The organism is Mesorhizobium sp. CA13 (assembly GCF_020165235.1).
GTDB lineage: Bacteria > Pseudomonadota > Alphaproteobacteria > Rhizobiales > Rhizobiaceae > Mesorhizobium.
In genome coordinates this window covers 279,446-334,194 of record NZ_JAIUHS010000002.1, presented here as the reverse complement: position 1 = coordinate 334,194, position 54,749 = coordinate 279,446, and the positions used below count along the sequence as shown (strand labels likewise).

The following is a 54,749-nucleotide window of genomic DNA, read 5'->3' as shown; positions in this document are numbered from 1 at the left end:
GCCGACCGTCGTGCGGTAAAGGGGTGTATAATCCACGCTTCTCATAGCCATATCCTCCGAAAAGCAACATGGAACGCCGCGCATGCCGCGACGTTTTTCGCCGAGCCGAAGCCTCGACGCGAAACGATTTGGGAATGGCCAAAAATCTCTTCAAGAGGCGTCCCAAAAAATTTTTGATGCTGGGTTTCCGTGCAAAAACAGTGGCTTGCGGTAGTTTCGGCCGCACAACACTTTACTCTCGCAACAGCAGGATCTGCCCCGAAGCGGTACATGCCCGGGACTCCCGCGATGGTCGGGCGCCGATAGCGATCGCGCGGACTCGGTAGAAGTACCCCTATGCAGCGTCGCCGTCGCCATCCGGTCGCAGGGGGGCGAGACCGGCTGTGCCTACGCCTCCTCGGAAACTTCGCTCATCATGGACTTCAGCGGTTCCTCGCCGACATTGTCCTCGATCTGGTCGTGTCCAGGTGTGTCCGGCAGCGCCTTGCGGAAATTCCTTGCATAATCGGGCGGCATCCTGGGCGGCATCATCGGCTCATAGGCGTCCACCACCGCCTCGATAATCACGGGTCCCTGGGTGGCGAAGGCCGCCTCCAGCACACCCTCGACCTCTTCCGGCCGCGAGACGCTGTAGCCGATGCCGCCCATGGCCTCGGCGGCCATGGCGAAATCGATCGGCTGCAGCTCGCAGCCAAATTGCGGATTGCCAAGGAACATCATCTGCTCCCAGGCGATCTGGTTCAGCATGCCGTTCTTGAGCACGAGGACCTTGAGCGGAATGCCGTGCCGAACCGCGGTCGAGAATTCGCCGAGTTGCATGGCAAGCCCGCCATCGCCAACCACCGCGAAGATCGGGCGGCCCGGAAAGGCAATGCCGGCGGCGATCGCATAGGGAAGGCCACAGGCCATAGAGGCGAGCGCTCCAGAAACCCCGAACGCCTGTCCGGCCTTCATGTCGATGTGCCTAGCAGCCATCTCGGTATTCTGTCCTGAATCGGCTGCCAGGATCGCGTTCTCGGGCATACGCCTGCCGAATGCCTTGACCACGAGTTGCGGCTTCAGCGGCACATCCGGCCTGGCTTCGGATAACGCCATCGCGTCGCGCCAGCGGGCCATTTCCCGCCGTGCCTTTTCCAGGAACGAGCGGTCGCTCTTGCGCTCGAGGCGTTCGTTGAGAAGGCGCAAGGTTTCGGCGGCATCGCCGACGAGCCCTGCCTCTACGGGGTACCGCAGGCCGATCCTCTGCGCGTCACGGTCGATCTGGACGCCGCGCGCCTTGCCAGGTTCGGGATAGTATTCGATGTAGGGAAACGTCGATCCGACAATCAGCAGGGCGTCGCATTCGCTCAGCGCATCCTGCGAGGCGCGGGTGCCGAGAATGCCGATGCCGCCGGTCGTATTCGGATGGTCGTCGGGCAGCACGGCTTTGCCGAGCAGCGCCTTCGCGACGGGGGCCGCCAGCAGGTCCGACGCGCGTTCGAGTTCTTCGCGTGCGCCGAGTGCGCCGCGCCCGGCCAGGATGGCGACCTTTTTTGCCGCGTTGAGAATCTCAACCGCCTGGTCGAGCTGGTCGGCGGCCGGAAGCCGGCTGCCTTCGAACCAGCGATCGGGGGTGTGCGAGGGCCGGTTTCGCTTCGAGCGGTCCGCCTCGGGCAACTCGTTTTCCTGGACATCGCTGGCAATCGACAGATGGGCGACGCCGCGCCGGGCAAGGGCCGAGCGGCAGGCGAGACCGGCCAGGTTTTCCATATGGGCGGCATCGGAGACCTGTGCGTTGAAGATTGCGACATCGTTGAAGGCGCGGGTCAGGTCTACGTCCTGCTGCGTAAAAGTCTCGATGAGGTCGTGGAACTGCATGCCGGTGATGGCAAGCACGGGAGCCTGGTCGAGCTTGGCGTCATAGAGCCCGGTAAGGAGGTGTGTGCCCCCAGGTCCCGAGGTGGCCAGGCAGACGCCCAATCTGCCGGTCCATTTGGCATAGGCGCACGCCATGAAGGCTGCAGATTCCTCGTGCCTGACCTGGACGAACCGGATGCGGTCCTGACGGGTGCGCAACGCCTCCATGATGCCGTTTATGCCGTCGCCCGGCAGGCCGAAGACGACCTCCACTTTCCAGTTGATCAGCGTGTCGACGAGTATTTCGGCAGCGTTGGGCATGGCGGATTTCCTTCATTGAGCGCGACGGTTTCTAAAACCGTTCGCTTGAGGGGAGCTTCAGGAGTTCGTGTCGGGATCGAAGCAGAGCTGCCGCACGTCCTCGGGCAGCGCCCATAAAACCTGACGGCAAAACCATCGGTGGCGAGGAAAGTTTCATGCCCGGGTGAAATTTCGTGGCTCCGGCAGCTCTCCGCGAGGCGGTGTACCGGCCGCCCGCCATTTGCTACCCACGATCACGACGGCCGGAGTGTCCGCAGCGTGATCGAATAGCGATGCTCCGTCAGCGGCGGTATGCTGTGCTCCCACTCGGTTCGGGAGGCGCCGGTCATCAGGTATGCGGATCTCGGCTCGACGATAACGGTTTCGCGGTCCCATTTCGCACCGTTCCTGCGGCGCAGGCGGAAACTGCAAGCAGCCAACAGCGACACGCCGGCGACAATGCCGAAGTGCGGCTTGTCGCGATGCCATCCGATGCCGGCGCCCGGCCGATATTCGTTGATGAGGACCTGCACGAAATCGGTGGCAGGCCGGCCGGCAAAGCCGGCTACCTTGTCCCTCAAGGGCAGCAAGAAACCTGGTATGGGCGGCGCCTCCATCACCTGGCGCCGCTCATAGTCGTAGCGCAGGCCGAAGCCTGCCACGCGTCTATTGGCGAGATAGCCGTGGAAATCGAATGGCTGGAAGGACAGGCTCTCGAGCTCCCGCACCAGTTCAGCTTCCTGCGCCGGCGTGATCAGTTCGGGCCGGTAACGAAATCCTTCCGGCAAGCTGTCGGGCGCACCAAAGAGGTCGTCCTGGCGAGGGTTCGTGGGATTGCTGGATCCGGGCGATGGCATCGCCTTTAGATGGTGAAATCCGCAGCTGAGGCAAGATTTCCCCGGCCAGCCGCGTGGGGCGGCTCGCATTTCATGGGAACCTCGACTTCGCTGTCGGATTATTCAATGCGGGCGGGACGCATCGTATTTCACCAGCTTTGCCAAGGAGAAACTCGTGGGGGCAATGCGTAGCCAGCCTGAACAAGGAGAGCTCGATCTTATCGACCGTTATTGGCGGGCGGCGAATTTTCTGTCGGTCGGACAGATCTACCTGATCGACAATCCGCTGCTGAAAGAGCCGTTGCGGCCGGAGCATATCAAGCCTCGCCTGCTTGGCCACTGGGGCACCACGCCCGGCCTGAACTTCATCTACGCCCATCTCAACCGCATCATCCGGCAGCGGGATGCCGACGTGATCTACATCTGTGGCCCAGGCCATGGCGGACCGGGGATGGTCGCCAATACCTATCTCGAAGGCACCTACAGCGAAATCTATCCCGAGGTCAGTCGCGACGAGGATGGGCTGCGCAAGCTCTTTCGCCAATTCTCCTTTCCGGGTGGCATCCCGAGCCATGCGGCCGCAGAAACGCCCGGGTCGATCCACGAGGGCGGCGAACTCGGCTATGCGTTGGCTCATGCCTATGGCGCCGCTTTCGACAATCCCGGGCTCGTCGTCGCTTGCGTGATCGGCGACGGCGAGGCGGAAACGGGGGCGCTGGCAGCCTCCTGGCATTCGAACAAGTTCCTCAATCCAATCCATGACGGCGCTGTCCTGCCGATCCTTCACCTCAATGGCTACAAGATCGCGAATCCGACGGTGCTCGCGCGGATCGACCCACAGGAGTTGCGAAGCCTTCTGGCCGGGTACGGCTATGAACCTTTTTTCGTCGAGGGCGACGATCCGCCCGCGATGCACCGGCTGATGGCCGAAACACTCGATACGGTCTTCGATCGCATTGGCGAAATCCAGAGGGAAGCGCGCGAGACCGGCAGAGTGGATCATCGTCCTCGCTGGCCGATGATCGTGCTGAGAAGCCCGAAGGGCTGGACCGGCCCGAAGGAGCTGGACGGCAAGATGGTCGAAGGTTTCTGGCGCGCGCACCAGGTGCCGATCACCGATCCGCGAAACGATGCAGGCCATCTCGCAGCTCTGGAAAGTTGGATGCGCGGCTATCGGCCCGAGACGCTTTTCGATGAAGCGGGCAGGTTTCGAAACGAGCTTCAGGCTCTGGCGCCGGACGGCGAGCGGCGCATGGGCAGCAATCCGCACGCCAATGGAGGGATACTCAAGCAGGAATTGCAATTGCCGGACTTCCGCCGCTTCGCGGTTCCGGTACCGAAACCCGGCGGCGCGAGGGCCGAGGCGACGAAGCTCATGGGAGCATTCATCGAGGAGGTCGTACGGTTGAATGCCGATGCCCGCAATTTCAGGCTCATGGGGCCGGACGAGACATCGTCCAACAGGCTGGATGCGGTGTTCGACGCGACCGAGCGCGTCTGGATGGAAAGGATCGAGCCTTATGACGAGCATCTGGCGCGTGACGGCCGCGTCATGGAGGTGCTGAGCGAACATCTTTGCCAGGGCTGGCTGGAAGGATACCTGCTGACCGGCCGGCACGGCCTCTTCTCATGCTATGAGGCGTTTATTCACATAGTCGATTCCATGTTCAACCAGCACGCCAAATGGCTGAAGGTCTCGCGTGAACTTGCCTGGCGGCGGCCGATCGCGTCGCTCAACTATCTGTTGACCTCCCATGTGTGGAGGCAGGACCACAATGGCTTCAGCCACCAGGATCCCGGCTTCGTCGATCTCGTCGCCAACAAGAAGGCGGATATCGTGCGCATCTACTTCCCGCCGGACGCCAATACGCTGCTCTGGGTCACGGATCATTGCCTGCGAACCTACAATCGGGTCAACGTGATCGTTGCCGGCAAGCAGCCGGCTCCCCAGTGGCTGCCGATGGAGGACGCCATACGTCATTGCGAGGCCGGCATCGGGATCTGGGATTGGGCGGGGACCGAGCGTGGAGGCGAGGATCCCGACGTGGTGATGGCGTGCGCGGGAGACGTGCCGACGCTGGAGACACTCGCGGCTGTCGACCTTCTTCGCCGGGCGATACCGGATCTCGCGATACGCGTCGTCAATGTGATGGACCTGATGGCGCTGCAGCCCAAGGAGCAGCATCCACACGGCCTGGCGGACGCGGAATTCGACAGGCTGTTCACGACCGCCAGGCCGGTGGTCTTCGCCTATCACGGCTATCCCTATCTCATTCACCGGTTGACTTATAAACGGGCCAATCATGAGAATTTTCACGTGCGCGGTTTCAAGGAGGAGGGCACGACGACCACCCCGTTCGACATGGCGGTGCTAAACGAACTGGACCGCTTCCACCTTGCCATCGAGGCGATCGACCGGGTTCCGGGGCTGAGCGCAAGGGCAGCGGATGCGAGGGCCCGATTTGCCGACGGCCTGAGCGAACACACGCGTTATGTCCGCGAACATGGCGAGGACATGCCGGAGATCCGGAACTGGGCCTGGCGCGGCAGTGCGGGCGCGGCGGATGATTGAGGCCACGCCCGCCGGGGAGTGCCGCTCGTGACGGGCGCAATACTCGCCCTCAATGCGGGCTCGTCCAGCCTGAAGTTCGGCCTGTTCGAAGCCGGATCGCAAGAGGGGCCAGTGCTCAGGCTGAGCGGCGCGTTCGAAGGCCTGGACGACGGGCCAAGCCTCACCGCCAAGGACGCGTCGGGCAAATCCATCGTCAAACGCTCCGTCAAGCCCGCAAGCCCGGCCGTAGAGGTTCTCCTGCGGGACTTGTTCGATGTCCTCGATCCGTATCTTGCGCGGGCTCCGCTGAGCGCGGTCGGCCATCGCATCGTCCACGGCGGCGAGCGGTTTTCGGCTCCGGTCGTGCTGACCGGCGAGATCGTCGAGGCGCTCGACTCGCTGGCCCCGATGGCACCGCTCCACCAGCCGGCCGGTCTGGCGCCGGTTCGCGCGATCTCCAAACTGCTGCCCGGCCTGCCGCAGGTCGGTTGCTTCGATACCGCCTTTCACCGCATGCTGGAGCCGCCCGTTAACCGCTATGCGCTTCCGCGCGAGTTCGAGGAAAGCGGGATCCGCCGTTACGGCTTCCACGGCCTTTCCTACGAATTCGTCGCTGGCCAGCTGCAGGCGCTTTCGCCCGGACTCCTCGGCAAGCGTTGCGTGGTCGCGCATCTCGGCAGCGGATGCAGCCTGTGCGCCATGCGCGAAGGCAGAAGTCTCGACACCACCATGGGGTTCACCGCGCTTGACGGCTTGATGATGGCCACGCGGCCGGGCGCCATCGACCCCGGCGTGCTTCTCTACCTTCAGCAGGCGCGCGGCATGTCCGTGAATGAGTTGGAGACCTTGCTCTACCACAAGTCCGGCCTGCTCGGCGTTTCGGGAGTGTCGGCAGATGTGCGGACCTTGCTTGGCAGCAAGGATCCTCGTGCGGCAGAGGCAATCGATCTCTTCACGTTTCGGATCGCCCGCGAGATCGCGGCGATGGGAGCCACGCTCCAGGGCTTCGAGGCGCTGGTGTTCACGGGAGGGATCGGAGAGCATTCCTGGCAGATCCGTGAAGCGGTTTGCGAGCGCCTGCGATGGCTGGACGTGTTGCTCGACCCGCATGCGAACCGGTCGGGAAAAGGGCGGATCACCGGCGAGGGCAGCGCGGTCGAGGTTTACGCAATCGCCACTAACGAAGAATTGATCATCGCCCGCCAGGTGCTGGCGACCGTGCCGATCTGACCGCTGAACTCGGTCCGCGGCGACCCGCCGGGACCATCAGGCAGGAACCTCCGGCCTTGGGGATTGTTTATGGGCCAACCAAGAGTTGATATGGAAGGACTTCCTCATGGCAAGGGAGAATCCGGCTTCCACGGCCAGCATCGCCGGCCATCCCATCCATCCGATGCTCGTGCCCATTCCCATCGCCTGCTTCGTCGGCGCATTGCTGACAGACCTGAACTACTGGCGGACGGCGGAGATGATGTGGGCGAATTTCTCCGCCTGGCTGCTGACGGTCGGCGTGATCGTCGGCGTGCTGGCCGCCATTGCCGGCCTCACCGACTTCCTGGGCGATCGCCGGGTGCGCGCACATAAAACCGCGTGGCTGCACATGCTGGGCAATGCGCTGGCGCTCATACTCTCCTTCTTCAACATGCTCATACATACCCGTGATGCCTGGACCTCAGTCCTGCCGACAGGCCTGATCCTGTCGGCGCTGGTGGTACTCATCCTGATATTTACCGGCTGGCTGGGCTGGGGCCTTGTCTACCGCCACCACGTGGGAGTGGCCGATGAAACCGTTTGATCGATCCGGCAAGCGACGCGCTTCTGGTACAGGGCTTGCGTTCCTTTGTTTTGCGATGCTCGGCGCCGCGGGCTGCAGCGACGATGCCGCCGACCCAAGCACTCAGATAGGCCCTAACCCGAATTTGCCGGAGATAAAGCAATATCTGTTCCCGCCGATGCATCTTGCATCCGTGGTCGGCTGGAAGAAGGATGAAACGCCGACGGTAGCGCAGGGCCTTCAGATCCATGCGCTGGCGACCGGGCTTCAGCATCCGCGCTCGCTCTACATCCTGCCGAACGGCGATGTGCTGGTCGTCGAATCGAAGGCCCCGCCGGAACCGCCAGCCAACCGGCCGAAGGATATCGTGATGGGCCTGATCGAATCGCTTGTCACCTCGGGCGGCGATACGGGACCGAGCAACCGCATCACCTTGCTGCGTGACAGCAATGGTGACGGCGTGCCTGACGTCCGGGATGTGTTCCTTGATCACCTGAATTCGCCCTTCGGCGTCGCCCTGGTGGGAAACGACCTCTACGTTGCCAACACCGACGCGATCATGCGCTACCCCTACAAGCCAGGCGACACCAAGATCACCGCGCCGGGCGTCAGGTTGACGGAATTGCCGGGCGGCCCGATCGATCATCATTGGACCAAAAGCCTCGTCGCCAGTCCGGACGGTTCGTTGCTCTATGTCGGCGTCGGTTCGAACAGCAACATCACCGAAAACGGCATCGGCGCGGAAAAGGACCGCGCCGCAATCTGGCAGGTGGACAGGGCCACCGGGCGATCGCGCATTTTTGCCAGCGGATTGCGCAATCCGAACGGCTTGAGTTTCGAGCCGCAGACAGGAGCACTCTGGACCGTCGTCAACGAGCGCGATGAACTTGGGCCAAATCTGGTTCCAGACTACATGACATCGGTGAAGGACGGCGGCTTCTACGGCTGGCCGTACAGCTACTACGGCCAGCATGTCGATCCCCGAGTAATGCCACAGCGCCCGGATCTGGTCGCCAAGGCGATTGTTCCCGATTATGCGCTGAGTTCGCATGTGGCACCGTTGGGCATGGCTTTCTACACGGGAACCAGCCTGCCGCAGACATACCGGGGCGGCGCCTTTGTCGGCGAGCACGGCAGCTGGGACCGTCCCGGGCTGAATGGCTATAAAGTCGTCTTCGTGCCATTCAGCGGTGGCCGCCCGAGCGGCATGGCTCAAGACGTCGTCACAGGTTTCCTCAACGATCAGGAGGAGGCGCGTGGTCGGCCGGTCGGCGTTGCCATCGACAAAACCGGAGCGCTGCTGATCGCGGACGATGTCGGAAACACAGTGTGGCGCGTCATACCTTCGGGGTAATGATTGCCGCGTCAGGCATGTCGCTCTCCCGCCGGTCGGCCATCAAGCTCGGTCCGCCTTCGTCCCTTTGGCAGGATGGTCACGAAATATTACGTGAGGGAACGTCGGTGCCGAAATCTGCATTTTCCGGGGGAGACAACTGTCGTCTCGAAATTGGACTGAAGGAGAATTAGCATGCCCAATCAAGGTGGTAGCCACGAGCAACATGTGAAGGCAGGCCAGCAGAGCCACAAGAACACGGAAAACAAGAACCGCCAGCAGCAACAGGCCGCGGGCAACGATGAGCGGCAACAGGGCGACGGCTCCAACATGCGGGGCGGCTCGCACGAACAACATGTAAGAGCGGGCCAACAGAGCCACAAAAATCGCTAGAGGATTTCGGCCAGACGCTGACCTCTCATGACGTGAGAAGGCCCATCCCGAGGAATCGGGATGGGCCTATGTCTGCCCAGGTTCAAGATCAGTCCGCGGGAGCAGTGTAACGGCGGCCAATGGCTTCGGCGATGGCGGCGCGGCTCTCCTGCATATCCGTGCCGGTATCCGCTTCTATGTCCGCCACCTCGTCGGCGAGGTTCTCGTCCTTGATCTTGCTGCGGAACCATTTCGAATAATCACCGGCGCGCAGGTGATGTTCCCAGGTGCGATCGTCGATGCCTTCGGCGATGTGAAGGAACATCATCAGGTTCTGCGCTTTCAGGTTAAGCGCTCCGTCCGGCCCCCGGAAATAGAAGCTGTTGTCGCCAAGGTCGCCCTCGGCATATTTGCGCATGTGCCGCTTGCGAACCTGGCTGGGCCGTTCGACCTTGACCGTCCTGATCGGCTCGCCCGACGATCGTTTCCAGAACAGGACTTCGTCCTTAGGAGGCGGCACGGCGCCGTCGGGAACGTCGATGCCGAGCGTGGCACAAAAGCTTGCGACGATCTTGTCGGCTTCCGGTCCAAGCGCCAGAACGGTTTCGACGCCAGCCAGTACGTCGCGCGAAACCAGATCGGGGTGCACGGTGATCAGGATGGTCGCGGGGAGGGTCTTGGGCAGCGCGAAAGACGCGCCGTCGCGGGCCCGGGGCAAAAGATGATGCGCCTCATCGATGATCAGCCAATGCGGTCGGCCGGTGCGCGCGCGAATGCTGGCCATGTCCGGCAGCAGCTTGGCAAAATTGCCAGGCCGTTCGGCGGTCTTCAGCCCCAGCATGTTGACAGCGACATTGTTGGTTGGCTTGGACAGAAGATCGAAGACCTCACGCGAGATCGGCGGGGTCTTGGCGTCGCCAACCACCACCACATTCTCGAGTTCCTGATAGTCGCCTTCGGGGTCGAGAACGCAAAACTGAAACCCCTTCTCGACAAAGCGCTCGGTCAACGCGGTGGCAAGCGTGGATTTGCCGATACCGGACGTGCCGGCCAGCAGCACGCCGCCGCCATGCGGTGAAAGGTGCACCTGCGCGCCCGCTCTGTCGGTTCCCACCTCCACGTGTTGGCGAGCCGTCTCCACGAAGCCGGCATCGCGCGATATGAGCTGTTCGATCAGTTCCACCACGCCGGCACCTCGAGGGCTGGCTGTGACGAAATCCGCCGTCTCCTTAACGGTCGGCAATGCGTTGGCTACGGCGACCCCGAAACCGACAGCGCGCAGGAATGCATGGTCGTTCTGGGCATCGCCGACGCCGACGACGTTGTGGGCGGAAAACCCCAATTCCTCGAGCGCGCAGGCAAGGCCGGTGGCCTTGTTGACCCCGCTTGGCAACACCATCACCGCGCCCTTGTTGAAGATGATCTCGAGCTCAAGTCCAAGCTCCTTGATCTCCGACAGCACGGCGGCTTCCTGTGGTTCCCAGGTGGCCACGACGCAGCGTCCGACCGACAGCGGCGCGACCCCGCGACGCTTCAGCCGGTCGACAAATTCGGCCGGGGGCGCCGGCGCCAAAAGCCGTTCCTTCTTCGAAGCGGGCGTATAGAGCAGCGCGCCGTTTTCGGCGACCACCCTGTCGAAGATGTCGAGTGCCGGAAAGACCCGCTCGAGATCGGCAAGCTCGCGGCCGGTCACCATGATCAGCTTGCGGCCCGTCTGCTTCAGCCGTTCGAGCGCGGCATAGGTCGCATCGGAGACGGCCCCGTCTTCGGCGAGCGTGCCGTCATAGTCTGTCGCTAGGGCAAGAACATACATCCTGGATATCGTCTGCGCTTGAAACCAGACACCCCGATCGCCCGAAGGCAGCTTCGGCTGGTCCGGGCTAACGGCGCCGGATGGCGTTGGTTCCAATGCAGGAAACGGTCCCCGCAACATGCGGAAACCCGAGGTCCTGCGGGTGATTTTGCCCGCCGCCACCGGATTTTCCCCAGCCGTGACGCGACGATGGCGGAACCAGGCAAGGTCCCCGCTGTTAACAACGCGGGCGATCAATCGGTTGCCGATGTGTGGGAGCCATGCGTGTCATGACCAACGATCCGTTGCCGGGAACTGTTCCGGCATCCCTTCCCACGATCGATGCAAAGGCCGCGCCGACGCTCAAGAACGCCGAGGCCGAGGTGTTCTATACCGAAGCCATTCGCGAACTCGCCGCCACCGACATTCCTTTCCTTGTCGCCGGAACCTATGCGGTAAGCGCCTACACCGGCGTCATTCGTCAGACGAAGGATCTCGACATCTTCTGCAAGGCAGGCGACTACGCGCGCATCCTGGCTCATTTCAAACAACTCGGCTACGCGGTCGAGATCGAGGACGACCGATGGCTTGGAAAGGTCTTCAAGGGTACGCATTTCTTCGACATCATATTCGCCTCCGCGAACGGAACGGTGCCGGTAAGCGACCAGTGGCTGGAGCATGCCCGCCAAACCGAACTGTTGGGAAGCCGGGTGAGGATCATCAGCCCGACCGAGCTCATATGGTCCAAATGCTTCATCCAGGACAGAGGGCGCCATGATGGCGCGGACATCGCCCATACGATCCTCAAGGCGCAGGACCAGATCGACTGGCACAGGCTTCTGTCCTACCTGGAAGTCCACTGGGAAGTGCTGCTGATGCAGCTTCTCAGTTTCAGATGGATCTATCCGAGCGAGCGCGACCGCATCCCCGCGTGGCTGCTTGACGAACTGCTCGACCGTCTTGCCAAGCAACGTCAGTTGCCTTCCCCCCGGATGAAGATCTGCCGCGGCCGCCTGCTTTCGCAAACCGACTACGAAATCGACGTCAAGGAATGGGGTTTTGCCGGCGTCGGCGGTACAGGAGAATTTCGCGATGGCTGAACGGGCCGAAAACGCTGCGGCGATGGATAACAACACTACACTCAAGGTGGCTGCCGTTGGCGACCTGCATGTGAAGGAGGACGTCCAGACGTCGTATCGCGATCTCTTCAGCGAGATGTCACGTGAGGCCGATATCCTCGTCCTTCCAGGCGATCTGACCAATCTAGGCAAGCCCCGCGAGGCCGAGATCCTCGCCGAAGACCTGCGCGCCTGTTCCATTCCGGTGGTCGGCGTGCTCGGCAACCACGATTATGAATCCGGAGCGGTCGAGGACGTCGCGGAAATCCTACGTCAAGCGGGCGTCCATCTCCTCGACGGGCAGACGACGGAAATAGAGGAGGTCGGCTTCGTCGGCGTGAAGGGGTTCGTCGGAGGGTTTGGGTCACGCATGCTCGGCTCCTTCGGCGAGCCGGCCATCAAGTCAATGGTCGCCGAGAGCGTCAGCGAGGCGATGCGGCTTGAGAACGCGATGCGCCAGGTTCGCGCAAAACGCACACTTGTCATTTTGCACTACGCTCCGATCGTCGAGACCATCGCCGGCGAGCCCTTGGAGATATTTCCGTTTCTGGGCTCGTCGCGGCTGGCGGAAACGATCGACCGGTTCCAGGTCAGTGCTGTCGTGCACGGCCATGCGCATCGGGGAAGCTATGAGGGCCGCACGCCGGGCGGGGCGAGGGTCTACAACGTCGCCATGCACGTCTCCAAACCGACCGGCCGACCATATGCCTTGCTTGAAATCTGACGGAGTGGGACGCCGTCCCGACGATCAGCTTACCGCTTTGATCGATTTTGCCAATTCTTCGAGCTTGTGCGGATCGTTGCCGTGACGGCGCACGAGCTCGCGTGCCTGATTGGACGGCAGATCGGCTGTTGCCGCCAGTTGCCAGACCTGTTCACTGTCGACCGCAACCTGCGGCAAGTTGCTGCCGGAAATTCTCTCGTCACCAGCCATCGTCTTTCTCCTCGATCGATTGTCGAGAGAACGGATTGGAAAACCGTCCGGTTCCGAAAGACACGGCTGAAGTCGATCGCGGATGCGATCGACAGCGCGTCACCTCCATGGAACAAATGACGCCGGCCAGGAGTTGCGTCCCGAATGAAGGGAGGTGATCCCGTGCAAAACCCAGGAAAACCAGATCCCAATCGCGACGTGCCGATGCCGGCGCCGACCTGGAAGCCGGAACCGATCGAGGAGCCGGATCCGGAGCAACTTCCGGACGAGACGCCTTTGCCCAATCCCGACGAGAATGAAGAGTCGCCGATGCATGCCGGGAGCCGCGTCGTCTGACCGTGCGACGCGTGAGATCCTGATTCCGGGTGGCAATGGAACGTCTCGTGCCAGCTCCATCGTCCCTTCATCGTGTTTCCATTGCAACTATGGCAAGGGGCGCATCAAGCAAAGGAGAACATCATGAAAGTTGGCAACTGCATGACGCAAGGCGTTCAGGTCGCCAGTCCGGACCAGACCTTACGGGAGGCCGCCGCCGCCATGGCCAGCCTCGATGCCGGCGCTCTGCCCGTAGGCGAGGACGACCGACTGGTCGGAATGATTACCGATCGCGACATCGCCGTCCGTGGCGTCGCCCAGGGCAGGGGGCCTGATACCCGGGTGCGCGAAGTGATGAGTGCCGAGATCAGGTACTGTTACGACGACGAGGAGATCGAAGACGTGCTCCAGCAGATGGGGGACCTTCAGGTTAGGCGGCTGCCGGTGATCAACCGTGAAAAACGGCTGGTTGGCATCATCTCGCTTGGCGATCTCACGAAGAATGGCGAGGCCGCCCGAGCCGGCGAAGCGCTGAACGGCATCTCGCAGGCAGGCGGCGCGCATTCGCAGACGGCGCACTGACTATCGCCGACATGGCGAGGTTCGCCGCCCGCGGAACGCGGGCGGCGGTGGATGTTCAGCGATCGATCTCTCCAAAGACGATGTCGAGGGAGCCGATGATCGCGGAGACGTCGGCGATCATGTGCCCCCGGGACAGATAGTCCATCGCTTGCAGATGCGCGAAGGACGGCGCCCGAATCTTGCACCGGTAAGGAACATTGCCCCCGTTCGAAACGAGATAGACGCCGAATTCGCCTTTCGGCGCCTCGACGGCGGCATAGACCTCGCCTTCGGGCACGTGATGGCCTTCCGTGTAAAGTTTGAAATGGTGAATGGTCGCTTCCATGGAGCGTTTCATCTCCGCGCGGCGCGGGGGCGTGATCTTCCGGTTGGGAATTGCCACCGGTCCCTGGCATTGCGGCGACCGTAGCTTGTCAAGACATTGCCTCATGATCCGGACCGACTGGCGCATCTCCTCCATTCGCACGAGATAGCGGTCATAGCAGTCGCCGTTCTTGCCGATGGGAATATCGAAATCCATCTGCGGGTAGCATTCGTAAGGCTGCGCCTTGCGCAAATCCCATGCCGCGCCCGACCCCCGCACCATTACGCCGGAAAATCCCCAAGCCCAGGCATCGTCGAGACCGATGACGCCGACGTCGACATTGCGTTGCTTGAAGATGCGGTTTTCGGTGAGCAGCTCTTCGAGATTGTCGCAGACCTTGAGGAACGGATCGCAGAAATCCCAGATGTCGTCCAACAGGTCCGGTGGAAGATCCTGATGTACGCCGCCGATCCTGAAATAGTTGGCATGCATGCGGGCGCCCGACGCGCGTTCATAGAACACCATCAGTTTCTCGCGTTCGGCGAAACCCCACAGCGGCGGCGTGAGGGCGCCGATATCCATCGCCTGCGTGGTGACATTGAGCAGATGGGACAGCAGCCGGCCGATCTCGCAATACAGCACGCGGATGAGCTGGCCGCGCTGTGGAACCGAGATCTGGAGCAGTTTCTCCGCCGCCAGGCAGAAGGCGTGCTCCTGATTCATGGGCGCCACATAGTCAAGCCTGTCGAAATAGGGCAGGGCCTGCAGGTAGTTCTTGTACTCGATCAACTTCTCCGTGCCTCGGTGCAGCAGCCCGATATGCGGATCGACGCGTTCGACGACTTCACCATCGAGTTCGAGCACTAGCCGCAGGACGCCATGCGCCGCAGGGTGCTGCGGTCCGAAGTTTATCGTGAAATTGCGGACCGTCGCGTCAGCCATGACGCCCTCCTTCGACCTTTGCCGCCTGGCTGCGGAGCTGGGATATCCGCCCCGGCATCGGGTGCTGACCCATGCCGTCAGGTCGTGGTCTGGATGATCAGCGTCAGCGTGCCGTCGCCGTCAATGTTGGCCGCCACGACTTCGGAGGCATCAAGCCCATTCGCGGCCAGCACCGACGAGGCTTCCGGCGATGCGCTGACCGAGCTCTGCAGGACGTGAAGGTCTTCCTGGCTGGTCTGGGCAACCACGGTCTCGACCTTGGCCTTGAGGTCGGGGGGTAAGTCCGCCAATGCGACGATGGCTACGTTGGTGAATGTCTGTCCGGCGATGCCCTGGTCGGGACCGGTCTGATCAGGCACGGCTTCCGGTGCCGGGGCGGCTGGGGGAAGTGGCGCGTTTTGGGACTGTGCATGGGCAGGCAAAGCCAAAGCGAACGCCGCCAGGATGATGATCGTCTTGTTCATGATGTTTCCTTCCTTGTTCGAGGAGGATCGATCGGGATGCCGCGCGACAGGAACTGCCGAATGCAGCCATCGCCTCGAACAGCGTTGCGTGTTCAAAGCGCGAAGCCCGGATTTGTTCCGGCTCCAGTCGAATCCGGAGCCAGGGACAAGGACGCAACCGGTTCCGCTGCCTGCCTATGGTCAGGGGCCTTTGTCGCTGGTCGCCTCAAACCTTTCGATGTCGTAGCGCGGACTGATCCGCGCCAGTATCTCGACGGACGGCTTAGCCGCATCGGGCTGTTTCCAGCTCAGCTCGAAGGAAAATATGAAACGGCCGCGCTCGATGTCGTGCTGCATTCCGAGAAAGCGCCAGCGATAGCCCAGCGGTTGAACCAATGGATCGAGGTCAGGCGGAACGCCGTTCGCCGACGAGATCGTCAGGATCGCATGATGGGTGCGTGGGATCCACAGATCGACCTGCTTCAGCACCTGAAGCGTTATCAACGTCAAAACCGTCCCCGCTGTGCCAAGTGCCAGTTGGCCGCCGCCGAAGGCGAGGCCGATTGCGGTCATGACCCACAAGGTGGCGGCCGTGGTGACACCCGTCACGAAATCGCCGCGGCGGAGAATGGCTCCGCCGCCAATGAAGCCAACGCCCGTCAGCACGCCCAGCGGAAAACGCAGCACGTCCATCACACTGAACGAATCCGCATCCTTGCCGCCCACCTCGAGCAGGATATTGGCCTGCATCATCGCGATCGCGGCCGCCAGGCCGACGAGGATGGTGGTTCTGAGCCCGGCGGTGTGGCCGCGGGCTTCCCTGTTCATTCCGATGATCACGCCGGCAACAAAAGCAAGAGCCAGGCGCAGGGCGAGGTCGGTCAAGGTTGGATGAAGCGGCATGGTCACAGCGGGGACGACTCACGCAATGGGCTCGTTCTCCAACACCGCGAAGCGTTCGATGGTTCCCACGGTGGAAGGCGAAGCTTCTTGTCGGGTTTCAGGCAACCCACGGCGACCCAGCGCGTTTGGCACAGAACGCACTCGGGAGATCTTTCCATGCCGCTCACCGCCTTTGCGCTCAATTGCACCTTGAAGGCCTCCGACGACGCCGAGAGATCGTCCACGGACCGCCTGCTGACGGATCTGCTGACGGCGATGGTGCCGCATGGGGTTCGGGGCGAAATCGTTCGCGCGCTCGACCATGAGATCAAACCCGGCGTGCTGTCGGACATGGGCGAGGGAGACGGATGGCCACAGCTCCGCAGGAAGATCCTCGAGGCCGACATCTTCGTGCTGGGCTTGCCCATCTGGCTCGGCCAGCCTTCGAGTGTCGCCAAGCGCGTCCTGGAACGAATGGATGCGTTTCTATCGGAGACCGACAAACAAGGCCGGATGCCGGCCGCCGGCAAGATCGCGATCGTGGCGATCGTCGGCAATGAAGACGGCGCCCATGCCTGCCATGCAGCGTGCTTTCAGGCGCTAAACGACGTCGGCTTCACGATTCCTGCCAATGGCGGCGTGTATTGGGTTGGGCAGGCTATGGGCGACGTCAACTATGTCGACCTGCCCGGAACGCCGGAAGCCGTGGTCGAGATGATCGAAATGACGGCTTCGAATGCGGCCCATCTGGCTACCGTGCTGAAGGAAAGGCAGTATCCCGGCGTGAGAAAGTGAAGAGATTTTCGTGGCGGCACGGAGTGCCCGTTGCCCTGACACCATCGTCCACTCGATGGTTGCCGGTTGGCGTCCTCTTGTGTCACGTCTCGTCAAAAGGCCCGCCTCGCCTGGCCAGATCGCGCGATATGGCACCTTCCTCTTCGTCGTCGGGCAACGCCTCGTCGCTGTTCTGGTAGGCGTTGTCATCGTCCTCTTCCGGCAGGTCCCCTTCCTTCTCGACGTCGACGACGGCGTCGACATTGTCGGACACCTTGTCTGGAAGAACCCTGCCGCCCTTGATTGCATCCCAGTCCGACTGCTGGATTGCCGGGGCTTCAGTTTCGTCCGGTTGTTCGGATCGTTGCTTCTTGCGCGGTTCCATCTCATGTCTCCAGTATGAACGGGGTGCCTCATGTGGGCCCCTTTGTAGCCAGTGCGTCGCTTTCCGCCGTCGGTTATCCTGATGGGTCGTGGAATTGGAAAGGCTAACGGATAACCGCCAACCCGGCCCGTTGTTCCTCTCAGTGGGATCGGTTGGTGTTTCGCCGCGGGCCTGGGATGCCGCATCGGGGGCAGCCGCCGCATTCGCGCAACCAATCCCGCATTACCTCGTTTTGCCTTTGAGACCGCCCTTGATCGACTGTACCGATTGGAAACCTCAGAGACACTCAAATGAACCCTTCAGCCGAGCCCCGATCACCGTCGGGAAACAATCTCCATATTCAGCCTTTCCATGGAACGGTGACCGTCAGATTCTCCGACGCCATCATCGCTTCCACCGAACATGCACTGCAGGTCCAGGAAGCGGGGAGGGATCCTGTGTTCTACATCCCGTTCCAGGATATCTATTTCGACCTGCTCGAGAAAACCGATACCACCTCGATATCGCCAAAAGGCACTGCGAGCTATTGGCGCGTGCATGCCGTTGGCGGATCGGCGGATGATTTCATGTGGGCGTATGAAGAGCCGGAGGCGCCTGTCCGGATGCTTGCTCGCCACGCCGCCTTCGATCCCGGCAAGGCTCGCATAGACGCCGATCCCGCTGAAGACGAGCGCCACACGCCTCACATCGTGGAATAGCCGGGCACCGCGGCCCAGGTCGCCTTCACGCTGCGCGGTCTTCGTCGAGAATGCGCAGGCCCTCTTCAAATTTCGCGATGGGAATCCCGGCCTGCCGCGCTTGCCACAGGTTGTCGGCCAGATCGGCACGCTTGACCGGTCGCGCCAGAGGATTTGACGCAGCCCGGCGCACGAAGGCGATTTCATTCTCGCCACGCCTCTTCGTCAGTGCATCGACCGCGGCGACAATCGAGGGACCAAAGCCTGCGGATTTCAGCCTCGTCCTTGTCCAGCCCTCCCCTTTTTCGAGGACGTCATGCAGATAAGCCACGATCTTCTGGTCAAGGGTTTCGACGGCGTCGACCACGCGCCTGCAGTGTTCGATATAGGGTTGCCCGGTCTTGTCGGTCTGCGATCGATGCGCGTCCTCGGCAATCTTGGCCGCCCGGTAGAGCATGCTCATCGCCAGCCTCCCTTCATTCGATCTGTTCGAAGCGGCATTGCCGCGGCGCCTTGTCCGGCCGCCATCGCAACAGTTTGGTTCCATGGCGAAACCGATTGCCGGTGACATGATCGAAACGGACTTCGACAACCAACTCCGGCAGCACGGGCTCCCATTCCCCGCTGCGTTCGGTGCTCCAGCGGCTCGGCCCACCGGGAGCCTTGCCGGTGAAGCCGGGTCCGCCTCGCAGTTTCTCGAGCTTCGCGGTAATTTCCGTCCTGTCGTCCTTGCCGATCGTCGACGTAAACCCGACATGGTCGAGCTTGCCGTGGTCGTCATAGAGTCCAAGCAGCAGGGATCCGACCTGGCTGCTGCCCGTAAGATAGCGGAACCCGCCGACGACACAGTCCGCCGTGCGCAGCCGCTTGACCTTGATCATGGCGCGCTCGCCCGGCCGATAGGGGTCCGTCAGCAGTTTGGCGACAACTCCATCGGTGGAGCCGTGGCCGGCCTCGCCCAGCCAGCGTCTGGCGGTGGTCACGTCGGTGGTGCGCGGCGACAACCGCAACGAGGAAACGCCCGACCCCGTGACGAAGCGCTCGATCGCGGCCCGTCGTTCCGTCAAGCTCTTGTCGAGCATGATCCCGCCATCCGGATCGGCGAGAATGTCGAACAGGACGAGATGGGCCGGGGTCTGCGCGCTCAGCATGCGAATCCTGCTTTCAGCAGGGTGAAGCCGCATCTGCAAGGCCTCGAAGGAGGGATCGCCATTCACTTCGATGACGATCTCGCCGTCGACAACGAAAGACTTGGTATCGAGATCGCGCAACAGTGTCGTTATTTCCGGAAAATACCGGCCAAGCGGCTTGCCGGACTTGGCCCTGAGATCGACGCTTGCGGCGCCTTTGAAGGCCAGGCAGCGGAATCCGTCCCACTTCGGCTCATACTGCCAGAGACCGTCGCCCGGCAGCGCGTCGGCCGCCTTGGCCTCCATGGGGCGGGTATCCAAAGGCAGCGGAAAAGCAGCGGCCACGGCCTCTACCACCGCTCTTCGGCGTCGTGGTGCGGCAGGTCCACACCGCAGCATGTCCATCCGAGCCGTTGCGCGGATCCGTAGTTATAGCGTGGCTCGAGATCGGCGGGATGATCGAAGGTTCCGACATGCAGGGCGATTTCATCCGGCGATGCATCGTAGGCCAACGCGATGGGCGATCCGCAGTCGCGGCAGAAGCTTCTTTGTGCGATGGGTGATGACCGGCGGCAAAAAGGCTGGTTGGAAAGCCATTGCAAGCTGGCTGAAGGGACCCAGGCCAGAACGGCAAACGCACTGCCAGTCGAGCGCCGGCACATGTCGCAGTGGCAATAGTGAGCGCGCGGCTTGGAGATGGTGCGATAGCGGACATTGCCGCACAGGCACCCCCCGGTTCGTTCTCTCATTTCTTGCAGCGCGACCATTGGCCGATCTCTCGAACCTCGATGCTGGTCAACGTTCCACCGATGATGTGGTTTCCGAAAGCCCGAGGGGAACGAGTTTCGTTGCCTCGCGTTTGGTCGGCACTCGAGAAACTGGGGACTAGCGCAAGGATGTCGACTTGAACGGAACCCCTATCCGGCTGGCATGTGCGTTCAGGTATCTGTCCATGGCCGCCTCGTGCCGGTTCGACGCCGAAGACGACAAAGCGGGTCGCTGCTGATGTCGGTTCCGGGTCTGGCATATGGACCCCTAGGCGATCATTGCGCTCATCTGTGTGTCGACATGCAGCGGCTGTTCGCCGAGCCGTCGGAGTGGGCTACGCCCTGGATCACCCGCGTACTTCCCCGGATCGTCAGCCTTGCCGAACGGTATCCTTCGCAAACGATCTTTACGCGCTTCCTGCCGGCGCGAAGCCCGGGGCAGGGCGCAGGCACCTGGAAGCGGTATTATGAACGCTGGGCATCGATGACCATCGACAGGATCGGCGAGGAGATGATCGAACTCCTGCCGCCGCTGTCGGCATGCTGCCCGCCGGCGATCGTCGTCGACAAGCATATCTACTCACCGTGGCCCGAAGGGCATCTGCACACGCTGCTTTCATCTCGCCGGATCGACACTCTGGTTATCACGGGCGGCGAGACCGACGTCTGCGTTCTGGCGACGGTGCTTGGCGCGATCGATATCGGCTACCGCGTGGTTCTGGTGACGGATGCCCTGTGCAGCTCTTCGGATGCAACACACGACGCGCTGATGACCGTCTATCATCAGCGGTTCGCGCAGCAGGTCGAAACGGTCGAGATGGAGACGGTTCTTTCCAACTGGACCTGATCTCGAAGCAATGTCCAGGTCAGGCGCTCAGGTCGATCAAGGCGATGCCGAGATCGGCGTGTTTCCTGCGGCGCAGATGAGTGGGGGACTCGACCAGTGTGACCTCCAGCGTCGGTCGCACGACGCCGCCCAGCAGATGTCCGCCCCGCGTCGCTCCGTCGCTCAGTCCGAGCACGGCATGCAAGTGGAGGCTGGGCTTGCCGTCATCGCCCACGGCAATATCGCCGATCGCGCTGAGAACCTCGCACTGTTCGTTGACCGGTATCTTGCGGTAGTCCTTTGCCTCGAAGTCGAACCAGCCGACGGCTGCTCGCTCGAACGCGCCGAGTGCCGTCAGCGATGCGCCGTCGATCTGTTCTTCGCTGGCAAAGGCAGTGAGCGCGCCAATCGCCTCCTCGCCAGGCTCCAGCACCACCACGAAGGTTCTCTGTCCCGCGACTTTCGAAACCAGTTTCGATTTCATTGCCGTTGTCCTGTAGCCAAGGCGCAGAAACCTTGGCGGTGAATTTTCAGGCCGGCCCACTTATTTGAACGAACCGTTCGCGTCCTTGTTCCATATTGCGGCAGGCGCGCGGCGTTGAAGCGACCGGCTAATATCCGAACGCCTACCCCTCAGCCTTGAAGTTCTTGGCTTCCTTTTTCACCTCTTTCCTGTCGTTGTTGTGCTTGCGGATGAGATCTTTCGCCTGCTTGGGCGAAACGTCGGTCGTTTCGGCCAGATGCACGGCTTCGCGATCTTCGTCCTGTGGCCGGATCTTTTCCTTGGCCATCGGTCTGTCTCCTTTTTTCCGTGTCATGGGACGTAACCAGACAAGCGCCGCCCGGTTCCATGAAACTGCCCTGCTCGAGGGAGCGCCTGCCTCGGCAGAAGCTATTTCGCGGAGGAACTCGACTTCGGGGAGCGCAGCAAAAGTGCGAGCGGCACCAGAAGGGCGGTCGCGATCGCCGAGTAGCGAAACAAGTCCACGTAAGCCAGAAGCGTCGCCTGCCGGCCTATTGTCTGGCCAATCCAGCCGACCGCCTGGACTTTCGCCTCGACCGCGGGCGAGCCCTGAGCGACGAAATAGTCCGTCATGCGCCGAAGCATCTGCTGATAGACAGGCGAGGACTGCGCCGTGTTTCCGATCAGATGGGATTGGTGCAACTGCGCGTTCTGCGCCACGACGGTGTTGGAGAGCGATACGCCGACGCTGCCGCCGATATTGCGTGCGACATTGATCAGCGCGGAGGCCTGGTTGGTCTTTTGCGGCGGTAGGCCGACATAGGCGGCCGTCGAAATGGGGATGAACAGGAAGGGAAGCCCTACCGTGATGAAAATGCGGGCATAGGTGAAATAGCTGAAACCGGCATCCGGCGACAGTGAGGTCAGATGCCACAACCCGACGGCAACCGCCGACATGCCGATCATGATCAGGTATTTCGGCTGCACGAAGCCGGAGGCGAAGCCGGAAATCGGCATCAGCATCAGCATGGCGATGCCGCCGGGCATCATCGAAAGCCCCGAAAGCGTCGCGGTGTAGTCGAAGGTGGTCTGCTGGAGCTGCGGCAATATCTGCGTGGTGCTGAACAGCACCGCGCCGACCGCCAACATCACCAGGAAGGATGTGCCGAACTGGCGGGTGAAAACCAGCCGCATGTCGACGATCGGATCGCGATGGCGAAACTCCCAGGGGATCAGGAAAAGGAAAGAGACGGCCGAGATCACGGCGAATGTCGTGATGAAGCCCGACGCAAACCAGTCATTGCGCTGGCCCTCGTCAAGGAAGATCTCAAGGGATCCGAGCGCCAGCACGACGAAGATGAAGCCGACCCAGTCGATCTTCAGGCCACCCTTCAGCCTCTCGTGCCGCTCGCGCTCCAGCACGTCAGGTTCGACCAGCAGCCATTGCACAAGGGCCAACGACATGATGCCGAACGGCACGTTGATGAAGAAGATCCAGTGCCAGGAGAAATGATCGGTCAGCCAGCCGCCGATGGTCGGCCCGACCGTCGGTGCCACAATCACGGCGATGCCGTAGAGGGCAAAGGCCTGCGAGCGTTTTTCGGGCGGGAAGGTGTCGGCGAGGATCGACTGCTCGCTGGGCGCCATCCCACCGCCGCCCAGTCCCTGGAGGATGCGAAACAGGATCAGCATTTCCAGGTTCGGCGCCAGGCCGCAGAGCAGCGATGCGAGCGTGAAGGTGGCGACGCAGATCATGTAATAGCGTTTGCGACCGATCACGCCGGCGAGCCAGCCGCTGATCGGGATGACGACGGAATTGGCGACCAGATAGGTGGTAATGATCCAGGTGCTTTCGTCCATTCCGGCCGCGAGGCTGCCCGCTATGTTGCGCAGCGCCACATTGGCAATGGAGGTATCGAGCACCAGCATGAAGGTGGCGATGGAGACGACGATGGCGATAAGCCAGGGATTGCGCCCGCCGGCGGCGGACCGGCTTTCGTCGGCTTGCGCGGTCGCCTGGCCGGTCATCGCACCTTGACCGTCGGCACCACGGACATGCCGGGCCCGAGCAGCAGGCCGGTCTTCTTGTCGAAGACGATCTTCACGGGCACGCGCTGCACCACCTTGACGAAATTGCCGGTCGCGTTCTCCGCGGGCAACAGGCTGAAGGCGGTTCCACTGCCGGCCTGGATGCTGTCGACGTGGCCCCTGAAGGTCTGCTCCGGATAGGCGTCGATATTGATCTCGACGGGCTGGCCAGGCCGCATTAGGTCGAGTTGTGTTTCCTTGAAGTTGGCCTTCACCCACACGTCTTCGGGCACGAACATCATCAGCACTTGCCCCGGTTGGGCATATGCGCCCACGGCGGCGGATATGTTCGTCGCCCGTCCGGCCACCGGAGCGGTGATCGCGGTACGGGAAAGCGCGGTGCGGGCCTGCTCTTCGCTGGCATGGGCCTGGTCGAGTTTTGCCCCGGCGCTCTTGCGCTGGGCCTCAAGGACGGCGACTTGTCTCTGGGCGGCCACCACGTTCGCCTGCGAGCTGTCGAGCGTCGCCTGGGCCTGGCGAAGCGTCGAGGCAGCCTGTTGCGCCTGCTGCAGCGTTCCGGTTCCCTTGGCGAGCAATTCGCTGTTGCGCTGATTTTCGGCCTTGGCGAAATCAAGCGCTGCCCGGCCTTGCGACACCTGCTTTTCGGCCTGGTCCACCTTGGCCTGCTGCGCTTCGATCTGGGCTGCAATGTCGGCGGTTTCGGCGTCGGCCTGCGCCACCTGCGCCTGAGCCTGCTTGAGGGATGCCTGATAATCCCTGTCGTCGATGCGCAGCAGGACGTCGCCGGCCTTTACGCTCTGGTTGTCGGTTACCGCCACATCGGTGATGCGGCCGGCGATTTCGGCGCCTATGGTTACGGTCCGGGCGTCGATGAAGGCGTCATCGGTCCATTCATACTGTCGCGCCTGGAGCCACCAGATGATCACTGCGGCCGCCGCCAGCAGCAGAACAAGGATGACCGCCGCGGTGACGTAGGGGTGCCGCCTGAGTGAGCCGAACAGGCCATCTTTTTTCCCGGAGGAAGCATCGGAGTCCTGTTTTGCTTGTGGGCGCGACGAGGCGCCCTTCGGTCGTGAATCGGGGCGCCGCTTTGTTTGAGGTCTTTCGTCGACTGGTGCGACGTCTGGAGAGTTCGTGTCCACGTTAGCGGTCCGCGGTAGGGTTGGTGCGGCAAAAGCCGCGTACTGGAAGGACGTAAATCAACGGATCCGCGTCCGAGAAAGTTCCTGTTTCAGATCGAGTGTTTGTGGCCGGCCCGCGCTAAGCGAAGCGCAGCAGCACCATCACCAGGACGATGCCGACAAGTCCCGCAATGAAGATGATACGGCGCGTTCGCGTTCGCAGGATAATCTCGCCTTGCCGCGCATCCTCTGCGGAAAAGACAGGCCCCTCCTTGTCGGGATCGTTGCTCATGAGCTGCTCCTTCCGACGAATTTGGAGTGTCTCAGGCAGCTAAAACCTGCTCATCCCGGCAAGGTTCCCCAAAAATCGCCGGGCCGGCGGCCGGGATCACGCTTTACCAGCCGAAAGGCGCAAGCCAGTCCGGTTCAGGCGCGATCAGTCCGCCGGCAACGCATAAGCGATCACGTCGTCGCCGACCTTCGTCTCCATGAAATGATGACCGCCGGGCGCGATGACGACATATTGCCGCCCGCCGACCTCATAGGTCATCGGGGTGGTCTGACCGCCGGCCGGCAGGTCCGTCTGCCAGACCACCTTGCCGGTCCTGATATCGATGGCGCGCAGCTTGTCGTCCGTCGCCGCCGCGATGAAGATCAGGCCGCCGGCGGTCACGAGCGGGCCGCCATTGTTTGGCGTGCCGATGTCCAACGGCAACATGGACGGGATGCGCCAGGGGCCATTCTCGACCGCTTCGCCAAGCGGCTTGTCCCAGAGCGTCTTGCCCGTCTTCAGCTCGATGGCCCGGATATGGCCATAAGGCGGCTCGGAACAAAGCAGCCCCGTCGAGAGGCGCCAGCCCGCGTTGACGGCAATGGCGTAGGGCGATCCCATCTGCGGGTCAGCCATGTCCTTGGCTCTTTTCGAAGCGCCGCCCTGTTCGATCGACCTGAAGCCTATCTGGTCCGCCTTCTGGCGCGGTATCAACTGATTGTAGTTGGGCATGTCGTTGTAATTGGCGACCAGGATGCCGGAGTCGGTATCGACGGCGACACTTCCCCAGTCGGAGCCGCCATTGTAGCCGGGATATTCGATGAACGGCTTGTCCACCGTCGGGGGCGTATATTCGCCCTGGTAGGAAGCCTGCCGGAACTGGATGCGGCAGTAGAGCTGGTCGAGCGGACTCATGCCCCACATGTCCTTCTCGGTCAGCACAGGCTGGTCGAGATGCGCATAGCCGGAATAGGGCTGCGTCCTGGACAATTTCTCTGGTTCGACGCCGCCCGACGGCACCGGCCGTTCCTCGACCGGGAACAGCGATTTTCCGGTCTTGCGGTCGAGCACGTAGATCTGGCCCTGCTTGCTGGGCACGATGATTGCGGGAACCTTTCCATTGGCTGACGGAAAATCGACGAGCGTCGGCTGCGAACCGAGGTCGTAGTCCCAAAGGTCGTGATGGACGGTCTGAAAATGCCAGACCGGCTTGCCCGTCGTGACATCGACGGCGACGATTGAGGAGTTGTATTGGTTTTCGAAGTCCTTGCGATCGACACCATAATAGTCGACGGCGGCGTTGCCGAGCGGCAGGAAGACATAGCCGAGCTGCGGATCGGCGGCGGCTACGGTCCACATGTTGGGCGTGCCGCGCGTGTAGGTATCGCCCTGGGGCGGCGCGCCCGTGCGGTCCGGATGGCCCATGTCCCAAGCCCAGACTAGTCTCCCCGACATCACGTCATAGCCGCGCACGACGCCTGACGGGGCATCCTCGGCCTGGCCGTCCTGCACCTGAGCGCCAAGCACGGCAATGCCGCGCACGATGGTCGGAGGCGCCGTCACCGAATACCAGCCGGGCACGGTTTTGCCGAGCCCCTGGGTGAGATCGACGACGCCCTGCTGGCCGAAATCGCCACATGCCTTCCCGGTCCTGGCGTCGATGGCAATCAGCCTCGCATCGAGCGTGCCCCACAGGATGCGTGTTGCGCATGGTCGATCGGCGCTTGCGCCCGGAACGGCGTAGTAGGCGACGCCCCGGCAACTGGCGCCGTATGGGATGGCGGCGTCGGACACCTTCGGATCATAGCGCCACTCCTCCCTGCCGGTTGCCGCATTGGCCGAGATGACGATGCCCTTGGCCGAACATGCAAACAGGTGCCCGTCCACTTCGAGGGGGGTGTTTTCCGGGGAGTATTTGTCGGTCGCCGCCTTGCTAGGCATATCGCCCGTGTGGAAATCCCAAACTTTGGTCAGCTTCGCGACGTTGTCGGCGGTGATCTGTTTGAGAGGCGAATAGCGGGTGGCAAGTTCCGAGCCGCCATAGATGGGCCAATTCGGTCCAGCCTGGTGTATCACGACATCGGGCTGAGGGCTGACCGGAACCTGACCAGATGCGCTTCCTGCGGCCGGTGGCGTGACCGGGGCAACCGGGGATGCCTCCTGGGATTGTGCCGAGGGCGTGAAATGCTGAAGCCCGATCGCGCAGCCAACAATGAAAAGGGCAACGGATGCGGTCGCGCAGCCGCGGTCGCGAACCCGTTTCGCGCGCCCGGCGCGGAAGGCGGGCAAGGTCAAAAGAACGAAGATCAGGATGACCGTCGGCGCGAGTACACGGGGCATCAACCCCCAGCCGTCCATGCCGACTTCCCAATAAGCCCAGGCGAGCGTCGCGATCCAGGTCAGGACGTAGAGCCAGACTCCGGCGGCATTGCCGCTCAAAAGCAAAACCCCCGCCGCCAGGAGAGCCACCCCGGTGGGCAAATAGTACCAGGAGCCGCCCAGCGCGACGAGCCAGGCGCCGCCTGCGCCAATCAGCAAACCAAGTGTTGCCAGCAGCACACCCACGAACATGGTCCACCAGAAGGCGACGCCGGAGCGACGCCTGCCGGCGAGATTCGGATTGGCAGAAGTCATGACAGCATTTCCATTACGACAGGCTCATGATTGTTTCGAACGCTGGCCGTCTCGCATGGTTGCGATCGGTCGCGGTTTTCGAGGGCGCTCCCAACTCACCATTTTGTGAGCGTTCCGCGTTGACGGAACCTTTGTCGCTTTGCCGCCGTTAGGCGCTCGATCCAAAAGCTTGTTCCAAGCGAAAAATCGGCGAGGATGCCGCAGGTCTTTTCCAGCAACGCCAATGGGATTGCCCGCTTTTTTCTGTGGGGTGTTTGCTGTTTCGCGCTTCTGGCGGCCGTCGGCGGCACGGCGTTTTTGCGTTCAGGGTTCGTTACCGGCGTGGGGCAACCCGTGGCCCAGGCCGTTCCCTTCAGCCACAAGCATCATGTCGGCGATATCGGACTGGACTGTCGTTATTGCCACCACGGGGTCGAGACGTCAGCCTCGGCGGGACTGCCGGCAACGGAAGTGTGCATGACCTGTCATTCGCAGCTCTTCACCAATGCCGAGATGTTGGCGCCGGTGCGCGCAAGTCTCGCTTCGGGACAGCCGCTGCAATGGCAGCGGGTCAATGCGGTGCCGGATTTCGTTTACTTCAACCACTCCATCCATATCGCCAAGGGCGTCGCCTGCGAGACCTGCCATGGCGCGGTTGACGAGATACCGCTGACGCGACGGGCGCATTCATTGTCGATGGAGTGGTGCCTTGGCTGCCACCGCGACCCAGGTCCCAACCTTCGCCCGCCGCAAGACGTTTTCCTGATGCACTGGAAGCCGCCTGACGACATCGAGCAGATCCGGCGTTCCCTGATCAGCGTGCTCGACATTCATCCCGAGACGATGACGGATTGCTATGTCTGCCACCGCTGACCGAAACCCGGCTTTCGATCTTGCGGCATTGCGGCTCGCCGCGGCGGGGCGCGAGCCATGGCGAAGCCTGGACGAACTGGCTGATACGGCGGAATTCCAGCGCTTTGTGGAGGCGGAATTCCCCGCAATGGCCGATCGCCTTCAGCCTGGCTTCGACCGGCGCACCGTCTTGAAACTGATGGGAGCATCGCTGTCGCTGGCCGGGCTGACCGCCTGCAGCGAGGCCGAGAGCATCGTGCCTTATGTCCGCCAGCCGGAGAATATCATCCCCGGCCGGCCGCTCTACTACGCGACAGCCCTCTCCAGCGATGGCTACGGCATTGGAGCCGTGATCGAGAGCCATGAAGGCCGGCCGACAAAGGTCGAGGGCAATCCGGATCATCCGGCATCGCGCGGCGCCACCGATGCCGTCATGCAGGCGGCGGTGTTGTCGCTGTTCGATCCCGAGCGGTCTCGCACGCCGCTCAGGAAGGGCGAGCCGGCGAGTTACGACGAGTTCCTTGAAGAGATCGCTGAATTGGCTGGTGGATTCCTCGCTTCAGGCGGGCAAGGGCTGGCACTGCTGCTCGAAGCGACGACATCGCCGACGACGAAGGCGCAGATCGCGGCGCTGAGGGCGCACTATCCCAAACTTCGTGTCTTCCGCCACGATCCGCTTGCGGCCAATTCCGGTGAACAGGCAACGGGTACATTGTTCGGCAGGCCGTTGACGGCGATCTACCGTTTCGACCGCGCCGATGTGATCGTCAGCCTGGATGCCGATTTCCTGGGCGATGGCCCAGGGCGCCTGGCCTATGCTCGTGATTTCGCGCAGCGGCGGCGGGTGCGCAAATCGACGGACACGATGAGCCGCCTCTATGTCGTCGAGGCGACTCCGACCATCACGGGTGCCGCCGCCGACCATCGCCGCGCCGTCAGGCCAAGCGCCGTCGCAAGCGTCGCGGCGGCAATCAAGGCCGCTCTCGAGGGCGACAATGCGGCGGCCGGCTTGTCGCCGCTCGGTCCGGAATGGACAAATGCGCTTGCCGACGATCTGCGCGGCGCCGGCCGCAACGCGCTCATGGTGCCCGGGGCGCACCAGGCACCGTCCGTGCATGCCTTGGCCCTCGCGATGAATGCCAGGCTTGGCGCCCTTGGCAACACGCTGCAATTGATCGAGCCGCCTGATGCCATGCCGATCGATGGCGATCTTGCCGCGCTCTGCCGGGCCATCATGGACGGTTCGGTCGACAAGGCCGTCGTGCTCGGCGCCAATCCCTTGCACACGGCGCCATCGGACATCGATGCGCGGAAAACTTTTTCGAGCCTGAAGCTTCTTGTTCATTGGGGGCTCTATCGCGATGAGACCGCGTTTCTGGCTCAATGGCATATTCCGGCCGCGCATGAGTTGGAGAGCTGGAGCGATATCCGAGCCTATGACGGTACAGTCTCGATCGTGCAGCCGCTCATTGAGCCTCTGTTCGGCGGCAAGAGCCTGCATCAGTTGCTTGCAGCGCTGGGCGGTGAATTCGGCGCCGATGCGCAGGCAGCGGTGCGCCGGACGTGGGCCGCCATGGACGAGGTGGCCTGGCGCAAGGCGCTGCGCGACGGCATCGTGCCGAACACTGCTGCTGGTCCCGCTGTCGTTTCGGCACCGCCGGATAGCGATGGCTCGGCACCCAATGCCGCCGCCAAAGGGTTGGAGGTTCGCTTCGTCGCCGATCCTTGGCTTCGCGACGGCCGCCACGCCAATTCATCCTGGCTTCAGGAATTACCCCGGCCGTTAAGCAAGCTCGTCTGGGGCAATGCGGCGCTGGTGTCGCCAGCCACAGCGCAGCGCCTAGGGCTCGAAAGCGGGCAGGTGGTCAACCTGGGACGAGGCGGCAAGGATCTGGACGCACCGGTCTGGATCACGCCGGGGCAGCCTGACGACACGGTGACGCTGTCGCTCGGTTTTGGACGCAAGGCCGGTTCGGTGGCGGCACTCGCTGGCGGCTACGATGCCTTCGCGATCCGGACCAGCGATGCGCCATGGTTTGCCGACAATGTCGTCCTGACCCCACGCGGCGGCTCGGCGCGCGTGGTGACGACCCAGCATCATCAGGCGATGGAGGGCAGGGCAATCATCCGCCATGCCTCCCTCGATGCGTTCAGGACAAATCCCCATTTCGTGCGCGACGGCGTGCCGCCAGCGCCCATGGAATCGCTCTACCCTGACTGGAGCTACGACCAGGAAGCCTGGGGCATGTCGATAGACCTGTCGGCCTGCATCGGCTGCATGGCCTGCGTGTCGGCCTGCCAGGCCGAGAACAACATCGCGACGGTGGGGCCGGACGAGGCGGCACTCGGCCACGAAATGCACTGGCTGCGCATCGACCGCTACTATGCGGGCGGGGTCGACGATCCGGACACCTTCTTCCAGCCGGTGCCGTGCATGCATTGCGAGAAGGCGCCGTGCGAGGTGGTCTGTCCGGTCAATGCGACCATCCATACGCATGACGGGCTGAACGCGCAGGTCTACAACCGCTGTATCGGCACGCGCTACTGCTCGCAGAACTGTCCCTACAAGGTGCGGCGGTTCAATTTCCTGGAGTACCAGGAGTTCGACAAGGACAGCGCGGGGCCGGAGCAGGCCGTCCACAATCCCGATGTCACCGTGCGTTCGCGCGGCGTCATGGAAAAATGCAGCTACTGCGTACAGCGCATTTCGCAAAAACGGATCCGCGCCCAGATCGAGAACCGGGAGATCGAGGACGGTGAAATCGTCACCGCCTGCCAGCAGGCGTGCCCGACACAAGCCATCACCTTCGGCGATCTCAACAGGAAGGATTCGCAGGTCGTCCAGGAAAAGGCCTCGCCACACAATTACGCGCTGCTGGAAGAACTGAACACAAGGCCGCGCACCACCTATCTGGGCAAGATCAGCAACCCGAACGACCGGCTCGCCGCGACATCCGGCTCGGAGGGCGGCGATGGCTGACGTGGCCGCCCGCAGGACGAGCAAAGGCGTGACACCTGTGCTGCGCGGGCATCACGATTTTCAAGAGATTAGCGGCCGCATCAGCGCGGTGGTCCTGCAGGGAAAGCTGCCGCGTTTCTTCTGGTCGGCGTTCTTCGTCTGCTTCGCCTTCGTATTGCTGTTCCTCTACTCCATCACCTACCTGATCTCGGTCGGCGTCGGCGCCTATGGGGTCAACGTTCCCGTGGTCTGGGGCACGATGATCTCGAGTTTCGTGTGGTGGATCGGCATTGGTCATGCCGGCACGCTGATCTCGGCGGTGCTGCTGCTGCTGCGCCAGCACTGGCGCGCCTCGATCAACCGCTTCGCCGAAGCGATGACGCTGTTTGCCGTGGCGATGGCCGGCCTTTACCCGATCCTGCATCTTGGCCGGCCGTGGTTCTTCTATTGGCTGCTGCCCCTGCCCAACACCCACATGCATTGGCCGCAATGGCGCAGCCCGCTGGTCTGGGACTTCGCCGCGATTTCCACCTACGCCACCGTCTCGCTGCTGTTCTGGTACACGGGACTGCTGCCCGATCTCGGCGTGCTGCGCGACCGGGCGAAGTCGCGCGCCGGGCAACTTTTCTACGGCATACTGGCGCTTGGCTGGCGCGGCTCGGCCTATCATTGGGCGCGCTATCGGACAGTCTATTTCCTGATGGCGGCGCTCGCGACACCGCTGGTCGTCTCGGTGCATTCGATCGTCGCTCTCGATTTCACCTTCGCCATCACGCCGGGCTTCCATTCGACGATCTTCCCGCCCTATTTCGTCGCCGGCGCGCTCCTCTCCGGCTTCGCCATGGTGCTGACCATCGCCATTCCCTTGCGCTGGGCATTCGCTGTGGAGGACCTGATCACGCCGCGCCACATGGACAACGCCGCCAAACTGATGATCGCGGCTGGCATGATCGTCATCTACGGCTATGCGTCGGAAGCGTTCTTCTCCTGGTATTCGGGTGAGCCTTACGAGCGCGCGATGATGGTCCAGCGCGCCGTCGGACCTTATGCACCGCTGTTCTGGACCATGCTCTTCTGCAATTGCGCGGTGCTGCAACTGCTTTGGTTTCGCCGCGTGCGATCCAATATGCCGCTGCTGTTTTCGATCGCGCTGGTCATCAACATCGGCATGTGGCTCGAACGCTACATCATCGTGGTGACCGGCCCGAGCCGCGACTACCTGCCGTCGTCCTGGGGCGAGCAGTCGCTGACCTGGCTCGATTTCGGCATCCTGTTCGGATCGATCGGCACCTTCTTCGCGCTTGTCTTCCTGTTCATCCGCATCCTGCCGGCGATCACCATCTTCGAGGTCGAGGAACTGGCCGAGCAGAAAGGCCGCGCGGCATGAGCGTCCATGGTGTCATCGCGGCTTTCGCCGATCCGGATGCGCTGACCAGGGCGGCGCAAACGATGCGCGACAAGGGCTACCGGCATATGGATGCGTTCTCGCCGTTCGAGGTGCATGGCCTGATAGACATATTGGGCATGCGAAAGACACGGTTGCCGTGGGTCATGCTGGCCGGCGGCGTCGCCGGCGGCGTGCTGGTCTATGCATTGATCCTTTATTCCGTCGAGATCGACTATCCGGTCAATGTCGGCGGCCGGCCGCTGCATTCCTGGCCGCCGTTCACGGTCATCGCCTTCGAAGCCGCGATCCTGGCCAGCGTGTTTGCCGGCTTCTTCGGCATGCTGGCCGCGAACCGGCTGCCGCAATACTATCACCCCGTCTTCAACGCCGAGAGCTTTACCTACGCGCGCGGCGGCAAGTTCTACCTGCTGATCGAGGCCACCGACCCGAAATACCGCAAGGGCGTCACCAAGGGGCAGCTGACACGGCTTGGCGCCGAGACGGTCGAGGAGGTGGCGACATGAACCCGCGGCTGCTTTTGCCGTTTGTCCTGCTCCTCGGCGCCTGCAAGCAGGACATGGCCGACCAGCCTCGCTACGATCCGCTCGAAAACAGCAGAGAGTTCGCCGATGGCATGTCGGCAAGGACACCAGTCGAAGGCACGGTGACGCGCGACGCCGACCTGACGGCGACGCCGGACAAATTCCCGTACCCGATCACCATGGCGCTGCTTCAGCGTGGGCAGCAACGCTTCGATATCTTCTGCTCTCCCTGCCACGGCCGCACCGGCGACGGGCACGGCATGGTGGTCAGGCGCGGTTTCCCGCCGCCTCCGACCTACCATCAGGATGCCCTTCGCAAGGCGCCGGACCGGCATTTCTACGACGTCATCACAAACGGCTACGGTGCGATGTATCCCTATGCCGCGCGTGTCGAGCCGCGGGACCGCTGGGCGATCGTGGCCTATATCCGGGCGCTGCAATATTCGCGTCATGCTGCGGCCGGCAGACTGCCCGAATCCCTTCGCGCGAAACTCGATGCGGAGACAGCACGATGAAGCGCGCCGCCCGGCCCGACGGCTACCTCGTCCTGCTGCTCGTGGTGGCCGCCGCGGGGCTCTCTCTGTGCGCGGCCGGGCTGTTCGTCGCCCCGCGCGCGACACTGGCCGGCTGGCTGATGATGGCGGTATTCCTGCTCGGATTGCCGCTCGGTGCAATGACCCTGCTCATGGTGCACGGGCTGACCGGGGGGCGCTGGGGCGACGCGTTGCGGCCGCCGCTGCGGGCGGCCGTCGCGACCTTGCCTGTCGCGCTGCTGTTGATGCTGCCGGTGCTTGCGCGGCCCGATCTGGTCCTTCCCTGGGCAGGAGCCGATACGACTGCGCTGACGGAAGTGGCGCGCCAGAAACTGACCTATCTCAACGTGCCATTCTTCGTCGTTCGTTTCATCGCCTGTGCTCTCGTCTGGCTGGCGCTGGCCTGGCTTGTACTTGGCTGGACGGCGCCCGGTTCGGAAAGGGTTGCAAGCAGGCCTGGCGGCGGCTACGCCATCGGGCTCGTCGCGCACGGCTTTGCCGTGACGGTGTTTGCCATCGATTGTATGATGTCGATAGAGCCGGATTTTTACTCCACCATCTATGCGATGCTCGAAGCGGCGGCCGAGGTCGTCGGCGTGTGCGGGCTGGCGCTGGCGGTGCTTTCGGCGGGCCGCGCGATCGAGTCGGCGCCGGGTGGCGAGGAGGACGTGGCGCTCGGCGAAGACCTCGCCAACATGATGTTCGGCTTCATGCTCATCTGGGCCTATCTGGCATTCATGCAGTGGCTGGTCGTCTGGGGCGGCGACCTGCCCGGCGAAATCCATTGGTATGTCATCCGTGGTCGAAATGGCTGGCAGTATCTGCTTTGGCTGCTGATCGCGCTGCAATTTGCCTTGCCCTTCGCCGGTTTCCTGAACCGCTCCGTCAAGCGCAGCCGCGTTGGCCTGATAGGGCTCGGCGCGCTCCTGCTGACCGGACATTTCGCCGATGTCGCCTGGCGCATCCGCCCGCCTTTATCCGCCCTCGGTGCAGGAGTGTCGTGGCTGGATCTCGCGGCAATTGCCGGCGCAGGCGGCATCTGGTGCGGATGCTTCGTCTATGTCTGGACCAGGCCGGATCGCATCGCTGTCTGGCGCGGGAGGCCGGCCCGTGGCTAAGGTCGTGCGTCATCCCGAAACACGCGATGTCTGGCCGAGGGCGCTCGTGCTCCTTGGTCTCGGCCTGGTTGTCTTCCTGGCGCTCGTCGCGCTTGGGCTGAGACTGATTTTCGATACGGCCCCGTTCTGGCCACTTGCGGGCACGCAGATGAAGGGCAGCGCCGCAGGTCCCGCCTTGCAGCATTTTCCCGGGGCCGATCTTGCCGCGTTCCGTCAGCAGGAAGACCGTGAACTCGACACGCTTGGCTGGGTCGACCGCAATGGCGGCATCGCGCGCATTCCGATCGATGACGCCATGAAGCTGGTCGCCGCGCAGGGGCTGCCGGACTGGGCGGGAACGCCCGCTGCGGCCGGTGAGGACTGTGCCTTGCTCGAAGGCCAGGTTCCGCGTGCGCCGCAGGCCGGCACTTGCCGCGCCAATGCGGACGCGGCGCAGCCAAACGCCACGACGCCGCAGCACCAGGCCGCACCGGCCACGGGGGCGAGGCCATGAGGCGTTCAGTCCTGCCGCTCGTGCTCCTGGCTGCCATGACCGCCGGCGTTTGCGCGCGGCCGGCTTTCGACCCGCAGATCGGCGCGCAGCTCAGCCTCGGCACGGTCTTCCGTGAGGCTTCGGGCGGACGGCAGACGCTTTCCGGCATCCTCGGCGGGCGGCCGGCGCTGCTCATCTTCGGTTACGACAAATGCCCCAACCTCTGCGGCGTGACCCAGCAGGCGGTTGCCTCGGATCTGAACAAGACCGGCCTCGATCCTGCGACCTACCACGCTCTCTTCGTCTCGATAGATGCTTCCGAAACCGTCGCGGATGCGGCGTCCATCCAAGCCGAAGTCGGGCGGTCCGCCGGTCAGATAGGGCTGTCCGCGTGGCGCTTCCTGACCAGCGAGGATGGCGCTGGCGCGGCCCTTGCCGCGGAGGCCGGGGTCACATTCGATCCGCGCGACCGGATCTCGCAATATGTCCACCCGATCGCGGTCATCGCGCTGACGCCGCAGGGCCGGATCGCGCAAGTCCTTCCGGCGCTGAGGTTCGAGCCGCGGGACCTCAGGCTTGCCCTGGTCGAGGCGTCGGCCGGGCGGCTTGGCTCCATCGCCGATCACGTCTTTCTACTGTGTGCCGGCTTCGACGCGTCAAAGGGCCAGTACACGCCAGCGATCTGGGCAGTCGTGAAGGTGACAGGCATGGCGACGCTGCTTGGCCTTGGCGTCACCATCCTCGTACTTTCGCGAAGGAGGCCGATTTGACGTTCGGCATCCCCTTTACGCCGCCGCAGGCCTCCTCGATTGCCAGCAGTGTCGACGCGCTGTTTTATGTGCTGCTTGCCTTCACCGTCGCGCTGGGCGTCTTCCTGACCAGCCTGGTCGTTTTCTACGCCGTCAAATATCGCGCCGGCTCCAAGGTGGAGCGAACGGGGGAGCGTGCGCGCAGCACGCCGCTCGAGGTCACTTGGACAGTCGCCAGCCTGCTGATCGCTTTCACCATCTTCGGATGGGGAGCCGTGCTGTTCCTGCGCCGCGAGCACCCACCGCTCGACGCGCTCGAGATCGCCGGCCTCGGCAAGCAATGGATGTGGGAGTTCCGTCATCCTGGCGGTCAGCGTGAAATCAACGAACTGCATGTGCCGGTCGGCAAGGCGGTGATCGTGTCGCTGGCATCGCAGGACGTGATCCACTCATTCTTCGTACCTGCCTTCCGGGTCAAGCAGGACGCGGTGCCGGGACGCACGACGCATGTCTGGTTCATCGCCAGCGAGCCCGGACGGTATCATTTGTTCTGCGCGCAATATTGCGGCACCCAGCATTCGGAGATGGGCGGCTGGGTGACCGTGATGCCGCCGCAAGAATATGCGGCGTGGCTGGGCAACCAGGGCCAGGGCGAAACGCTTGCCGCCGACGGCGAAAAACTCTTCCGCGCGCTCGGCTGCTCCGGCTGTCATGGCAATTCCAGCAAGGTGAGGGCGCCGGATCTGGCCGGGGTCTTCGGACGGCCGGTGGCCTTGGACAATCAACAGACCGTCATTGCCGACGAACGTTATCTGCGCGATTCCATCCTCAATCCGAAGAAGGAGATCGCCGCGGGATATGAGCCCGTGATGCCGAGTTTCGACGGTCTTGTCGACGAGCAGGAGTTGCAGATGCTTTTGGCTTACCTGAAATCCCTGTCACCGCGGGCAACCAGGGAAAGTGGGGCGACCCAATGAGCAGGCAAGCCTTGGCGCCGTCGAGCTATCTGCATGGGGAGGCCGGACCTGCCGCCTGGCTCTTGACCACCGACCACAAGCGCGTCGCCTGGCTCTACCTGATGTCGCTGACGGCATTCTTCTTTCTTGGCGGCGCCTTCGCCGTGATGATGCGGATCGAACTCGCGTCGCCTGCGGGCGATCTGGTGTCTGACGATGTCTATAACAGGCTGTTTTCCCTGCATGGCATCATCATGGTGTGGTTCTTCCTGGTGCCGTCGATCCCCGCGACGCTCGGCAATTTCCTGCTGCCGCTGATGATCGGCGCGCGCGATCTCGCTTTTCCGCGGCTCAATCTCGCCAGCTGGTACGTGTTCATCTTCGGCAGCGCCTTTGCCCTGGCCGCGGTACTCGCCGGCGGCGTCGACACGGGGTGGACCTTCTACACGCCGCTCTCGACGCTCTATGCCAACGGCTTCGTATCGATGGCCGCGCTGGGCGTCTTCATCGTCGGTTTCTCGACTATCATGACCGGCATCAATTTCATCGTCACCGTCCACACGCTGCGGGCCCCGGGGCTGACCTGGTTCAGGCTGCCGATCTTCGTCTGGACGATGTATGCCACCGCGCTGGTCATGGTGCTGGCGACGCCGGTGCTGGCCGCCTCGCTGATCCTGATCGTGCTGGAGCGTGCCTTCGGTATCGGCATCTTCAATCCCGCTCTGGGCGGCGACCCGCTGCTGTTCCAGCATCTGTTCTGGTTCTACTCGCACCCCGCGGTCTACATCATGATCCTGCCCGGCATGGGCGTTGTTTCCGAAGTGCTGCCCTGCTTCAGCAAGCGCCCGCTGTTCGGCTACAAGGCGGTGGCAATGTCTTCGATGGCGATTGCCGTGTTCGGCTTCCTGGTCTGGGGGCACCATATGTTCGTATCAGGCCAGTCGGCCTATGCCGGCATCGTGTTCTCGTTCCTGTCGTTCTGCGTCGCGATCCCCTCGGCGATAAAGGTGTTCAACTGGACCCTGACGCTGCGCAAGGGCGAGATCACTTTCGAGACGCCCATGCTTTATGCGCTGTTTTTCCTGGCGCTGTTCACTTTCGGGGGGCTGGCCGGCCTGTTCCTGGCCGCTCTCGCCGTCGACGTCCACGTTCATGACACCTATTTCGTCGTGGCACATTTCCATTACATCATGGTTGGCGGCATGGTGACGGCCTATATGGCGGGATTGCATTTCTGGTGGCCGAAGATCACCGGCCGCGTCTATTCCGAAACCTGGGGCCGCATCGCCGCGACCGTGACCTTCCTCGGCTTCAACCTGACTTTCTTTCCCCAATTCGTGCTCGGTTTTCTCGGCATGCCGCGGCGCTATCACACCTACCCGCCGGAGTTTCAGTTCTGGCACGTATTGTCCTCCGCCGGTGCAGTCGTGCTGGCCGTCGGCTACCTGATGCCGCTGCTCTATCTTGGCTGGTCGCTGTTTCGCGGCGCGCGGGCGCCGGCCAACCCGTGGGGCGCGACCGGCCTTGAATGGCAGACGGCTTCGCCGCCGCCCCCGCATAATTTCGACACCATGCCGGTGGTCAGGCGGCCGGCCTATGATTATGCCATGAAAGGCCTGAGGCACGAGACGTTCAGCCCGCACAGGGACGAAGCCTCATGAGCGGGCCGACCGAAAGCATTGCCTTCGACACACGGGCCCGCGAGAAGGCCGCCGATGCGTTCGGCATGTGGATTTTCATCGGCTCCGAGGCGATGCTGTTCGGCGCGATCGTGCTGGTGTTCCTCTACGCCCGATTAAGCTATGGTGCGGCATTCGCCGCGGCGTCGCAGCATCTGTCATTGCCGCTCGGCACGCTGAATACGGCGGTCCTGATCACCAGCAGTTTCGCGATGGCGCTTGCCCATATGTTCACCGCGGCGCGGCGTTGGCGGCCCGCCTTCTGGGCCCTGATGTCCACGAGCCTGCTTGGCTGCATGTTCCTGGTGATCAAGGCGATCGAATACGGCAAGGAATTCAGCGAGGGCCTGGCGCCGGTGCTTGGCGCGCCATTCAGCTTCGCAGGCCCCGATCCGGCCCATGCCGAGTTCTTCTTCGCGCTCTATTTCGCCATGACATCGCTGCACGCGCTGCATCTGATAGGCGGCATCGCGGTGATCGCCGGCATGCTGTTGCTCTGGCCGGGGACCGCGCAGGCCAGCCGGGCGCGCCGCGTGCAGGCGATCGGACTCTACTGGCATTTCGTCGACATCGTCTGGGTGTTCCTGTTCCCGGTCCTCTATCTGATCAACCGGGCCTGACGACGATGAGCGACCTCGCCAAGCTCACATTCGCCTATCTCGCGCTGCTCGCCTTGCTGGCGCTTACCGTCGGCTCTTCGTTTGTCGACCTCGGCGGATTCAATTCCGCGATCAACCTCGCCGCGGCGGCTGCCAAGACAGTGGTGATCGCGCTGCTGTTCATGCATCTTGCGGGCGAGGGCATCCTCCCCAGGCTTGCGGTCGCGGCGGTGGGCCTGTGGCTGGCCATTCTCTTCGGCCTGACCCTGATCGGGCAATAGCCTGGGCCTTGTAGTAGAGCGGTTCTGTTTGAGGGCCATCAACGGTCGCGCGGATTGCCCAAGGCTGGATCGCGGCGCCTCGTGTAGCCGTCGACGCGGGGCAAGCCGTCGGCCATTTCGATGAATGGCAGGCGCATATCCCAATAGGCCTGTGCCTGTGGCGGAAACCGCTCCGGCGCGTCCATGAAGCCGATCGAGACATAGAGTTCTTCTCGCAGGCCTTCGTCGGCATAGAAGATCGAGGTACCGCAATCGGCGCAGAAGGAGCGGACGACCCCCTTCGTCTTCGAAAAGGTCTTCGGCTTTCCGGCGGTCAGTTCGACCTGGTGCGGACGATAGCCGATCCAGATGGTCATAGGTCCGCCGATCGCCCGTCGGCAATCGTCGTCATGGTCGAAGCAGATCCAGAAGGGCTCTCCTTCCATCACCGCCGTGACGGCACCGCAGAAACAATGTCCGCGCTCGATGCGAGCCATGTTGCTGCCCGTTGTCAGAGACTATCGGTCGTCAGGACGGCGCTTCCGCTGCGGTCGAGCATGGATTTTCTCCGAAGCTGTTGGGGGATCTGATCCAGGGGTCAACGCAGCGCCGCCAAATTGGTTTCCGGCCATAGGGGCGGCGGCGGATTCAAATCCGCGCTTCCGGCTTAGCCGCTGGAACCTGCCGGTCGAAACCAGGTTATGACTCTGCCAAAGGAGGACCGGGCCATGACTGGACACGAAAATCGCCGCGAAACTGGTGCCACCAAATATCCTGCCAGGAGCGACGGCGATCCCGCCGATTCATTCTCCCAGGACGCCGCAGGCAACAAGCCGCCGGCGTCCGGGCAAGGCCTGACGCGCCCTTCAGGCGAGGTGAATGAGAAAACGCATCAGTCCGATGGGCAGAATCCATCCCGGCGTGCGACCCCAGACCAACCCCGGAAAAAAGGCGCCGGCTCGGCCACTTCCAAAGACGACAAAGTGCCGCCCGGAGATCGGGAGCCTGGTCCGTAGGGTAAAGAATGAACGATTCACATTGACAAACCGGCGGTGCCTGTGGATTAGTGAGAACGTTCTCAGAGAACGTTCTCACCGCTGCGGCGGACTTACCTTTCGGGAGGAGGTATGGGTACCGACGAGATCCGGCTGGCTGTTCGCATCGCGAACATTGCAAAATCCTACGGACCGACAGTCGCACTCGATTCCGTCTCCATTGATCTGCGGCCAGGCGAAGTCCATGCGCTGTTGGGCGAGAACGGCGCCGGCAAATCGACGCTCGTGAAAATCCTCAGCGGCGTCGTGACGCCTGACGGCGGATCCATGTCGATCTTCGGCAAGCCTTATGCGCCGCATGGCATCGTTGATGCGCGGGCGCAGGGCGTGGCGACGGCCTTTCAGGAACTCAGCCTGCTGCCGAATCTCAGCATCGCCGAGAATCTCGTGCTGCCGAAAATGCCCAAGGGCAAGCTAGGTCTCGTCTCGCGCCGCACCGCCACGGCATCAGCTGGCAAGATTCTTAACGACTACGGTCTCTCCCACTTTCATCCCGACACGCCGGTCGGCGTGCTTTCGCTTTCGGATCGTCAGCGGCTTGAGATCGTGCGCGCCTTCACCCATGCCTCGAAGCTGCTGATCCTCGATGAGCCGACGGCCGCGCTGGCGGACGTCGAATGGCTGTTTGAGCTCGTGCGCCGGCAGAAGAACCTGCAGACCGCCATCCTCTACATTTCCCACCGCCTCGGCGAGGTGCGCACCCTATGTTCGCGCGCCACCATCCTGCGCAATGGCCGCAGCATCGGCACGGTCGAGTTGTCCGGCGCTTCGGATGAGAATATTTTCGAGATGATGGTCGGCCGCAGCGCGCGTGAGACGACCGCCTCGCAGCCCTCGATCCCCGACACCGCGCCCGTCGCGCTCAGTGTTCGGGGCCTCTCCGGCGGCATCTTGCGCGACGTGTCGTTTGATGTCAGGCGAGGTGAGATCGTCGGCATCGCCGCGCTCGAGGGGCAGGGGCAGCGCGACCTGTTCAGGACGATGGTCGGCCTCTCCAAGGCGAAAAGCGGCGGCATCGAGATTGACGGCGTGCCCGCCCAGATCGCCGGTCCGGGCGCAGCGCTCCATTTCGGCAACGGCCTTGCCTACCTGCCGGAGGACCGCAAGTCGGAAGGGATTTTCGCTGGCCTCAGCACCGCCAGCAACATGGTGTTGCCTATCATTTCGCGTATCGCGCAGGGCGGCGTCGTCTGGCCGGCCAGCGAGCGTCGCATCGCGAAAAAAACCGCTGAGGCGGTCGAACTGCAGGAGCGCTATCTGGAGTTCAAGATCGACGAGCTTTCCGGTGGCAACCAGCAGAAGGCGCTCCTGGCGCGCGTCATGATGACGGGCGCGCGCACTCTACTGCTTTTCGATCCGACGCGTGGAGTTGACGTCGGAACCAAGCAGTCGATCTATGAGGCGATCCGGAAGTTCGCCGCCGAGGGCGGCTCGGTGCTCTTTTACTCGTCCGAACTGCCGGAACTCGTCCATCTCGCGCATCGCTGCATGGTGCTCTATGGCGGCCGCGTCTTCGCCGAATATCAAGGCGATGCCATCGATGAGCCGACTATCGTCGGCGCGCTGATCGGCCACGCTGCGGGCGCGGTGAATGGAGTGGCTGCATGACCGCGGTCCAGGCAAATCCCGCGCCCCGCCGCTCCGCATTATGGAGGGCTGTCATCAGCGGCACCGGCATCGTGGCGATGATCTATGTCCTGCTTTATGCGCTCTACGCGTTCTGGCAACCGGATGCGCTTTCGGTCTACACCTTCACCGACCTCGTCAACAACTCGACGCCATTGGCGCTCGCGGCAGCGGGCGAGACGCTGGTCGTCATCAGCCGCGGCTTCGACCTGTCCGTCGCGGGCGTCGTCTCGCTGACGAATGTGCTTATGGCGGTCTATCCGTTGGACGGTCCGGGCGGTGCACTGGCCAGCCTCCTGATGTGCTGCGCGATCGGCGCTGCCGTCGGTGCAATCAACGGCATTCTCGTGGCCAGGCTTGGGCTTCAGACCATCGCGGCGACGCTCGGCACTATGATCGTCTGCCAGGGGCTTGCGCTGGTTATCCTGGACGCGCCTGGCGGTATGGTTGCCGACTTCGTCACCTACACGCTGACCGACACCCTGTTCGGCATCATCCCGATCGCCGGGCTGTTTCTGGTTGCCGCCATCGCGCTTTGGCTTGCCTTCCGGCGGACCAATACCGGGATCGGCCTCTATGCGATCGGCGCCGACGAGCAGTCGGCTCGCTTCTCCGGCGTGCCCGTGGCAGGGGTACGCATCACGGCCTTTGTCGGCGCCGGCATCCTCTACGGCGTCGCCGGCTTCATGCTGAGCGCCCAGACGGCGACAGGAAATCCGACAGCCGGCACGCCATTCCTGATGCTCACCTTTGCCGCGGTGGCGCTCGGCGGCACGCCGTTGAGCGGCGGCCGGGGCAGCCTCATTGGCTCGATCGTGGGCGCCGGTACGCTGATGCTTTTGCAGAAGGTGCTTTTCTCGGGTGGGGTCTCGTCCTTCTACACCGGCATATTCCAAGGTTTCGTGCTGGTGCTTGCGATCGTGTTCGGCAGCGCCGTGGCGCGCCTGCTCAAGAAGGAAGAGATCCGGTGAACGCGCATAAGGACGTCGCGACGCGTTTCGAGGCCGATTCCGACCGGCGCGGCAGGCAAAGGCTCGACCGGGAGGTGGTCAATACGCTCGTGGTGTTTGGGCTGAGCATCGTGCTTGTGGTGTGCTCGCGCTTCATCAGTCCGGCGCTGGGTTCCTGGGATCAGGTGCTGACGGTTCTTATCCTCGCGTCCTTCCTGATCGTCTTGTCGTTCGGGCAAGGGCTCGTCATCCTGATCGGCGGGCTTGACCTATCGGTCCCCGCCCTCATCACGCTCGGCGGCGTGTTGACGACGACCTGGATTGGTAACGGCAACGCCGGCATCTGGTACATGCTGCCGGCCATCCTGGTCATTTGCGCGCTGGTCGGCACGATCAGCGGACTGGGAATTGTCTGGCTGAAAGTTCCTCCCTTCATCATGACCATGGCGACCTCGATCGTCGTGGCGTCGGTGGCGCTCGGCTATACCAGCGGGACGCCGCGCGGGGGTTCCCCGTCCGTCTTGCTGTGGCTGATGAAGGAATGGTTCCTCGGCGTGCCGCTGGTCATCTACTTCACCGTCGCTTTCATCCTGTTGGGCTGGTTCTTGCAGAACTTCACTGCGCTCGGCCGCCGGCTCTACGCCCTTGGCACCAACAGGAACGCCGCCCTCATCGCCGGCATCGCTGTCAATCGGCTCGAGCTCGTCCCCTATGCGATCAGTGCCACCTGCGCAGGGTTCGTCGGCATGATGCTGGTGGGCTATTCGAACGGGGCGACGCTGAGGATGGGCGACAGCTACATGCTGCCTTCCATCGCTGCCGTCGTCGTCGGCGGCTCCTCGATCCTCGGCGGCAGCGGAACTTTCATCGGGACGGTCGGCGGCGCAATTCTTCTGACGACGCTTGGCACCGTTATCTCCGCCATCGGCCTCGACGAAGGATGGCGCACCGTCATAGAGGGCGCAATCATTGTCGCCGCCCTGCTGGTGCTGCGCGGTGAATTCCTGGCCGATCTCGGAAATCGAATGCTGACGCGGAGGAGGTGACCATGCCTGTGCGTGAAATGTGTTTTGTCCAATTGTGAGAACGTTCTCACAAGCCTTGGTCCGGCACCTGCAAGGGCCAAATTCCAACGGGAGGTTGATCGAAATGAGGCTGTTAAAAAGACTGGGACTGGCCGCGTCGCTGACGCTTGCCACCGCCATGGGCGTTGGGACGGTTGTCGACCATGCCCAAGCGCAGGACAAGAAGTTCAAGATATATCTGTCGCTGAGCTACAGCGGCAATTCGTGGCAGTCGGAGGCTGCGAACATCGTCAAGGCGTTGGCGCAGACGCCGCCCTACGACAAGACGGTGGAGCTGAAGGAAGTCATCTCGGGAACCGACCCCCAGGCTCAGATCTCGGCCTATGAAAGCATGATACAGGCTGGCGCCGACGGCATCATCAGCTTCCCGATCTCCTCGACGGCGCTGAACCGCACGGTCCATCGCGGCTGCCAGAAGGGCGTGCTCTTCTTCATGTACGACGCCACGGTGACCGAGCCTTGCGCATACAATGTCAGCTATATCACCGCAGGCTTCGGCGAGAACACCGCTCAGGCCTTGGTCAATATCCTGGGAGGCAAGGGCAAGATCTTCCTGAGCCGTGGCGTCCCGGGCAACTCGGTGGATAAGCGCCACACCGACGGCGCGATGCACATTTTCAACCAGTATCCCGGCATCAAGGTCGTCGCGGAATACTACTCCTACTGGGATGACCGCACCACACAGCAGGAGACAGCCAAGGCTCTCGCCGCGCATCCCGACGTCGACGGCATCTGGGCTCAGGCGGGCGAATACGGCGCCGTACAAGCGCTGCTCGACAAGGGCAACAAACTGGTTCCGATGACCGGCGAGAACTCGGATGGTTTTCGTCTCGGACTGGCAGACCCGAAGATGCAAGGCATGGGTCTCAAGGGGGTATCCGCCGGTTCGCCGCCTGCTACGTCAGGCTATGCCTTCAAGCTGATGATGGAGATCCTGACCAAGAAGCGCGACCTGAAGCCGATGAACATCGAGTATCCGCTGCCATGGGTGCCAGCGGATCAAGTCAAACCTTGCAAGGGCGATACGTTCGCCGACGGGTGCAATGTTTTCCCGTCCGACAAGGTCCCGAGTTCCTTCGTCACCGAGGTCTTCAATCCCGATTTGCTGCCGGAGCTGTCGCTGCAGTCGGCGCTCGAGGGCAAGCCAACGCCAGGAGCGACCATTCAGGCGTTGCCCGCGGACGTGAAGCAGGCGCCCGATGCGCCCGGCATCAACTGCTCGTCGTGCAAGGCTCCGGCCGACGAATACAAGCTCACCAAGATCGAGCCGACGGTAAAACCCTGACGATCAGCAATGCAACAGGTGGACGGCATCCTGCCGCCCACCTGACTCAACATAAGGATGAGAATATGCCGACTTTTCTGAAGCGGGGCAGGGATCCCGAAGCTGTCGCCCAGAGCGATGCGGCCGTCCGGACGACCGTCGAAACGATCCTTGCCGACATAGAAAAGCGAGGCGATACCGCTGTCCGGGAGTTGTCGGAGCGTTTCGACAAATGGTCGCCGCCCACCTTCCGGCTCAGCGACAGCGAGATCGAGCAGGCGATGTCCAAGGTGTCGGCAAGCGACATCGAGGATATTCGCTTCGCCCAGGCCCAGGTTCGCAATTTCGCCGAGAAGCAGCGCGCCTGCTTGCAGGACCTCGAAGTGGAAACGCTTCCCGGCGTTGTCCTCGGCCACAAGAACATTCCCGTGGAAACAGTCGGCTGCTACGTGCCTGGCGGGAAATACCCGATGGTCGCCTCCGCGCATATGAGCGTGGTGACGGCCAAGGTCGCCGGGGTGAAGAAGATCATCGCCTGCGCGCCGCCGTTCCAGGGCGGTCCGCATCCGGCCATCGTGGCCGCAATGCACATGGCCGGCGCGGACGAGATCTACGTTCTGGGCGGTGTGCAGGCCGTCGGCGCCATGGCGCTCGGAACCGAAACCATCGGCCGCGTCGACATGCTCGTCGGTCCTGGCAATGCCTTCGTCGCTGAAGCCAAGCGGCAATTGTACGGCCGCATCGGCATCGACCTGTTCGCCGGCCCGACCGAGACGCTGGTCATAGCCGACGACAGTGTCGACGGTGAGATCTGCGCGACCGATCTGCTCGGCCAGGCCGAGCACGGGCCAACCAGTCCCGCCGTGCTTTTGACAAACTCGGAGAAGCTCGCGCGCGACACCCTGGCCGAGATCGAGCGGCAGCTGAAGATCCTGCCGACCGCCGAGATCGCCACCAAGGCATGGGCGGACTATGGCGAAGTGATTGTCTGCGCTTCCTATGAGGAGATGGTCGCGGAGGCCGACCGGGTCGCATCCGAGCACGTCCAGGTCATGACGCGCGATCCGGACTACTTCCTCGACAACATGCGCAATTACGGCGCTCTGTTTTTGGGACCGCGCACGAATGTTGCCTATGGCGACAAGGTCATCGGCACCAACCATACGCTGCCCACCAAGAAGGCGGCCCGCTACACAGGCGGTTTGTGGGTTGGCAAGTTCATCAAGACCTGCACCTATCAGCGCGTCCTGACCGACGAAGCGAGCGCCATGATAGGCGAGTACTGTTCGCGCCTGTGTGTCCTCGAGGGGTTCTATGGGCATGCCGAGCAGGCGAACATCCGGGTCCGCCGCTATGGAGGTCGCAACCAGGCCTAAGCCAGCGCGCCAACGGAGTTTTCATGTCGATCATCGCCCGCAACAAGAACAGCAAGCCCCGCCTGACCGTGAAGGATCTGGCGCGCGATCTCGGCATGTCTGTTTCGACCGTATCCAGGGCCTTTCACGCCGATGCCGTGATCGCCAAGGATACGCGGGACCTGGTGCTGAACCGTGCGAGGGAGATCGGCTATTCGCCGAATCCTTTCGCGCGCAGCCTCATCACCAAGAAGACGCGTATCGTGGGTATCGTCGTCGCGGACATCAAGAACCCGTTCTATCCGGAAGTGCTGACGCGGCTGACCACCGCCCTTCGCGCCATCGACATGAACGTGATGCTCGTCGCCGCCGACCAGTCGGGAGACGTCGACCAGGCGCTACGCCTGCTGCTCAACTACCAGCCAGATCTTGCCATCATCCTGGCGGCCACCTTGTCTTCGGCGGCCGCGCAGGAATGCCGTAGAGCCGGCACTCCGGTGATCTTTTTCAACCGGCTCTCGGCCGACGACCACGCGTTCGGCATTTCCTGCGACAACATACGCGGCGGCCGCAGCATCGCCGACTATCTCGTCGATACCGGCCACCGGCGCCTGGCCTACATCGCCGCCTTGCCCGATGCCTCCACCAATGTCGCGCGCCACAGGGGCTTCAGCGAACGCGCCGTCGAGCGCGGCCTCGCCGCGCCGGCGGTTATCGAGGCAGGCCAGTTCAGCTATCATGCCGGCTACGAAGCGGCGCGCAAGCTGCGTGACCTGAAAGAGGTTCCCGACGGTGTTTTCTGCGCCAACGATATTCTCGCCATCGGCTTTCTCGACGGCGTGCGGCGAGAGCTGGCCCTCGGCGTGCCGGACGACATTTCGATCGTCGGCTTCGACGATATCGAGATGGCCCACTGGCCCTCACACGGGCTGACGACCGTCCGGCAGCCCATCGACCAGATGCTCGAGGCCACGGTCAGCCTGGCGAAGGAACTGAGCACGAATTCCGGCCGGGAGCCGATCGTCCAACTAATCCCGCCCGGCGCGGTGATCGAGCGCGCGACGACGCGAAAAAGGCACCATGGCTGATATCTCCGGAAAGCGCTTCTTCGAGCGGGCGGTAAGCGTCCACCGTTATGACTGCGAGGTCGTCGCGGCGCCCCATGTCTCCGTCACCGGAAGCGAGGAACCCGTCGCGGCCGTCAACGGTGCCGCGTTGGCCGACGAAGCCATCGTCCGCTACGTCGTGGCAACCCGCCCCGTCTACGAAGGCCTGCGCCGGCTGATCGGCCAACTCGCCGGCCTGCTGGTCCTGGCTCAGGCCGGCGGACGCCGCGACGTGCTCGACCTGCCTGACATTCCGGTGGCCCGCGAACGGTGGACGGAGATGGAGCAGCGGCTGGGCGCCTTGCAGGCGCCGCATGGGCTCGAAAGCCATTGCGCGCGTCTGCGGGCCGCTCATGCAACGCTGGGCGAGGTCCTGGACGATTTCGGTTCGGCCCGACTGCGGCGCGACTGGCAGCAGGAGCTCGACCGGGCCGGGCAGAGGATCAAAGGCGCCTACGCCGGGCTGCAGGCGGCGTCGGAACCGCGGGCCGGTATGACGCCGGTCGATTTCAATCACGCCTGCTGCAGCTGTGCGCAGCGTTGGCGACAACAGGGAGGAAGCAATGGGCCAATATTCGATCTGGGTGCTTGAGTATAGCTATGTCAGCAACTACCACAAGAGTGGCGTGCTCTACGGCGCCCACAACCAGGGTTACGTCAAGCTTCCCTACTGCTACGCGCTGATCAAGGGCAACGGTCGCGTCGCGATGGTCGATGTCGGTTACAACAACAAGGACTACGGCAAGCATCTCGCGGACAAATTTGGCGTCGAGAACTGGCACTCGCCAGAGGCCGTTCTTGGCGAAATCGGCCTCTCGCCCAAGAACGTCGACACGGTTTTCGTCACGCACGCGCATTTCGACCATTTCGGCAATGTCGAGGACTTCCCGAATGCGACCTTCTACGTCCAGGAGAGGGAGATCGCGAAGTGGGTCTGGGCGATGTCGCTGCCGGATCGCATGCGCTGGATGAACGTAGCCGTCGACCCCGGCGACATCGTGCGCGGCGTCGACCTGGCCCGTCAGAAGCGGTTGGTGACGATCGACGGAGCGAAACAGGACGTCCTGCCCGACATCGATCTCCATGCCGCCTTTGACAGCCATACCTACGGATCGATGTGGGTCACCATACGCAACGGCAAGGACGACACTTGGGTGCTGGCTGGCGATCTGGTCTACGTCTTCGACAACATCGAGGGCTCGGGAGCTGCCGTCGACATCGAGACGCTCTACGTTCCGGTGGGGCTTGCGGTCGGCAGCCAGACCAATCTCGTTCTCGCCACCGAGGAGATGATGAAGCAGGTGGGCCATGAAGCGCGGCGGGTCATTCCCATCCACGAAGAGCGGCTGAAGGACCGGTTCCCGTCCCGCATCACTCAGGATGGCCTGCGGATCACCGAAATTTGCCTCGCGGACGGCGAGACGTCGCGGGTGCAATGATGGATGCAATCCGCAAGGTCGCCATTGTCGGTGCCGGACTGGTCGGCCGTGGCTGGGCGATCGTCTTCGCCAGGGCTGGCCATGATGTGATCATCTATGACGGCAGCGCCGACATCCGCGCCGCGGTGCTCGACAAGATCCGGGCTAGTCTTGCCGATATGCAAGAGGCCGGGCTGGTCGATGCTGTCGATGCAGTCATGCGGCGGCTGAACGTTGTCGATACGCTGGAGGGTGCGGTAGCGGACGCCGACTACATCCAGGAGTCGGTGCTGGAAGTGCGCAACATCAAGGAGGCGGTCTGTCTGGAGATTGACCGGGCGATGCGGCCCGACGCGGTCGTAGGCAGCTCCAGCTCCGGCATTCCGGCCTCGGCCTTCACCGGGGCCTGTGCCAACCGCCGGCGTTTTCTTGTCGCTCATCCCGTCAATCCACCGCATTTGATCCCGTTGGTGGAACTGGTCCCGGCGTCCTGGACCGATGCGGAGGCCGTTGCGTGGCTGCGGGTGCAGATGCAGGCCATGGGGCAGGCTGCCGTCATTGTGCGCAAGGAAGTCGAAGGGTTCGTCCTCAACCGGCTTCAGGGGGCATTGCTGAACGAAGCCTGGGCCCTGCTCGAGGAGGGCGTGGCAAGTGCCGCCGATATTGATCTTACGGTGTCGCATGGGCTCGGCTACCGGTGGTCCTTCATGGGGCCTTTCGAGACGATCGACCTGAATGCGCCCGGCGGGATCGCGGACTATGCGAGACGTCTGGGACCGCTCTACCATTCGATCGCCCTCGCCAGGCGCGATCCGGCCCCCTGGTCGGAAGGGCTGATTGCCAAGGCCGAGGAAGCGCGCCGCGAAAAGTTGTCCGCATCCCAACTCGCCGAACGCAGCGCCTGGCGCGACCACAATCTCATGGCGCTGGCCGCCCATAAGCGAAGCACCGGAGTTTGACACTCAGGAGACGGCCATGACAGGCACACTCACGGGCAAGGTCGCCCTGGTCACCGGAGCAACCGGCGGTATCGGCGCGCGGATCGTATCGCGGCTTGCTGCGGAAGGGGCTTCGGTTGTCATCGGCTACAACCGTTCGCGGCAGGTGGCCGACGATCTGGTTTCGTCACTGGCGCCCGGCGGTCACTTTGTCGCCGAGGCGACCGTGACGGACAGCGATTGCCTCGCGCGCCTTGCCGGTCGGATCGAGAAAAGCGTTGGCCAGCTGGATGTCCTGGTCAATTGCGCCGGGACAACCCGCTTCGTGCCACACCCGGACCTCGACAGCCTGGACGACGAACTGATCGACCGCATCTTCAGCGTCAACGTGCGCGGTGTGATCGCTGCGACGCGGGCCATGCGGCCGCTGCTCGACCGCACCGGCAGCGGGGTTGTCGTCAACATCTCGTCGATCGCAGGGGTCACCGCCATGGGAAGCAACGTCGCCTATTGTGCGTCGAAAGCCGCTGTCGACAATTTGACCAAGTCGCTGGCGCGTGCCCTGGCCCCGAGAATCAGGGTCGTGTCGGTCTCGCCCGGCGTCGTCGACACCGACTTCATCAAGGGCCGTGACGAATCCTGGCGGGACGAACAGGCAAACCGCACGCCGCTGGGGCGACTGGGCACGCCCGACGATGTCGCCGAGGCCGTATTGGCGGCCGCAACCCACCTTCGTTTCGTGACCGGTGTTATCATTCCGGTCGACGGCGGTCGGCCCCTGGCCTAGAGCCCGGCCAACCGCTTGACAAGACCAGTGCGGTGCTTCTGGAGCGGGTATGTCGTCAAAGGGTATGGACAAGACCAAACGTGTTCGCATCCGCTGTTCCACCGCCACGGAAAGCGGAATTGGCGCTAATCCCAAGACATTCTTTCGCGTATCTGATGCGAGAAGCTGCACACAGGCGACCTTAAGGTCGTTTGCACCTCTTCGCTCGCATTTCGCAAACGGTCCAATGCCGCGCAGGCGGCTTGCATGCAAAAGGTACTCACAGAGGAATTTCTTCGAGAGCCCTTTCAGGGGCATCACGCTCGACAAGCAGGTCACAAACCCGAACATCGTCGTCGGTCAGCTACTATCACGGACACAGTTTCTACGACTGCACCGGCTTTCTTCTTCCTGAGGAGGAAGCAGACCGTCCCCTTATCGGATCAGCTCGATCAAGCCGGTGCGGCCCTCATCGTGGCGAGTAGGAAATGAATCCTTCACGGATGCGCAGGGCGAATTTCATTTGGCGAAATTGTTGGAAACATCGATTGATCGGCCGATCGCTGCTGCTAGCGTTACCCGGCGTTCTAGGAGCGCTGTGCTTGTCCCGGAAAGACGCAAATCCGACGGTGCTGCAACGCGCTTGAAAAGCGTCCCATAAATCTCCGGTGATGAGCGCTGAATGCACAATGACATAATACTTTCGGCTCGCGGACTTGGAAAAGACTTTGCTGGTTTCCGCGCTGTCGATCAGGTGGATCTCGATATCCGCCGCGGTTCTGTTCACGCATTGATCGGGCCGAATGGCGCGGGCAAGACAACCCTTTTCAATCTTCTTACAAAATTCCTGCAACCTTCCCGTGGCACGATTTCCTACCGCGGGCGCGATATCACCCGGATGCGCCCCGCAGATGTCGCGCGTTTGGGCCTGGTTCGTTCATTTCAAATCTCGGCCGTTTTCGGCCATATGACGGTCCTCGAGAATGTCCGAGTCGCGCTGCAACGCAAACGTGGCGATAACTTCGATTTCTGGCGGCCGCAGAAGGCGCTCCATGCGCTTGACGCAAGAGCCGTGGAACTGCTGGAGGCGGTCAATCTGGCCGACGTCGCAGACAGGGCAGCGGCCGAACTGCCCTATGGGCGAAAGCGCGCGCTGGAGATTGCGACCACGCTGGCGCTCGATCCCGAATTGATGCTGCTGGACGAACCGATGGCCGGGGTCAGCCAAGGGGACATCAAACTAATCGAGGACCTGATCAGGACATCTTCGGCAAATCGGACAATTCTGATGGTCGAGCACAATCTCTCGGTGGTTGCTGCTCTGTCGGACACCATCACGGTTCTGGCGCGCGGCGCAATCCTGTCGCATGGCGACTATGCCACGGTGTCGGCCGATCCGCGTGTGATCGAGGCATATATCGGGGCCGGTCATGTTTGATATGGCAGCAGACCCACCTTCCTTGCCACCTGCTCTTTTGCAGGTAAGGGGCCTTGAGGGGGGCTATGGCGATGGCTCAGTCCTGCATGGTGTGAACTTCGATGTTCATGCAGGTGAAGTCGTTACCCTACTTGGACGCAACGGCGCCGGCAAATCCACGATCATGCGCGCGCTGATGGGTATTCTTGCCCATTCTAAAGGGTCGGTCATGTTTGGCGGGGTGGAGATGATTGGGCTTCCCTCGCGCAAGATTGCCTGTTTGGGCATCGGATATGTGCCCGAGGAACGGGGAATATTCTCAAGCCTTTCTACCGAGGAAAACCTCCTTCTGCCACCGCAAGTGAAACGTGGCGGCCTGACCGTCGAGCAGATCTACGAGTTGTTTCCCAATCTTGAGGAGAGAAAAAAGAGCCGCGGGACGAAGCTGTCTGGGGGCGAACAGCAGATGCTTGCACTTGGGCGCATTCTGCGCACCGGCGCAAAGCTGCTTCTTCTGGATGAGCCGACCGAAGGGCTAGCTCCGGTCATCGTGCAACAGATCGGCAAGACCATCGAGCGGTTGAAGCAGGACGGCTTCACCATCCTTTTAGTCGAGCAGAATTTTAGGTTCGCGCAGACGGTCGCGGACCGGCACTACATCGTGCACGAGGGGTCGATCGTCGAGATGCTCGTCAATGATGAAATAGAGGACAATCTGGCCAAGCTCCATTCCTATCTTGGAGTTTAGCATGGCTGGAGGCCGTATGGGTGGTCCAGGGCCAGCGGAAGACTGACAGCAAACGGGAGGGAAGATAATGAAACTCATGTTACGATCGTTGATCGCCGCATCATTTATCGCGGGAAGCGCTTTAGCCGCTTCGCCAGCGATGGCGGCCGATGGCCCCATTCGGATTGGAGTTCTGGGAGATCAGTCCAGCAACTTCGCTGACTCCGGTGGGCCCGGTTCGGTAACCGCCACGCGCATGGCGGTGGAGGATTTCGGAGGAAGCGTTCTCGGCCGCCCGATCGAGGTGCTCGTGGCCGATCACCAGAACAAGGTCGATGTCGGTGTCGCCATCGCACGCGAATGGTATGAGAAAGAGGGCGTCAACGTCATCGTCGATTTCGCCTCCTCCGCAATCGCTCTCGGCGTCCAGGATATCGCGCGTGAACTCGACAAGATAGCGCTTTATACAACGGCAAGCTCGTCCGATATCATCGGCAAGGCCTGTTCTCCGAACGGCCAGCAGTGGGGCGCCGAAAACTGGTCGAACAGCGCGTCGCTGATGACCGCCCTTGCATCCGGTAAGCCGGGAACCACCTTCTTCTTCATCACGGTGGACTACAATTTCGGGCATCAGCTTGAAGACGTGTCGCGCGCGGCGATCAAGGCGGCGGGTGGCGAAGTCGTCGGCAGCGTGTTGGTGCCACTTAATACCATGGACATGTCGTCTTATCTGCTCTCGGCGCGGGCCTCTGGCGCCGATGTCATCGTACTGGCTCAATCGGGGACAGACCTCGTCACGTCGATGAAACAGGCGACGGAGTTCGGCATCGCCGCCAAGCAGAAAATCGCGGCGCCGATCCTGTTCCTGACCGATATCAAGGCTATCGGGCTGAAAAATCTGGCCGGATTGCAGTTTATCCAGACTTGGTACTGGGACCAGGACGAGTCCAGCCGTGCTTGGGCTCATCGATATTTCGACCGCATGAAGAAGATGCCGAACGAAAGCCACGCGGCGCTTTACGCGGCGGTTACTCATTATCTAGAGGCGGTGAAGGCTGCGGGCACCGACGAAACCCAGGCGGTCCTGAAGCAGATGAAGGAAGCGCCGATTGAGGGCCTGATCTCTAAAAACGGTCACATCCTTGAAAACGGCAGGGCGGCCTTTGATCGCTATCTCGTCCAGGTGAAGACCGAGGATGAGTCGAAATACGATTGGGACTTCCTCAAGGTGGTGTCGCGCATTCCCGCCGACAAGGCTTTTCGTAGCGCCACCGACGCTGGCTGTGTGATCAAGTAGCCCTTTTATTGAAACCGATCCCGGCGACGGCCATCGAGGTGTTCCATGCCTCGATGGCCCTGTGCCCGTAAGGACAAAGCAAATGGATGCCCTCCTCGCTCAATTGACCGTCGGTCTGATCAACGGAGCATTCTATGCTATGCTGAGCCTTGGGCTCGCGATCATCTTCGGTATGCTCAACATCGTTAACTTCGCCCACGGGGCGCAGTACATGCTGGGCGCGTATATTTCCTGGATGCTGCTGAACTA

Annotated in this window: 56 protein-coding genes and 2 pseudogenes (2 of these 58 running past the window's edge); 39 read left to right on the top strand and 19 right to left on the bottom strand. The window is 62.6% G+C overall.

Annotated elements, in window-relative coordinates; translation table 11 throughout:
• The 3 genes from LB566_RS07205 to LB566_RS07195 form a co-directional block, all read right to left on the bottom strand.
• Positions 1–45, bottom strand: partial view of an Hsp20 family protein gene (locus LB566_RS07205; protein ID WP_140549720.1) — the start only. The gene continues 420 nt to the left of window position 1, outside the view; the window shows 45 of its 465 coding nt (coding positions 1–45); it begins with the start codon at positions 43–45; its stop codon lies off the left edge, out of view.
• A gap of 342 nt (positions 46–387) precedes the next feature.
• Positions 388–2,157, bottom strand: coding sequence for a thiamine pyrophosphate-dependent enzyme (locus LB566_RS07200; protein WP_224623880.1), 1,770 nt, complete (start codon positions 2,155–2,157; stop codon positions 388–390).
• Between the two features lie 233 nt (positions 2,158–2,390).
• Positions 2,391–2,993 (bottom strand): alpha-ketoglutarate-dependent dioxygenase AlkB, encoded by a 603-nt coding sequence (locus LB566_RS07195; RefSeq protein ID WP_224623879.1) that lies wholly within the window; start codon positions 2,991–2,993, stop codon positions 2,391–2,393.
• Between the two features lie 163 nt (positions 2,994–3,156).
• Between LB566_RS07195 and LB566_RS07190 the strand changes: the two genes are divergently transcribed.
• The 5 genes from LB566_RS07190 (at position 3,157) to LB566_RS07170 (ending at position 9,023) form a co-directional block, all read left to right on the top strand.
• On the top strand, positions 3,157–5,544 hold the full coding sequence (locus tag LB566_RS07190; RefSeq protein ID WP_224624117.1) for a phosphoketolase: 2,388 nt from the start codon (positions 3,157–3,159) through the stop codon (positions 5,542–5,544).
• A gap of 27 nt (positions 5,545–5,571) precedes the next feature.
• On the top strand, positions 5,572–6,753 hold the full coding sequence (locus tag LB566_RS07185; protein WP_224623878.1) for an acetate/propionate family kinase: 1,182 nt from the start codon (positions 5,572–5,574) through the stop codon (positions 6,751–6,753).
• 106 nt (positions 6,754–6,859) lie between these two features.
• The gene (locus LB566_RS07180) at positions 6,860–7,318 is read left to right on the top strand and encodes a DUF2231 domain-containing protein (protein WP_224623877.1); all 459 of its coding nucleotides are present in this window, start codon (positions 6,860–6,862) and stop codon (positions 7,316–7,318) included.
• 55 nt (positions 7,319–7,373) lie between these two features.
• Positions 7,374–8,651: a PQQ-dependent sugar dehydrogenase gene (locus LB566_RS07175; RefSeq protein WP_224624116.1), complete on the top strand. Its 1,278-nt coding sequence runs from the start codon at positions 7,374–7,376 to the stop codon at positions 8,649–8,651.
• A gap of 174 nt (positions 8,652–8,825) precedes the next feature.
• Positions 8,826–9,023, top strand: a complete 198-nt coding sequence (locus tag LB566_RS07170; protein ID WP_224623876.1) for a hypothetical protein — start codon at positions 8,826–8,828, stop codon at positions 9,021–9,023.
• Positions 9,024–9,111: 88 nt separating this feature from the next.
• Here the strand turns inward: LB566_RS07170 and LB566_RS07165 are convergent, their stop codons facing one another.
• Entirely contained in the window at positions 9,112–10,815 is a 1,704-nt protein-coding gene (locus LB566_RS07165; RefSeq protein ID WP_224623875.1) for an HAD family hydrolase, read from the bottom strand.
• Positions 10,816–11,084: 269 nt separating this feature from the next.
• Here LB566_RS07165 and LB566_RS07160 point away from each other — a divergent pair, with 269 nt between their 5' ends.
• On the top strand, positions 11,085–11,894 hold the full coding sequence (locus LB566_RS07160; protein WP_140549727.1) for a nucleotidyltransferase family protein: 810 nt from the start codon (positions 11,085–11,087) through the stop codon (positions 11,892–11,894).
• Complete coding sequence (locus LB566_RS07155; protein WP_224623874.1) at positions 11,887–12,636, top strand: metallophosphoesterase; 750 nt, start codon at positions 11,887–11,889, stop codon at positions 12,634–12,636. Before LB566_RS07160 ends, LB566_RS07155 begins: the two co-directional genes overlap by 8 nt.
• A gap of 24 nt (positions 12,637–12,660) precedes the next feature.
• Here the strand turns inward: LB566_RS07155 and LB566_RS07150 are convergent, their stop codons facing one another.
• The gene (locus tag LB566_RS07150; RefSeq protein ID WP_224623873.1) at positions 12,661–12,846 is read right to left on the bottom strand and encodes a hypothetical protein; all 186 of its coding nucleotides are present in this window, start codon (positions 12,844–12,846) and stop codon (positions 12,661–12,663) included.
• Positions 12,847–13,008: 162 nt separating this feature from the next.
• On the opposite strand from LB566_RS07150, the gene LB566_RS07145 reads away from it, so the two are divergent.
• Positions 13,009–13,182, top strand: coding sequence for a hypothetical protein (locus LB566_RS07145; protein WP_224623872.1), 174 nt, complete (start codon positions 13,009–13,011; stop codon positions 13,180–13,182).
• Between the two features lie 123 nt (positions 13,183–13,305).
• Positions 13,306–13,743 (top strand): CBS domain-containing protein, encoded by a 438-nt coding sequence (locus LB566_RS07140; protein WP_140549730.1) that lies wholly within the window; start codon positions 13,306–13,308, stop codon positions 13,741–13,743.
• Positions 13,744–13,798: 55 nt separating this feature from the next.
• Here LB566_RS07140 and LB566_RS07135 read toward each other — a convergent pair whose 3' ends face one another.
• From LB566_RS07135 to LB566_RS07125, 3 genes are all read right to left on the bottom strand, one after another.
• Positions 13,799–14,989, bottom strand: coding sequence for an NADH-quinone oxidoreductase subunit D (locus LB566_RS07135; protein WP_224623871.1), 1,191 nt, complete (start codon positions 14,987–14,989; stop codon positions 13,799–13,801).
• A 77-nt stretch (positions 14,990–15,066) separates the two neighbouring features.
• Positions 15,067–15,453: a hypothetical protein gene (locus LB566_RS07130; RefSeq protein ID WP_140549732.1), complete on the bottom strand. Its 387-nt coding sequence runs from the start codon at positions 15,451–15,453 to the stop codon at positions 15,067–15,069.
• Positions 15,454–15,633: 180 nt separating this feature from the next.
• Complete coding sequence (locus LB566_RS07125; protein ID WP_318012828.1) at positions 15,634–16,317, bottom strand: MgtC/SapB family protein; 684 nt, start codon at positions 16,315–16,317, stop codon at positions 15,634–15,636.
• A gap of 174 nt (positions 16,318–16,491) precedes the next feature.
• Between LB566_RS07125 and LB566_RS07120 the strand changes: the two genes are divergently transcribed.
• Positions 16,492–17,109: a flavodoxin family protein gene (locus LB566_RS07120; protein WP_224623870.1), complete on the top strand. Its 618-nt coding sequence runs from the start codon at positions 16,492–16,494 to the stop codon at positions 17,107–17,109.
• Between the two features lie 82 nt (positions 17,110–17,191).
• Here the strand turns inward: LB566_RS07120 and LB566_RS07115 are convergent, their stop codons facing one another.
• Positions 17,192–17,473 carry a hypothetical protein gene (locus LB566_RS07115; protein WP_224623869.1) on the bottom strand — a complete coding sequence of 94 codons (282 nt, stop codon included), beginning with the start codon at positions 17,471–17,473 and terminating at the stop codon, positions 17,192–17,194.
• A 359-nt stretch (positions 17,474–17,832) separates the two neighbouring features.
• Here LB566_RS07115 and LB566_RS07110 point away from each other — a divergent pair, with 359 nt between their 5' ends.
• Positions 17,833–18,171, top strand: coding sequence for a DUF427 domain-containing protein (locus LB566_RS07110; protein WP_318012726.1), 339 nt, complete (start codon positions 17,833–17,835; stop codon positions 18,169–18,171).
• Between the two features lie 25 nt (positions 18,172–18,196).
• On the opposite strand, the gene LB566_RS07105 is transcribed toward LB566_RS07110, so the two are convergent.
• From LB566_RS07105 to LB566_RS07095, 3 genes are read right to left on the bottom strand one after another with little or no spacing between them, the layout of a single operon-like run.
• On the bottom strand, positions 18,197–18,613 hold the full coding sequence (locus tag LB566_RS07105; protein WP_224623867.1) for an HD domain-containing protein: 417 nt from the start codon (positions 18,611–18,613) through the stop codon (positions 18,197–18,199).
• Between the two features lie 13 nt (positions 18,614–18,626).
• Positions 18,627–19,679 carry an ATP-dependent DNA ligase gene (locus tag LB566_RS07100; RefSeq protein WP_140550005.1) on the bottom strand — a complete coding sequence of 351 codons (1,053 nt, stop codon included), beginning with the start codon at positions 19,677–19,679 and terminating at the stop codon, positions 18,627–18,629.
• Positions 19,631–20,047, bottom strand: a complete 417-nt coding sequence (locus tag LB566_RS07095; RefSeq protein ID WP_224623866.1) for a GFA family protein — start codon at positions 20,045–20,047, stop codon at positions 19,631–19,633. Before LB566_RS07095 ends, LB566_RS07100 begins: the two co-directional genes overlap by 49 nt.
• Positions 20,048–20,285: 238 nt before the next feature.
• Here LB566_RS07095 and LB566_RS07090 point away from each other — a divergent pair, with 238 nt between their 5' ends.
• A complete protein-coding gene (locus LB566_RS07090) occupies positions 20,286–20,894 on the top strand; it encodes a cysteine hydrolase family protein (protein WP_224623865.1) in 609 nt (202 codons plus the stop codon).
• A 19-nt stretch (positions 20,895–20,913) separates the two neighbouring features.
• Here LB566_RS07090 and LB566_RS07085 read toward each other — a convergent pair whose 3' ends face one another.
• The 6 genes from LB566_RS07085 to LB566_RS07060 form a co-directional block, all read right to left on the bottom strand.
• Positions 20,914–21,357: a PPC domain-containing DNA-binding protein gene (locus LB566_RS07085; RefSeq protein WP_224623864.1), complete on the bottom strand. Its 444-nt coding sequence runs from the start codon at positions 21,355–21,357 to the stop codon at positions 20,914–20,916.
• Positions 21,358–21,499: 142 nt separating this feature from the next.
• Positions 21,500–21,664 (bottom strand): hypothetical protein, encoded by a 165-nt coding sequence (locus tag LB566_RS07080; RefSeq protein WP_181169370.1) that lies wholly within the window; start codon positions 21,662–21,664, stop codon positions 21,500–21,502.
• 101 nt (positions 21,665–21,765) lie between these two features.
• On the bottom strand, positions 21,766–23,364 hold the full coding sequence (locus tag LB566_RS07075; RefSeq protein ID WP_224623863.1) for a DHA2 family efflux MFS transporter permease subunit: 1,599 nt from the start codon (positions 23,362–23,364) through the stop codon (positions 21,766–21,768).
• Complete coding sequence (locus LB566_RS07070) at positions 23,361–24,527, bottom strand: HlyD family secretion protein (protein WP_224623862.1); 1,167 nt, start codon at positions 24,525–24,527, stop codon at positions 23,361–23,363. The genes LB566_RS07075 and LB566_RS07070 overlap by 4 nt, the downstream gene beginning before the upstream one ends.
• A gap of 118 nt (positions 24,528–24,645) precedes the next feature.
• Complete coding sequence (locus tag LB566_RS07065) at positions 24,646–24,798, bottom strand: peptide ABC transporter permease (RefSeq protein WP_140549742.1); 153 nt, start codon at positions 24,796–24,798, stop codon at positions 24,646–24,648.
• A gap of 144 nt (positions 24,799–24,942) precedes the next feature.
• Positions 24,943–27,411: a membrane-bound PQQ-dependent dehydrogenase, glucose/quinate/shikimate family gene (locus tag LB566_RS07060; RefSeq protein ID WP_224623861.1), complete on the bottom strand. Its 2,469-nt coding sequence runs from the start codon at positions 27,409–27,411 to the stop codon at positions 24,943–24,945.
• Between the two features lie 333 nt (positions 27,412–27,744).
• Between LB566_RS07060 and LB566_RS07055 the strand changes: the two genes are divergently transcribed.
• The 12 genes from LB566_RS07055 to LB566_RS07000 are packed head-to-tail and all read left to right on the top strand — an operon-like array spanning position 27,745 to position 39,517.
• Positions 27,745–28,263: a cytochrome c3 family protein gene (locus LB566_RS07055; RefSeq protein WP_224623860.1), complete on the top strand. Its 519-nt coding sequence runs from the start codon at positions 27,745–27,747 to the stop codon at positions 28,261–28,263.
• On the top strand, positions 28,247–31,222 hold the full coding sequence (locus tag LB566_RS07050; protein WP_224623859.1) for a TAT-variant-translocated molybdopterin oxidoreductase: 2,976 nt from the start codon (positions 28,247–28,249) through the stop codon (positions 31,220–31,222). Before LB566_RS07055 ends, LB566_RS07050 begins: the two co-directional genes overlap by 17 nt.
• The gene (gene nrfD / locus LB566_RS07045) at positions 31,215–32,588 is read left to right on the top strand and encodes an NrfD/PsrC family molybdoenzyme membrane anchor subunit (RefSeq protein ID WP_224623858.1); all 1,374 of its coding nucleotides are present in this window, start codon (positions 31,215–31,217) and stop codon (positions 32,586–32,588) included. The genes LB566_RS07050 and nrfD overlap by 8 nt, the downstream gene beginning before the upstream one ends.
• Positions 32,585–33,112, top strand: coding sequence for a DUF3341 domain-containing protein (locus tag LB566_RS07040; RefSeq protein ID WP_224623857.1), 528 nt, complete (start codon positions 32,585–32,587; stop codon positions 33,110–33,112). Before nrfD ends, LB566_RS07040 begins: the two co-directional genes overlap by 4 nt.
• Complete coding sequence (locus LB566_RS07035) at positions 33,109–33,645, top strand: c-type cytochrome (RefSeq protein WP_224623856.1); 537 nt, start codon at positions 33,109–33,111, stop codon at positions 33,643–33,645. The genes LB566_RS07040 and LB566_RS07035 overlap by 4 nt, the downstream gene beginning before the upstream one ends.
• Positions 33,642–34,781: a hypothetical protein gene (locus LB566_RS07030; protein WP_224623855.1), complete on the top strand. Its 1,140-nt coding sequence runs from the start codon at positions 33,642–33,644 to the stop codon at positions 34,779–34,781. Before LB566_RS07035 ends, LB566_RS07030 begins: the two co-directional genes overlap by 4 nt.
• Positions 34,774–35,274, top strand: coding sequence for a hypothetical protein (locus LB566_RS07025; protein WP_224623854.1), 501 nt, complete (start codon positions 34,774–34,776; stop codon positions 35,272–35,274). The genes LB566_RS07030 and LB566_RS07025 overlap by 8 nt, the downstream gene beginning before the upstream one ends.
• Positions 35,271–36,023: an SCO family protein gene (locus LB566_RS07020; protein WP_224623853.1), complete on the top strand. Its 753-nt coding sequence runs from the start codon at positions 35,271–35,273 to the stop codon at positions 36,021–36,023. Before LB566_RS07025 ends, LB566_RS07020 begins: the two co-directional genes overlap by 4 nt.
• Positions 36,020–36,979 carry a cytochrome c oxidase subunit II gene (gene coxB / locus LB566_RS07015; RefSeq protein ID WP_140549752.1) on the top strand — a complete coding sequence of 320 codons (960 nt, stop codon included), beginning with the start codon at positions 36,020–36,022 and terminating at the stop codon, positions 36,977–36,979. The genes LB566_RS07020 and coxB overlap by 4 nt, the downstream gene beginning before the upstream one ends.
• Positions 36,976–38,619, top strand: a complete 1,644-nt coding sequence (ctaD, locus tag LB566_RS07010) for a cytochrome c oxidase subunit I (protein ID WP_140549753.1) — start codon at positions 36,976–36,978, stop codon at positions 38,617–38,619. Before coxB ends, ctaD begins: the two co-directional genes overlap by 4 nt.
• Positions 38,616–39,257 (top strand): cytochrome c oxidase subunit 3, encoded by a 642-nt coding sequence (locus LB566_RS07005; RefSeq protein ID WP_224623852.1) that lies wholly within the window; start codon positions 38,616–38,618, stop codon positions 39,255–39,257. Before ctaD ends, LB566_RS07005 begins: the two co-directional genes overlap by 4 nt.
• Positions 39,258–39,262: 5 nt before the next feature.
• Positions 39,263–39,517, top strand: coding sequence for a cytochrome C oxidase subunit IV family protein (locus LB566_RS07000; RefSeq protein WP_140522223.1), 255 nt, complete (start codon positions 39,263–39,265; stop codon positions 39,515–39,517).
• 38 nt (positions 39,518–39,555) lie between these two features.
• Here LB566_RS07000 and LB566_RS06995 read toward each other — a convergent pair whose 3' ends face one another.
• A complete protein-coding gene (locus tag LB566_RS06995) occupies positions 39,556–39,993 on the bottom strand; it encodes a GFA family protein (protein WP_224623851.1) in 438 nt (145 codons plus the stop codon).
• A gap of 630 nt (positions 39,994–40,623) precedes the next feature.
• Between LB566_RS06995 and LB566_RS06990 the strand changes: the two genes are divergently transcribed.
• From LB566_RS06990 to LB566_RS06920, 15 genes and pseudogenes are all read left to right on the top strand, one after another.
• Positions 40,624–42,159, top strand: coding sequence for a sugar ABC transporter ATP-binding protein (locus tag LB566_RS06990; RefSeq protein ID WP_224623850.1), 1,536 nt, complete (start codon positions 40,624–40,626; stop codon positions 42,157–42,159).
• On the top strand, positions 42,156–43,148 hold the full coding sequence (locus LB566_RS06985; protein ID WP_224623849.1) for an ABC transporter permease: 993 nt from the start codon (positions 42,156–42,158) through the stop codon (positions 43,146–43,148). The genes LB566_RS06990 and LB566_RS06985 overlap by 4 nt, the downstream gene beginning before the upstream one ends.
• Entirely contained in the window at positions 43,145–44,173 is a 1,029-nt protein-coding gene (locus LB566_RS06980) for an ABC transporter permease (RefSeq protein ID WP_224623848.1), read from the top strand. Before LB566_RS06985 ends, LB566_RS06980 begins: the two co-directional genes overlap by 4 nt.
• A 103-nt stretch (positions 44,174–44,276) precedes the next feature.
• Entirely contained in the window at positions 44,277–45,497 is a 1,221-nt protein-coding gene (locus tag LB566_RS06975) for a sugar ABC transporter substrate-binding protein (RefSeq protein WP_140549760.1), read from the top strand.
• Between the two features lie 65 nt (positions 45,498–45,562).
• Entirely contained in the window at positions 45,563–46,852 is a 1,290-nt protein-coding gene (hisD, locus tag LB566_RS06970) for a histidinol dehydrogenase (RefSeq protein WP_224623847.1), read from the top strand.
• A 23-nt stretch (positions 46,853–46,875) separates the two neighbouring features.
• Positions 46,876–47,919, top strand: a complete 1,044-nt coding sequence (locus LB566_RS06965) for a LacI family DNA-binding transcriptional regulator (protein WP_140549762.1) — start codon at positions 46,876–46,878, stop codon at positions 47,917–47,919.
• Positions 47,912–48,529, top strand: a complete 618-nt coding sequence (locus tag LB566_RS06960; RefSeq protein ID WP_224623846.1) for a hypothetical protein — start codon at positions 47,912–47,914, stop codon at positions 48,527–48,529. Before LB566_RS06965 ends, LB566_RS06960 begins: the two co-directional genes overlap by 8 nt.
• A complete protein-coding gene (locus tag LB566_RS06955) occupies positions 48,501–49,376 on the top strand; it encodes an N-acyl homoserine lactonase family protein (RefSeq protein WP_224623845.1) in 876 nt (291 codons plus the stop codon). Before LB566_RS06960 ends, LB566_RS06955 begins: the two co-directional genes overlap by 29 nt.
• The gene (locus LB566_RS06950; protein ID WP_224623844.1) at positions 49,373–50,314 is read left to right on the top strand and encodes a 3-hydroxyacyl-CoA dehydrogenase; all 942 of its coding nucleotides are present in this window, start codon (positions 49,373–49,375) and stop codon (positions 50,312–50,314) included. Before LB566_RS06955 ends, LB566_RS06950 begins: the two co-directional genes overlap by 4 nt.
• A gap of 16 nt (positions 50,315–50,330) precedes the next feature.
• Positions 50,331–51,080 (top strand): SDR family NAD(P)-dependent oxidoreductase, encoded by a 750-nt coding sequence (locus tag LB566_RS06945; protein ID WP_140549766.1) that lies wholly within the window; start codon positions 50,331–50,333, stop codon positions 51,078–51,080.
• Positions 51,081–51,306: 226 nt separating this feature from the next.
• Positions 51,307–51,505 (top strand): annotated as a pseudogene (locus LB566_RS06940) (hypothetical protein); the annotation flags it as partial.
• Between the two features lie 236 nt (positions 51,506–51,741).
• Positions 51,742–52,497: an ABC transporter ATP-binding protein gene (locus LB566_RS06935; protein WP_140518025.1), complete on the top strand. Its 756-nt coding sequence runs from the start codon at positions 51,742–51,744 to the stop codon at positions 52,495–52,497.
• On the top strand, positions 52,490–53,224 hold the full coding sequence (locus LB566_RS06930; RefSeq protein ID WP_224623843.1) for an ABC transporter ATP-binding protein: 735 nt from the start codon (positions 52,490–52,492) through the stop codon (positions 53,222–53,224). Before LB566_RS06935 ends, LB566_RS06930 begins: the two co-directional genes overlap by 8 nt.
• Before the next feature lie 67 nt (positions 53,225–53,291).
• A complete protein-coding gene (locus LB566_RS06925) occupies positions 53,292–54,500 on the top strand; it encodes an ABC transporter substrate-binding protein (protein ID WP_224623842.1) in 1,209 nt (402 codons plus the stop codon).
• An 82-nt stretch (positions 54,501–54,582) separates the two neighbouring features.
• A pseudogene (locus LB566_RS06920) lies at positions 54,583–54,749 on the top strand (branched-chain amino acid ABC transporter permease) (its annotated part continues 688 nt past the right edge of the window); the annotation flags it as partial.

What these genes read in the sequence shown, in the direction of transcription:
- LB566_RS06945 (WP_140549766.1), top strand. Translation starts at nt 50,331, where the DNA reads ATGACAGGCACACTCACGGGCAAGGTCGCCCTGGTCACCGGAGCAACC.
- LB566_RS06965 (WP_140549762.1), top strand. Translation starts at nt 46,876, where the DNA reads ATGTCGATCATCGCCCGCAACAAGAACAGCAAGCCCCGCCTGACCGTG.
- LB566_RS07150 (WP_224623873.1), bottom strand. Translation starts at nt 12,846, where the DNA reads ATGGCTGGTGACGAGAGAATTTCCGGCAGCAACTTGCCGCAGGTTGCG.
- LB566_RS07155 (WP_224623874.1), top strand. Translation starts at nt 11,887, where the DNA reads ATGGCTGAACGGGCCGAAAACGCTGCGGCGATGGATAACAACACTACA.
- LB566_RS06995 (WP_224623851.1), bottom strand. Translation starts at nt 39,993, where the DNA reads ATGGCTCGCATCGAGCGCGGACATTGTTTCTGCGGTGCCGTCACGGCG.
- LB566_RS07020 (WP_224623853.1), top strand. Translation starts at nt 35,271, where the DNA reads ATGAGGCGTTCAGTCCTGCCGCTCGTGCTCCTGGCTGCCATGACCGCC.
- LB566_RS07160 (WP_140549727.1), top strand. Translation starts at nt 11,085, where the DNA reads ATGACCAACGATCCGTTGCCGGGAACTGTTCCGGCATCCCTTCCCACG.
- LB566_RS06950 (WP_224623844.1), top strand. Translation starts at nt 49,373, where the DNA reads ATGATGGATGCAATCCGCAAGGTCGCCATTGTCGGTGCCGGACTGGTC.
- LB566_RS06925 (WP_224623842.1), top strand. Translation starts at nt 53,292, where the DNA reads ATGAAACTCATGTTACGATCGTTGATCGCCGCATCATTTATCGCGGGA.
- LB566_RS07040 (WP_224623857.1), top strand. Translation starts at nt 32,585, where the DNA reads ATGAGCGTCCATGGTGTCATCGCGGCTTTCGCCGATCCGGATGCGCTG.
- LB566_RS06935 (WP_140518025.1), top strand. Translation starts at nt 51,742, where the DNA reads ATGCACAATGACATAATACTTTCGGCTCGCGGACTTGGAAAAGACTTT.
- LB566_RS07095 (WP_224623866.1), bottom strand. Translation starts at nt 20,047, where the DNA reads ATGGTCGCGCTGCAAGAAATGAGAGAACGAACCGGGGGGTGCCTGTGC.
- LB566_RS07035 (WP_224623856.1), top strand. Translation starts at nt 33,109, where the DNA reads ATGAACCCGCGGCTGCTTTTGCCGTTTGTCCTGCTCCTCGGCGCCTGC.
- LB566_RS07195 (WP_224623879.1), bottom strand. Translation starts at nt 2,993, where the DNA reads ATGCCATCGCCCGGATCCAGCAATCCCACGAACCCTCGCCAGGACGAC.
- LB566_RS07065 (WP_140549742.1), bottom strand. Translation starts at nt 24,798, where the DNA reads ATGAGCAACGATCCCGACAAGGAGGGGCCTGTCTTTTCCGCAGAGGAT.
- LB566_RS07190 (WP_224624117.1), top strand. Translation starts at nt 3,157, where the DNA reads ATGCGTAGCCAGCCTGAACAAGGAGAGCTCGATCTTATCGACCGTTAT.
- LB566_RS07120 (WP_224623870.1), top strand. Translation starts at nt 16,492, where the DNA reads ATGCCGCTCACCGCCTTTGCGCTCAATTGCACCTTGAAGGCCTCCGAC.
- LB566_RS07075 (WP_224623863.1), bottom strand. Translation starts at nt 23,364, where the DNA reads ATGACCGGCCAGGCGACCGCGCAAGCCGACGAAAGCCGGTCCGCCGCC.
- LB566_RS07115 (WP_224623869.1), bottom strand. Translation starts at nt 17,473, where the DNA reads ATGGAACCGCGCAAGAAGCAACGATCCGAACAACCGGACGAAACTGAA.
- LB566_RS06975 (WP_140549760.1), top strand. Translation starts at nt 44,277, where the DNA reads ATGAGGCTGTTAAAAAGACTGGGACTGGCCGCGTCGCTGACGCTTGCC.
- LB566_RS07100 (WP_140550005.1), bottom strand. Translation starts at nt 19,679, where the DNA reads ATGCTGCGGTGTGGACCTGCCGCACCACGACGCCGAAGAGCGGTGGTA.
- LB566_RS07085 (WP_224623864.1), bottom strand. Translation starts at nt 21,357, where the DNA reads ATGAAATCGAAACTGGTTTCGAAAGTCGCGGGACAGAGAACCTTCGTG.
- LB566_RS07030 (WP_224623855.1), top strand. Translation starts at nt 33,642, where the DNA reads ATGAAGCGCGCCGCCCGGCCCGACGGCTACCTCGTCCTGCTGCTCGTG.
- LB566_RS07105 (WP_224623867.1), bottom strand. Translation starts at nt 18,613, where the DNA reads ATGAGCATGCTCTACCGGGCGGCCAAGATTGCCGAGGACGCGCATCGA.
- LB566_RS06990 (WP_224623850.1), top strand. Translation starts at nt 40,624, where the DNA reads ATGGGTACCGACGAGATCCGGCTGGCTGTTCGCATCGCGAACATTGCA.
- LB566_RS07050 (WP_224623859.1), top strand. Translation starts at nt 28,247, where the DNA reads ATGTCTGCCACCGCTGACCGAAACCCGGCTTTCGATCTTGCGGCATTG.
- LB566_RS07080 (WP_181169370.1), bottom strand. Translation starts at nt 21,664, where the DNA reads ATGGCCAAGGAAAAGATCCGGCCACAGGACGAAGATCGCGAAGCCGTG.
- LB566_RS06985 (WP_224623849.1), top strand. Translation starts at nt 42,156, where the DNA reads ATGACCGCGGTCCAGGCAAATCCCGCGCCCCGCCGCTCCGCATTATGG.
- nrfD (WP_224623858.1), top strand. Translation starts at nt 31,215, where the DNA reads ATGGCTGACGTGGCCGCCCGCAGGACGAGCAAAGGCGTGACACCTGTG.
- LB566_RS07175 (WP_224624116.1), top strand. Translation starts at nt 7,374, where the DNA reads ATGCTCGGCGCCGCGGGCTGCAGCGACGATGCCGCCGACCCAAGCACT.
- LB566_RS06955 (WP_224623845.1), top strand. Translation starts at nt 48,501, where the DNA reads ATGGGCCAATATTCGATCTGGGTGCTTGAGTATAGCTATGTCAGCAAC.
- LB566_RS07170 (WP_224623876.1), top strand. Translation starts at nt 8,826, where the DNA reads ATGCCCAATCAAGGTGGTAGCCACGAGCAACATGTGAAGGCAGGCCAG.
- LB566_RS07060 (WP_224623861.1), bottom strand. Translation starts at nt 27,411, where the DNA reads ATGACTTCTGCCAATCCGAATCTCGCCGGCAGGCGTCGCTCCGGCGTC.
- LB566_RS07180 (WP_224623877.1), top strand. Translation starts at nt 6,860, where the DNA reads ATGGCAAGGGAGAATCCGGCTTCCACGGCCAGCATCGCCGGCCATCCC.
- hisD (WP_224623847.1), top strand. Translation starts at nt 45,563, where the DNA reads ATGCCGACTTTTCTGAAGCGGGGCAGGGATCCCGAAGCTGTCGCCCAG.
- LB566_RS07000 (WP_140522223.1), top strand. Translation starts at nt 39,263, where the DNA reads ATGAGCGACCTCGCCAAGCTCACATTCGCCTATCTCGCGCTGCTCGCC.
- ctaD (WP_140549753.1), top strand. Translation starts at nt 36,976, where the DNA reads ATGAGCAGGCAAGCCTTGGCGCCGTCGAGCTATCTGCATGGGGAGGCC.
- LB566_RS07135 (WP_224623871.1), bottom strand. Translation starts at nt 14,989, where the DNA reads ATGGCTGACGCGACGGTCCGCAATTTCACGATAAACTTCGGACCGCAG.
- LB566_RS07200 (WP_224623880.1), bottom strand. Translation starts at nt 2,157, where the DNA reads ATGCCCAACGCTGCCGAAATACTCGTCGACACGCTGATCAACTGGAAA.
- LB566_RS07005 (WP_224623852.1), top strand. Translation starts at nt 38,616, where the DNA reads ATGAGCGGGCCGACCGAAAGCATTGCCTTCGACACACGGGCCCGCGAG.
- LB566_RS06930 (WP_224623843.1), top strand. Translation starts at nt 52,490, where the DNA reads ATGTTTGATATGGCAGCAGACCCACCTTCCTTGCCACCTGCTCTTTTG.
- LB566_RS07090 (WP_224623865.1), top strand. Translation starts at nt 20,286, where the DNA reads ATGTCGGTTCCGGGTCTGGCATATGGACCCCTAGGCGATCATTGCGCT.
- LB566_RS07165 (WP_224623875.1), bottom strand. Translation starts at nt 10,815, where the DNA reads ATGTATGTTCTTGCCCTAGCGACAGACTATGACGGCACGCTCGCCGAA.
- LB566_RS06960 (WP_224623846.1), top strand. Translation starts at nt 47,912, where the DNA reads ATGGCTGATATCTCCGGAAAGCGCTTCTTCGAGCGGGCGGTAAGCGTC.
- LB566_RS07130 (WP_140549732.1), bottom strand. Translation starts at nt 15,453, where the DNA reads ATGAACAAGACGATCATCATCCTGGCGGCGTTCGCTTTGGCTTTGCCT.
- LB566_RS07140 (WP_140549730.1), top strand. Translation starts at nt 13,306, where the DNA reads ATGAAAGTTGGCAACTGCATGACGCAAGGCGTTCAGGTCGCCAGTCCG.